General features: G+C 49.2%; 60 protein-coding genes and 1 tRNA gene (1 of these 61 running past the window's edge). 16 read left to right on the forward strand and 45 right to left on the reverse strand.

Translation table 11 applies throughout. The features are described 5' to 3' along the window. Positions 1-1,179 carry the final stretch of a bifunctional diguanylate cyclase/phosphodiesterase gene (locus K9N75_RS05495; RefSeq protein ID WP_224452301.1) on the forward strand. Its footprint begins 1,251 nt before the window's first position, so 1,179 of the gene's 2,430 nt are visible here — the last part of the coding sequence; its start codon lies beyond the left edge, outside the window; its stop codon occupies positions 1,177-1,179. 91 nt (positions 1,180-1,270) lie between these two features. Here K9N75_RS05495 and paaY read toward each other — a convergent pair whose 3' ends face one another. The 13 genes from paaY to paaA all read right to left on the reverse strand — a co-directional run bounded on the left by paaY (position 1,271) and on the right by paaA (position 12,751). After that, positions 1,271-1,867: a phenylacetic acid degradation protein PaaY gene (gene paaY, locus K9N75_RS05500; RefSeq protein WP_224452302.1), complete on the reverse strand. Its 597-nt coding sequence runs from the start codon at positions 1,865-1,867 to the stop codon at positions 1,271-1,273. Positions 1,868-1,879: 12 nt separating this feature from the next. Then, positions 1,880-2,821, reverse strand: coding sequence for a phenylacetic acid degradation operon negative regulatory protein PaaX (paaX, locus tag K9N75_RS05505; RefSeq protein ID WP_008812648.1), 942 nt, complete (start codon positions 2,819-2,821; stop codon positions 1,880-1,882). Between the two features lie 115 nt (positions 2,822-2,936). Then, entirely contained in the window at positions 2,937-4,241 is a 1,305-nt protein-coding gene (gene paaK / locus K9N75_RS05510; RefSeq protein ID WP_039187269.1) for a phenylacetate--CoA ligase PaaK, read from the reverse strand. 80 nt (positions 4,242-4,321) lie between these two features. Then, the gene (gene pcaF / locus K9N75_RS05515; RefSeq protein WP_199372163.1) at positions 4,322-5,527 is read right to left on the reverse strand and encodes a 3-oxoadipyl-CoA thiolase; all 1,206 of its coding nucleotides are present in this window, start codon (positions 5,525-5,527) and stop codon (positions 4,322-4,324) included. Further along, a complete protein-coding gene (gene paaI / locus K9N75_RS05520; RefSeq protein ID WP_224452303.1) occupies positions 5,524-5,973 on the reverse strand; it encodes a hydroxyphenylacetyl-CoA thioesterase PaaI in 450 nt (149 codons plus the stop codon). Before paaI ends, pcaF begins: the two co-directional genes overlap by 4 nt. Further along, positions 5,970-7,526 (reverse strand): 3-hydroxyacyl-CoA dehydrogenase, encoded by a 1,557-nt coding sequence (locus K9N75_RS05525; RefSeq protein ID WP_224452304.1) that lies wholly within the window; start codon positions 7,524-7,526, stop codon positions 5,970-5,972. The genes paaI and K9N75_RS05525 overlap by 4 nt, the downstream gene beginning before the upstream one ends. A 2-nt stretch (positions 7,527-7,528) precedes the next feature. Continuing rightward, positions 7,529-8,335 (reverse strand): 2-(1,2-epoxy-1,2-dihydrophenyl)acetyl-CoA isomerase PaaG, encoded by an 807-nt coding sequence (gene paaG, locus K9N75_RS05530; protein WP_039187259.1) that lies wholly within the window; start codon positions 8,333-8,335, stop codon positions 7,529-7,531. A gap of 4 nt (positions 8,336-8,339) precedes the next feature. After that, positions 8,340-9,113: a 2,3-dehydroadipyl-CoA hydratase PaaF gene (gene paaF / locus K9N75_RS05535; RefSeq protein ID WP_064574715.1), complete on the reverse strand. Its 774-nt coding sequence runs from the start codon at positions 9,111-9,113 to the stop codon at positions 8,340-8,342. A gap of 9 nt (positions 9,114-9,122) precedes the next feature. Then, positions 9,123-10,181: a 1,2-phenylacetyl-CoA epoxidase subunit PaaE gene (gene paaE / locus K9N75_RS05540; protein WP_061060323.1), complete on the reverse strand. Its 1,059-nt coding sequence runs from the start codon at positions 10,179-10,181 to the stop codon at positions 9,123-9,125. A 15-nt stretch (positions 10,182-10,196) separates the two neighbouring features. After that, the gene (gene paaD, locus K9N75_RS05545; protein WP_039187249.1) at positions 10,197-10,706 is read right to left on the reverse strand and encodes a 1,2-phenylacetyl-CoA epoxidase subunit PaaD; all 510 of its coding nucleotides are present in this window, start codon (positions 10,704-10,706) and stop codon (positions 10,197-10,199) included. Positions 10,707-10,733: 27 nt separating this feature from the next. Next, a complete protein-coding gene (gene paaC, locus K9N75_RS05550; RefSeq protein ID WP_064574713.1) occupies positions 10,734-11,495 on the reverse strand; it encodes a 1,2-phenylacetyl-CoA epoxidase subunit PaaC in 762 nt (253 codons plus the stop codon). Between the two features lie 9 nt (positions 11,496-11,504). Continuing rightward, positions 11,505-11,792: a 1,2-phenylacetyl-CoA epoxidase subunit PaaB gene (gene paaB / locus K9N75_RS05555; RefSeq protein ID WP_004847152.1), complete on the reverse strand. Its 288-nt coding sequence runs from the start codon at positions 11,790-11,792 to the stop codon at positions 11,505-11,507. Positions 11,793-11,806: 14 nt separating this feature from the next. Then, a complete protein-coding gene (gene paaA, locus K9N75_RS05560; protein ID WP_039187244.1) occupies positions 11,807-12,751 on the reverse strand; it encodes a 1,2-phenylacetyl-CoA epoxidase subunit PaaA in 945 nt (314 codons plus the stop codon). A 319-nt stretch (positions 12,752-13,070) separates the two neighbouring features. On the opposite strand from paaA, the gene paaZ reads away from it, so the two are divergent. From paaZ to eno, 4 genes are all read left to right on the forward strand, one after another. After that, complete coding sequence (gene paaZ, locus K9N75_RS05565) at positions 13,071-15,143, forward strand: phenylacetic acid degradation bifunctional protein PaaZ (protein ID WP_039187242.1); 2,073 nt, start codon at positions 13,071-13,073, stop codon at positions 15,141-15,143. A gap of 71 nt (positions 15,144-15,214) precedes the next feature. Continuing rightward, positions 15,215-16,009 (forward strand): nucleoside triphosphate pyrophosphohydrolase, encoded by a 795-nt coding sequence (mazG, locus tag K9N75_RS05570; RefSeq protein WP_020303890.1) that lies wholly within the window; start codon positions 15,215-15,217, stop codon positions 16,007-16,009. Positions 16,010-16,303: 294 nt separating this feature from the next. Further along, positions 16,304-17,941 (forward strand): glutamine hydrolyzing CTP synthase, encoded by a 1,638-nt coding sequence (gene pyrG, locus K9N75_RS05575; protein ID WP_004847142.1) that lies wholly within the window; start codon positions 16,304-16,306, stop codon positions 17,939-17,941. 83 nt (positions 17,942-18,024) lie between these two features. Continuing rightward, a complete protein-coding gene (gene eno, locus K9N75_RS05580; RefSeq protein ID WP_008812661.1) occupies positions 18,025-19,329 on the forward strand; it encodes a phosphopyruvate hydratase in 1,305 nt (434 codons plus the stop codon). 123 nt (positions 19,330-19,452) lie between these two features. Here the strand turns inward: eno and K9N75_RS05585 are convergent, their stop codons facing one another. After that, on the reverse strand, positions 19,453-19,680 hold the full coding sequence (locus K9N75_RS05585; RefSeq protein ID WP_004847134.1) for an HP1242/YdcH family protein: 228 nt from the start codon (positions 19,678-19,680) through the stop codon (positions 19,453-19,455). Between the two features lie 353 nt (positions 19,681-20,033). On the opposite strand from K9N75_RS05585, the gene K9N75_RS05590 reads away from it, so the two are divergent. The 3 genes from K9N75_RS05590 (at position 20,034) to K9N75_RS05600 (ending at position 22,384) form a co-directional block, all read left to right on the forward strand. Continuing rightward, complete coding sequence (locus K9N75_RS05590) at positions 20,034-20,804, forward strand: basic amino acid ABC transporter substrate-binding protein (protein ID WP_061060320.1); 771 nt, start codon at positions 20,034-20,036, stop codon at positions 20,802-20,804. Between the two features lie 106 nt (positions 20,805-20,910). Then, positions 20,911-21,675: an amino acid ABC transporter permease gene (locus K9N75_RS05595; protein WP_008812664.1), complete on the forward strand. Its 765-nt coding sequence runs from the start codon at positions 20,911-20,913 to the stop codon at positions 21,673-21,675. Further along, positions 21,662-22,384, forward strand: coding sequence for an amino acid ABC transporter ATP-binding protein (locus tag K9N75_RS05600; protein ID WP_008812665.1), 723 nt, complete (start codon positions 21,662-21,664; stop codon positions 22,382-22,384). Before K9N75_RS05595 ends, K9N75_RS05600 begins: the two co-directional genes overlap by 14 nt. A gap of 50 nt (positions 22,385-22,434) precedes the next feature. Here K9N75_RS05600 and hutT read toward each other — a convergent pair whose 3' ends face one another. The 9 genes from hutT to tesA form a co-directional block, all read right to left on the reverse strand. Beyond that, on the reverse strand, positions 22,435-23,868 hold the full coding sequence (gene hutT, locus K9N75_RS05605; RefSeq protein WP_224452305.1) for an L-histidine transporter HutT: 1,434 nt from the start codon (positions 23,866-23,868) through the stop codon (positions 22,435-22,437). 164 nt (positions 23,869-24,032) lie between these two features. After that, positions 24,033-25,568 carry a histidine ammonia-lyase gene (gene hutH / locus K9N75_RS05610; RefSeq protein ID WP_004847121.1) on the reverse strand — a complete coding sequence of 512 codons (1,536 nt, stop codon included), beginning with the start codon at positions 25,566-25,568 and terminating at the stop codon, positions 24,033-24,035. Continuing rightward, on the reverse strand, positions 25,568-27,256 hold the full coding sequence (gene hutU, locus K9N75_RS05615) for a urocanate hydratase (RefSeq protein WP_061060318.1): 1,689 nt from the start codon (positions 27,254-27,256) through the stop codon (positions 25,568-25,570). The genes hutH and hutU overlap by 1 nt, the downstream gene beginning before the upstream one ends. Positions 27,257-27,610: 354 nt before the next feature. Continuing rightward, on the reverse strand, positions 27,611-28,066 hold the full coding sequence (locus K9N75_RS05620; RefSeq protein WP_061060317.1) for a DUF5071 domain-containing protein: 456 nt from the start codon (positions 28,064-28,066) through the stop codon (positions 27,611-27,613). 12 nt (positions 28,067-28,078) lie between these two features. Continuing rightward, positions 28,079-28,423, reverse strand: a complete 345-nt coding sequence (locus K9N75_RS05625) for a hypothetical protein (protein ID WP_224452306.1) — start codon at positions 28,421-28,423, stop codon at positions 28,079-28,081. 71 nt (positions 28,424-28,494) lie between these two features. Further along, positions 28,495-29,421, reverse strand: coding sequence for a hypothetical protein (locus tag K9N75_RS05630; protein WP_175320292.1), 927 nt, complete (start codon positions 29,419-29,421; stop codon positions 28,495-28,497). 321 nt (positions 29,422-29,742) lie between these two features. Then, the gene (locus K9N75_RS05635; RefSeq protein WP_061060314.1) at positions 29,743-30,597 is read right to left on the reverse strand and encodes a co-chaperone YbbN; all 855 of its coding nucleotides are present in this window, start codon (positions 30,595-30,597) and stop codon (positions 29,743-29,745) included. A gap of 71 nt (positions 30,598-30,668) precedes the next feature. After that, positions 30,669-31,442 (reverse strand): SDR family oxidoreductase, encoded by a 774-nt coding sequence (locus K9N75_RS05640; RefSeq protein ID WP_008812672.1) that lies wholly within the window; start codon positions 31,440-31,442, stop codon positions 30,669-30,671. A gap of 54 nt (positions 31,443-31,496) precedes the next feature. Next, complete coding sequence (gene tesA / locus K9N75_RS05645) at positions 31,497-32,135, reverse strand: multifunctional acyl-CoA thioesterase I/protease I/lysophospholipase L1 (RefSeq protein ID WP_039187229.1); 639 nt, start codon at positions 32,133-32,135, stop codon at positions 31,497-31,499. Between tesA and ybbA the strand changes: the two genes are divergently transcribed. The 3 genes from ybbA (at position 32,106) to K9N75_RS05660 (ending at position 36,855) form a co-directional block, all read left to right on the forward strand. Continuing rightward, positions 32,106-32,792 (forward strand): putative ABC transporter ATP-binding protein YbbA, encoded by a 687-nt coding sequence (gene ybbA / locus K9N75_RS05650; protein ID WP_061060313.1) that lies wholly within the window; start codon positions 32,106-32,108, stop codon positions 32,790-32,792. The genes tesA and ybbA overlap by 30 nt on opposite strands. Continuing rightward, a complete protein-coding gene (ybbP, locus tag K9N75_RS05655; protein ID WP_130975241.1) occupies positions 32,789-35,194 on the forward strand; it encodes a putative ABC transporter permease subunit YbbP in 2,406 nt (801 codons plus the stop codon). The genes ybbA and ybbP overlap by 4 nt, the downstream gene beginning before the upstream one ends. A 242-nt stretch (positions 35,195-35,436) precedes the next feature. After that, on the forward strand, positions 35,437-36,855 hold the full coding sequence (locus tag K9N75_RS05660; RefSeq protein ID WP_224452307.1) for a sensor domain-containing diguanylate cyclase: 1,419 nt from the start codon (positions 35,437-35,439) through the stop codon (positions 36,853-36,855). Positions 36,856-36,906: 51 nt separating this feature from the next. Here K9N75_RS05660 and purK read toward each other — a convergent pair whose 3' ends face one another. Continuing rightward, entirely contained in the window at positions 36,907-37,977 is a 1,071-nt protein-coding gene (purK, locus tag K9N75_RS05665) for a 5-(carboxyamino)imidazole ribonucleotide synthase (protein ID WP_130953998.1), read from the reverse strand. Further along, positions 37,974-38,498, reverse strand: a complete 525-nt coding sequence (gene purE, locus K9N75_RS05670) for a 5-(carboxyamino)imidazole ribonucleotide mutase (RefSeq protein WP_004847104.1) — start codon at positions 38,496-38,498, stop codon at positions 37,974-37,976. The genes purK and purE overlap by 4 nt, the downstream gene beginning before the upstream one ends. Before the next feature lie 314 nt (positions 38,499-38,812). On the opposite strand from purE, the gene dnaT reads away from it, so the two are divergent. Both dnaT and dnaC read left to right on the forward strand, forming a co-directional pair. Beyond that, positions 38,813-39,364 (forward strand): primosomal protein DnaT, encoded by a 552-nt coding sequence (gene dnaT, locus K9N75_RS05675; RefSeq protein ID WP_061060310.1) that lies wholly within the window; start codon positions 38,813-38,815, stop codon positions 39,362-39,364. A gap of 20 nt (positions 39,365-39,384) precedes the next feature. Next, the gene (gene dnaC / locus K9N75_RS05680; RefSeq protein ID WP_371272845.1) at positions 39,385-40,113 is read left to right on the forward strand and encodes a replicative helicase loader DnaC; all 729 of its coding nucleotides are present in this window, start codon (positions 39,385-39,387) and stop codon (positions 40,111-40,113) included. A gap of 27 nt (positions 40,114-40,140) precedes the next feature. Here the strand turns inward: dnaC and K9N75_RS05685 are convergent, their stop codons facing one another. Further along, entirely contained in the window at positions 40,141-40,866 is a 726-nt protein-coding gene (locus K9N75_RS05685) for a UDP-2,3-diacylglucosamine diphosphatase (protein ID WP_224452308.1), read from the reverse strand. A gap of 10 nt (positions 40,867-40,876) precedes the next feature. Beyond that, positions 40,877-41,371 (reverse strand): peptidylprolyl isomerase B, encoded by a 495-nt coding sequence (gene ppiB / locus K9N75_RS05690; protein ID WP_004847094.1) that lies wholly within the window; start codon positions 41,369-41,371, stop codon positions 40,877-40,879. 287 nt (positions 41,372-41,658) lie between these two features. Here ppiB and cysS point away from each other — a divergent pair, with 287 nt between their 5' ends. Beyond that, complete coding sequence (cysS, locus tag K9N75_RS05695; protein WP_064574698.1) at positions 41,659-43,044, forward strand: cysteine--tRNA ligase; 1,386 nt, start codon at positions 41,659-41,661, stop codon at positions 43,042-43,044. 65 nt (positions 43,045-43,109) lie between these two features. Here the strand turns inward: cysS and ybcJ are convergent, their stop codons facing one another. From ybcJ to folD, 3 genes are all read right to left on the reverse strand, one after another. Then, positions 43,110-43,322: a ribosome-associated protein YbcJ gene (gene ybcJ, locus K9N75_RS05700; RefSeq protein ID WP_130975243.1), complete on the reverse strand. Its 213-nt coding sequence runs from the start codon at positions 43,320-43,322 to the stop codon at positions 43,110-43,112. A 225-nt stretch (positions 43,323-43,547) separates the two neighbouring features. Next, positions 43,548-44,915 carry an NAD-dependent succinate-semialdehyde dehydrogenase gene (locus K9N75_RS05705; protein ID WP_224452309.1) on the reverse strand — a complete coding sequence of 456 codons (1,368 nt, stop codon included), beginning with the start codon at positions 44,913-44,915 and terminating at the stop codon, positions 43,548-43,550. A 288-nt stretch (positions 44,916-45,203) separates the two neighbouring features. Beyond that, entirely contained in the window at positions 45,204-46,061 is an 858-nt protein-coding gene (gene folD / locus K9N75_RS05710; protein WP_008812683.1) for a bifunctional methylenetetrahydrofolate dehydrogenase/methenyltetrahydrofolate cyclohydrolase FolD, read from the reverse strand. Between the two features lie 204 nt (positions 46,062-46,265). Between folD and K9N75_RS05715 the strand changes: the two genes are divergently transcribed. Beyond that, positions 46,266-46,342, forward strand: a tRNA-Arg gene (locus K9N75_RS05715). 10 nt (positions 46,343-46,352) lie between these two features. On the opposite strand, the gene K9N75_RS05720 is transcribed toward K9N75_RS05715, so the two are convergent. The 15 genes from K9N75_RS05720 to K9N75_RS05790 form a co-directional block, all read right to left on the reverse strand. Next, positions 46,353-47,519 (reverse strand): tyrosine-type recombinase/integrase, encoded by a 1,167-nt coding sequence (locus tag K9N75_RS05720; protein ID WP_199372170.1) that lies wholly within the window; start codon positions 47,517-47,519, stop codon positions 46,353-46,355. A gap of 444 nt (positions 47,520-47,963) precedes the next feature. Further along, complete coding sequence (locus K9N75_RS05725; protein ID WP_224452310.1) at positions 47,964-48,530, reverse strand: MT-A70 family methyltransferase; 567 nt, start codon at positions 48,528-48,530, stop codon at positions 47,964-47,966. Next, the gene (locus K9N75_RS05730) at positions 48,527-48,766 is read right to left on the reverse strand and encodes a DUF4060 family protein (RefSeq protein WP_224452311.1); all 240 of its coding nucleotides are present in this window, start codon (positions 48,764-48,766) and stop codon (positions 48,527-48,529) included. Before K9N75_RS05730 ends, K9N75_RS05725 begins: the two co-directional genes overlap by 4 nt. 213 nt (positions 48,767-48,979) lie before the next feature. Continuing rightward, entirely contained in the window at positions 48,980-49,267 is a 288-nt protein-coding gene (locus K9N75_RS05735; protein ID WP_224452312.1) for a hypothetical protein, read from the reverse strand. 1 nt (position 49,268) lies between these two features. Then, positions 49,269-50,372 (reverse strand): DUF550 domain-containing protein, encoded by a 1,104-nt coding sequence (locus K9N75_RS22815; protein WP_445991591.1) that lies wholly within the window; start codon positions 50,370-50,372, stop codon positions 49,269-49,271. Further along, positions 50,365-50,922 (reverse strand): ASCH domain-containing protein, encoded by a 558-nt coding sequence (locus tag K9N75_RS05745; protein ID WP_224451836.1) that lies wholly within the window; start codon positions 50,920-50,922, stop codon positions 50,365-50,367. Before K9N75_RS05745 ends, K9N75_RS22815 begins: the two co-directional genes overlap by 8 nt. Next, on the reverse strand, positions 50,909-51,289 hold the full coding sequence (locus K9N75_RS05750) for a hypothetical protein (RefSeq protein ID WP_224451835.1): 381 nt from the start codon (positions 51,287-51,289) through the stop codon (positions 50,909-50,911). Before K9N75_RS05750 ends, K9N75_RS05745 begins: the two co-directional genes overlap by 14 nt. Before the next feature lie 194 nt (positions 51,290-51,483). Next, complete coding sequence (locus K9N75_RS05755) at positions 51,484-51,996, reverse strand: hypothetical protein (protein WP_224452313.1); 513 nt, start codon at positions 51,994-51,996, stop codon at positions 51,484-51,486. A gap of 12 nt (positions 51,997-52,008) precedes the next feature. Further along, the gene (locus tag K9N75_RS05760; RefSeq protein ID WP_130961715.1) at positions 52,009-52,413 is read right to left on the reverse strand and encodes a hypothetical protein; all 405 of its coding nucleotides are present in this window, start codon (positions 52,411-52,413) and stop codon (positions 52,009-52,011) included. Further along, positions 52,413-53,048, reverse strand: a complete 636-nt coding sequence (locus tag K9N75_RS05765; protein WP_224452314.1) for an ERF family protein — start codon at positions 53,046-53,048, stop codon at positions 52,413-52,415. The genes K9N75_RS05760 and K9N75_RS05765 overlap by 1 nt, the downstream gene beginning before the upstream one ends. Before the next feature lie 9 nt (positions 53,049-53,057). Beyond that, positions 53,058-53,222 carry a hypothetical protein gene (locus K9N75_RS05770; RefSeq protein ID WP_186277587.1) on the reverse strand — a complete coding sequence of 55 codons (165 nt, stop codon included), beginning with the start codon at positions 53,220-53,222 and terminating at the stop codon, positions 53,058-53,060. Continuing rightward, positions 53,219-53,419, reverse strand: a complete 201-nt coding sequence (locus tag K9N75_RS05775) for a DUF5444 family protein (protein WP_224452315.1) — start codon at positions 53,417-53,419, stop codon at positions 53,219-53,221. The genes K9N75_RS05770 and K9N75_RS05775 overlap by 4 nt, the downstream gene beginning before the upstream one ends. Beyond that, positions 53,409-53,570 (reverse strand): protease FtsH-inhibitory lysogeny factor CIII, encoded by a 162-nt coding sequence (locus K9N75_RS05780; protein WP_224452316.1) that lies wholly within the window; start codon positions 53,568-53,570, stop codon positions 53,409-53,411. Before K9N75_RS05780 ends, K9N75_RS05775 begins: the two co-directional genes overlap by 11 nt. 30 nt (positions 53,571-53,600) lie before the next feature. Further along, on the reverse strand, positions 53,601-54,677 hold the full coding sequence (locus K9N75_RS05785; protein ID WP_224452317.1) for a coiled-coil domain-containing protein: 1,077 nt from the start codon (positions 54,675-54,677) through the stop codon (positions 53,601-53,603). Between the two features lie 157 nt (positions 54,678-54,834). Beyond that, complete coding sequence (locus K9N75_RS05790; RefSeq protein WP_224452318.1) at positions 54,835-55,467, reverse strand: Nmad5 family putative nucleotide modification protein; 633 nt, start codon at positions 55,465-55,467, stop codon at positions 54,835-54,837. 157 nt (positions 55,468-55,624) lie between these two features. On the opposite strand from K9N75_RS05790, the gene K9N75_RS05795 reads away from it, so the two are divergent. Continuing rightward, the gene (locus K9N75_RS05795) at positions 55,625-55,879 is read left to right on the forward strand and encodes a hypothetical protein (protein WP_224452319.1); all 255 of its coding nucleotides are present in this window, start codon (positions 55,625-55,627) and stop codon (positions 55,877-55,879) included. Positions 55,880-55,917: the final 38 nt, after the last annotated feature.

Below are 55,917 nucleotides of genomic sequence, written 5' to 3' on the forward strand. Positions count from 1 at the left end.
GGACTGAGCAACTTCAACACTATCACCAGTAGTTTAGGTCGCAGATACGGTAAAGATTTTGTTTTACGTTTTATCCATGACCTACAAACTATTTTACCTGTTGGAACTTGGCTGGCTAGAGACGCTGACGAACGTTTTATTATTTGCTATCCGGGAATAAAAACACAGGATTTCTGTGTATCCGAGCAGCACAAATTCGAGCGTTTCTTTAGAGGGATGGATACCGAGCACGACACTGATGGACAAGTTTATGCAGGGAATACGGGCTTCGTTCATGACGTGATGAGTCCAGAGAATCTTAACGAAAGTATTATGGATGCGCATATCGCATTCAAATTCGCTCGCAGTAAAGGTAATGGCTATAGCATGTTGTTCCACTCAGATATTCGTGCTGAGGAAATCCGTAATATCAATATGCTGCGTCATTTGAAGAGTGCCCTGTCGCTGAACGAGTTTTTCTTGGTATTCCAACCCATTGTGAGTTTAACCACGCGCAATATTACAGGCGCCGAATGTCTTATTCGTTGGAGAAATGCTGAGCTTGGCATGGTTGGCCCCGATCTGTTTATTCCGTTGGCGGAAGATACCGGATTCATTGTTCCGCTAGGCGCTTGGGTGATTGAAAGTGCCTGCGCGCAGATAAGCCAAAAGCTGAGTGGCGGCGAGTGGCCAAGCGACTTCAAAGTGCATATCAATATTTCGTTAATACAGCTGATGCAACGCGACTTTATTCATACGCTGTTTAGCACGCTGGCACGCCACAACGTTGCACCACACAATATTTCCATTGAGATTACTGAAACCAGTATGATGAAAGAAACCGAAATTCTGACGACCACAATTAGAACAATTCGTGGAATGGGCGTTTCTATATCGATTGATGATTTTGGTTCTGGCTTCTCTAGCCTCTCTTATCTACACAAACTTGAGTTTGATACCTTAAAGATTGATAAAGATTTTGTTAGCGACGTGCTGGAAGACAGTCGCAATGAGTCAATTGTCTCGGCAGTCATCCGCCTTGCCGATGGTTTTAATGTTCCGCTGGTGGCTGAAGGTGTGGAAACGGCTGAGGTTGCGGATAAATTACAGGCAATGGGATGTCAAAAAGCCCAAGGATATTATTTTGCTCGACCGATGCCGCTCAGCGAATGGCCGGACATCGGGAAGACATTGCCATAATGGTGCAGAGGTATGTGTTAGGGCTCAGCAGCCATTATCTTGTATTCAGGCTTGGCACTATTGCGTTTTAGCCTGTTCGCAATAGACGATGTTAAATTTGCCCTTTGGGCACAACATCGCCGCTAAAACTCAAGCGCTTTCTATCGGGTTCTTCTTCGCACAATGGCGCGACTTCCCGCAATGTTTCTTGGCATCGAATAACCAGATCTTGATATTCACGCGTTCCCGCACGTTTCCAACTTAGCTCCTGTTCACCGAGTTCTCGCACCACGCGGGCAGGGCTGCCGACGACCAGCTTATTGCCATCAAATTTTGCAGCGGCTTTGACAAATGCGGCAGCACCGACAATGGTATTCTCACCGATATCGGCGCCATCCATGACCACCGCATTCATGCCAACCAGTGCATTACGTCGAATTCGGCAACCATGCAAAATTGCGCCGTGACCAATATGCCCATCTACTTCTACGACGGTATCCTGTTGGGGAAAACCGTGCATCACGCAGTTATCTTGAATATTAGCGCCGTCTTGCACTACGATGCGGCCGAAGTCGCCGCGCAAACTGGCATTTGGCCCGATGTAGACGCGTTTGCCAATAATCACATCACCAATCAGCACCGCTGTCGGGTGAACGAAACTGCTGGCGTCGACGACGGGGGTAAGGCCATCAATCTGATACACGGGCATTATTCTTTCTCCTCAGAGTGTAGAGTTTTCTCGCGGCAGTCCGCCAAAGCGGCGGTAATAGGCTGCGGCAGGCTGGGGAAGTTCACCGATTGTCGTTTCTGTTTTTTCACTCACATAGCGAGTAGCCTGAGAGTCAACACGTTGATAAATATTAATACACAGGTTGCGCGCAATTTGGCCTTCCCATTGATTGGGCAAAAGGGCATCTGGCAATAAAGGATCTTTAAGCACCACGCGGCGATAGTAGTGGATCAGCAGCAGTCGCAGTTGGAAACAGCGTTCCGGCGTGAGTTCCTCTTCTGTTGCGTCGCGGAGCAGAGCCATTAATGGACGGAACGAAGTAATAAATTCGTGATAATACTCAGCCACTTCGTTCAAGGACCAACTGGTTGAAACCAGTTCTTTGAGGCTTTGCTCTGAGCGGTTATAGGGATAATCAGCGCGGAAATAAATGGTAGATTCGCTGGCGTTTAGCTCCCCTAACATGGCGGGAACGTCATTTTGCTCACGTGCAGGTGCGGCCATCAGTGTTGCGTTCATTTGGCCAAAACCGAGCCAGCTCAGCGCTTTTTTCAGCCTCGCACGCTCGGTTTTACTCGCCATCTCGAGCAACAATAGATCCCACTGACCGTCCCACGCGGGCTGTTCACTCAGATAGATTTTACTTTCGGCGTGGCGAAATTGATTCATGCCGCGCTCCGTTACTCGGTAGTAGCTACGGCGGCCTATTTTCTCAACGTCTAGCCAGCCCTCTTTTTGCAGGCGAAAAACCGAGGTACGGACAAAGCGGTCACCAAAGCCTAGCGGTTCGAGTAATGCACTCAGGCTCCCTAACCAGACCTCTCCCCCCCGATGGCTCAGCGCATCACCATAAAGAGAGATAATTAGGGAGGTGCCGCTGATCGGCTGAGCATCCAGCGCATGACGGATAAATTCGTCAATTTTATGTTCCATTATTTTCCACCGGCCAGTATTTGATGTGTCATCACAGTAGCATAACCGGATGAAAAATTGTGGCGCGATTGATAATCTCTCAGCCCCTCAAACTCGAGGAGCTGAGCATCATCACTCAGCGCTGGCGGCAATCTACAACGCGCACTGCTTTTCCTTCCGAACGCGGAATATCACCGCAGTTAACGATGCTCACCTGTGTACTTACGCCGACCATCGATTTGATATGATGGCGGAGTTGATGGCAGATATCGCACCGTTGATCGTGATTGAGTACGTTCGGTTCCTTCAGCTCAACTTTCACCGAAAGGTTATCCAGATTACCTTTGCGAGTGACTTCCAACTGATAATGTGGCGATAGCTCGCGGAATTTCATTATTTGTTCTTCGAGCTGAGATGGGAAAACGTTGACGCCGCGAATGATCAACATGTCGTCGGAGCGACCGGTGATTTTATCCATCCGACGCATGTGACGCGCGGTTCCCGGCAGCAAGCGAGTCAGATCTCGCGTACGGTAGCGGATCACCGGCATCGCTTCTTTGGTCAGGGTGGTGAAGACGAGTTCGCCAGCTTCGCCATCAGGTAACACTTGGCAGCTGTCTGGATGGATGATCTCTGGGTAGAAATGATCTTCCCAGATCGTCGGGCCATCCGCATATTCGGCGCATTCCATCGCTACGCCTGGTCCCATCACCTCAGAGAGGCCATAAATATCAAGAGCCTTAATACCCATGCGGGTTTCAATTTCAGTGCGGAGAGAATCAGTCCAAGGCTCAGCACCAAATATGCCTAAGCGTAGGGAACAGCCACGCGCATCGCCACCCATTTTTCGCTCGAGTTCATCTATTAATGTCAGGCAGTAAGACGGCGTTACCATAATCACGTCAGGTTTAAAATCGAGGATCAACTGGGCCTGCTTTTCTGTCTGCCCGCCGGACATGGGGATCACGGTCGCGCCAAGACGTTCTGCACCATAATGGGCCCCTAAACCGCCGGTAAACAGACCATAGCCATAGGCAACGTGTATTTTATCCTTCGCCGTTGCGCCTGCCGAACGTAGGCTGCGAGCCACAATATCCGCCCAGTTGTCGATATCCTGTTGGGTATAACCTACCACCGTAGGGCGTCCGGTTGTTCCTGAGGAGGCATGTACGCGTACCACTTGTTCCATCGGCACCGCAAAGGTGTCGAAAGGATAGTTGTCACGAAGATCCTGTTTAGTGGTGTAAGGAAATTTTGCAATATCGCTCAACTGTTGGAAATCGTCAGGGTGAACGCCAGCGGCGTCAAATTTACGTTTGTACATCGGCACATTGTTATAGGCGTGATGCAGCGTCCATTTCATACGCTCAAGCTGTAGCGCTTGAATCTCATCACATGAAGCAAATTCAATCGGGTCAATGTGCGGTAAAGGGTTAGTCATGTGGCCATTCCTAATCGTCATATTATTAGTATTGAATAGCTCTCGCAGACTCTGAGTTGTAGGGAACAGAGAGGGAGAGATCAGACACGCTCTATAATCATGGCGATGCCTTGCCCTACGCCGATGCACATAGTGCAAAGAGCGTAACGACCGCCGCGCCGTTCCAGTTCAAAAGTGGCTGCTAGCGCTAAACGCGCGCCGCTCATGCCCAGAGGATGCCCCAGAGCAATGGCACCACCGTTTGGGTTTACGTGCTCGGCATCATCAGGCAGACCAAGTTGGCGCATGACGGCTAGCGACTGCGCGGCAAAAGCCTCATTTAGCTCAATCACATCCATTTGGTTAAGGCTCAACCCCGCTAACTCTAAGACTTTGCGTGTGGCAGGAAGAGGGCCGATACCCATAATGCGCGGTTCTACGCCACAGGTTGCGGTTGCAACGATACGTGCTCGCGGCGTTAACCCCTGCGTATGCGCCATCGATTCGGAAGCCACAATCAGTGCCGCTGCGCCGTCGTTGACTCCAGATGCATTGCCTGCAGTCACGCTGCCCGGCATTCGGAATGGTGTTTTTAGTTTTTGCAGTTGTTCAAACGTGGTTTCAGGACGTGGATGTTCATCTTGAGTGAAGCGAATCTTGGTGCCTTTTTTCCCATTCAGGATCACAGGAACAATTTCTTGAGCGAATACGCCCGCAGCCTGAGCGGTGGCCGTACGTTGCTGGCTGCGTAGTGCAAAAGCGTCCTGATCGTCACGGCTGATATTGAACTGTGCGGCGACATTTTCGGCCGTTTCCGGCATTGAATCGATCCCGAATGCGCCTTGCATCAGAGGATTAACAAAACGCCATCCAATAGTAGTATCGAAAATCTGTGCTTGGCGGCTGAAGGCACTGTCAGCCTTACCCATCACTAGCGGTGCACGAGTCATCGATTCCGCACCGCCAGCCAGTATGAGCTGCGCATCGCCAGCTTTGATGCAGCGAGCCGCAAACGCCAGTGCATCAAGGCCAGAGCCGCATAGTCTATTGATGGTGGTGCCGGAAACTGTCGTTGGCAAACCTGCTAATAATGCGGCCATACGCGCTACGTTGCGGTTATCTTCTCCCGCCTGATTAGCGCAGCCCAAGATCACATCGTCCACGCACGTCCAATCTAGCGACGGATAGCGGGCCATAAGTGCCTGAAGTGGGATTGCAGCCAAATCATCCGCGCGCAGATTCGCTAGCGCACCGGCGTAGCGGCCAATCGGGGTGCGAACGCCGTCGCAGATAAAAGCCTGACTCATGGCTGTTCTCCTTGCAGTTCTAAAAGGGTATGCCCAAGACGGTGTGCACGACCACGGAACCACGCTATGGTTTTGCCGTCCTGATTTGTGATTTCAACGTCGTATAGGCCGGTTTTGTTACCTTGATGGCGCACTTCTGCACAGGCGGTTAGACGATCGCCGCTAAAGCCCGGTCGGATGAAATCAATACTGCATCCTGAAGCAACGGCGGCAAGACCTTGGCTGTTACATGCATAGGCAAAAGCGGTGTCGGCAAGGCTGAATAACTGCCCGCCGTGACAGGTCTGATGTCCATTAAGCATATTTGGCATAATCGTCATGCTGACTTGAGCAAAGCCGCTGTCGACACGGTCGATGGTCATCCCCATCGTCTGCGCGCAGGTATCGTGGGTAAACATCTGCTCGGCACAACGCTGTGCCAACTGAGCCGGAGAGAGAGCGTTCATGGGATGAGATCCTGAGTTGCCGAGAAAGAAAGCGAAACGTAGCCCGCCGCTAATTGGCGTAATAACGATGTTGGACGGTAGCGGGGCTCGGCATAGAAGGCATTTAGGTTTTCTAACGTGGCGAGGATGTGCTGCCATCCGAGTTGTTGGCCCCAAGCCAGCGGTCCGAGCGGATAATTCACTCCACGGCACATAGCTAAATCGAGGTCTGCAGCGCTGGCGATCCCTTTATTCAGGGCATCTAACGCTTCGTTACACAGCATGGCGACGGTACGTAAAGTCAGCAGCGCCGGATAATCGGGCAGCACAATTACGTTCTTGCCTAGTGACTGTAAGAAGCGAATCACTAACGCAGTCTGCGCAGCCGTATTACAGTTGGCCGCACTGATGGTGATGACTGACGCTTGCTGATAGTTCGCGGAGAGATCGAACTGAACCACTGGTGTTCTCATTTCTTCGGCAACTTCAGAACTTAATTTACCTTTTGATAACATAAATGCAACTTGATCGAGGCGTAAAAAAGGAGCCGATTCAGCACTCTCTTTCTGTTCTTCAATGGCGATCCCATTTTGTTGCAACAGCGCCGCAAAATGAGGCAGAGAAGACCAGCATCCATGGGCGGTAATTCGCTGTGGTAAAGAGCCGTTTTCGATGCAGGAGAACGCCGGCGACTCTTGTATCGAGCTGCTATCGTAGCGGTAAAATCCGCGACCGCTTTTACGCCCTAAGTGACCCGCGTTGACTAATTCCTGTTGTACTAAAGAGGGTTGAAAACGGGGGTCATGGCCAAAGGCGCGAAAGACCGATTCAGTCACGGCATAATTCACATCCTGGCCAATCAAATCGGTGAGCTGTAAGGGGCCCATGGCAAATCCACCGGCATCGCGCAAAGCAGCATCCAGCGTGGCAGGAGAGGCAACCTGTTCCTCTAACGCACGGAGCGTTTCTGCATAAAAAGGACGAGCTACACGGTTAACAATAAAACCTGGGGCAGACCGACATATCACCGGCTGCTTTTTCCATGCCACAGCGAGTTGCTGTAATAGATTGAGCGTTGATTGCGTTGTTTCTAGCCCACGCACGATTTCAACTAACTTCATCACTGGGGCAGGGTTAAAGAAGTGCAGTCCTGCCATGCGCTGTGGGTGTTTAAGCGCACTGGCGATAGCGGTAATCGAAAGCGAAGAGGTATTACTGGCAAATAACGTTTGTTGTGAACAGATCGCTTCTAGATCGCGGAATAGGCTTTGCTTAACGTCCAAACGCTCGGCGATAGCTTCGATTGCCAAGGCGCATGGTGCTAATTCAGAGAGTTCGGTAACCACCTGAATGCGTTCGAGCAATTGTTCGGTGTCATTGGCATCGGCTTTGCCTGCCTCGACGCGCTGGCGTAGCCGTTGTTGCAATGTGGTAAGTGCCCGCGTTGAGGCTTCGACATTGACATCAAACAGCAACACGTTATGCCCAGCAGCGGCTGCTACTTGAGCAATACCGACTCCCATGGTTCCTGCGCCAATAACGGCAACGGGGCCTTGAAGGAGAAAAGATGACATGCTTATTTCCCCTTAAATTCAGGCTGACGTTTTTGGAAAAAGGCGCTTACACCTTCGCGGTAATCTTCGCTGCGTCCCCCAAGGCGTTGTAGATCGCGTTCTAAATTGAGCTGTTGATCTAGGGTATTAGTGGCGGCGCTGTACATCGCTTTTTTAATCAACCCCAAACCATAGGTCGGCTGTGTCGCAAGGCGTTGAGCCAGTTCTTGGGTGTGGGCGGCCAACGCTTCAGACTCGACAACCTGCCAGATCATTCCCCACTCCAACGCCTGTTGGGCGCTGATTTTATCGCCTAACAGCGCCATTCCCATGGCGCGAGCATGACCCGCTAAACGGGGGAGGAACCAACTGCCACCTGAGTCTGGAACTAAGCCCAAACGACAAAAAGACTGAATAAAACTGGCGTTGTTGCTCGCAATGACGATATCGCAGGCCAGTGCAATGGCGGCTCCCGCCCCAGCGGCTACGCCGTTCACGGCGCAAACGATCGGCTTTGGTAAGGCGGTCATACGGCGGATCAGCGGGTTATAAAAACGTTCAACAGACAGGCCAAGATCGGGCGCAGCTTGTTCCACGCTGACGTTGCGATCGTTAAGATCTTGCCCGGCGCAGAAGCCGCGACCGGCACCGGTCAATAATACGCAACGCACGTTTTCATCTCGTTCGGCCATTTTTAGTGCGGCGCTGAGCTGACCGTGCATTTCATCGTTGAAGCTGTTTAAACGATCGGGACGATTCAAGGTGATCGTGAGAACGCCCGCCTCAATGTGAGTCAAAACCATGTTTTCTATTTCTATTGAAGAGGTCATAGGGCTAGCGTCCTTTAAATTTTGGTGAACGTTTTGCAAAAAAGGCCGCAATGCCTTCGGCGCGATCTTCAGTGCCTGACAGAGAAACAAACAGCTGACGTTCAAGATTAAGACCCTGAGTGAGCGTAGTTTCTTGGGCTGCTCTCAGTGCTGATTTCGCGGCACGCAGTGCCAGCGGAGACTGTTGGCTAATGCGTATGGCGATCTGTTGGGCGCGTTCTAACGTCAGTTCGGTAACGCAAATTTCGCTAACCAGTTTTGAATCCATTGCCTGTTGCGCGTTAATCGCTTCACCAGTGAGTACCATTTGGGATGCGAGAGATTTCCCGACGCTGCGCAATAAACGCTGAGTACCACCTGCGCCGGGGATAAGCCCCAGCGTGATTTCCGGCAGGCCAAAGCGTGCGTTTTCTCCGCAGATTACGATGTCGCAGGCCAGCGCCAGCTCACAGCCAGCGCCAAGCGCATAGCCATTGACCGCGGCGATAATCGGTTTGTTGATGGTGTTGAAACGCTGCCAAACCAGAGGGCGTTGGTCGATGATTGCGCTGGCAACCGTCTGCTGTTGGAGCTCGCGTAAATCGGCACCGGCAGCGAAACAGTGCTCAGAGCCGGTGATGACAACCGCGCCGATACTTTCATTGCGATCGGCCGTTTCTAAGTGCTGAACTAAGAGCTCGAGGCATTCGGTACTAAGGGCATTGCGTGCCTCTGGTCGATTAAGCGTCAGAGTTAACACGCGTTGCTGCTGGTGGCTTAAGATCCAATCGTTATTCATCGGTTTTCCTCAGACGTCGAAATCGAGAACCACGCCGTCGCCTTTTGGCCACGACTGGCAACTGAGGATGTAACCGGCGGCGAGCTGATCGGGTTCCAGACTGTAGTTAACGCCCATCTCCACTTCGCCGGCTTTGAGCTTGCATTTACAGGTGGCGCATACGCCCCCTTTGCATGCATAGGGCAAATCAGCGCCTTGGCGGAGTGCTGCATCAAGAATGCTGTCGTCCTGTGCGCTCATTGCGATATTCAAGCGACGACCATCCAATTGAATGGCTACCAGAGTTTGTTCACGTTCACTGACGTTGGCGGGTCGTACATTGACGCCCGCAGTATTGAAGCGTTCGCTGTGAATGTGAGCCGCCGCCATTCCCGCTGCCTCTAGCGTCGTTTGTGCATCGTCCATCATGCTTTCAGGCCCGCAAATAAAGGCATGGTCAAAAACGCTAAAGTCGAGTAGAGATTTACCGATGCGGCTGAGATGTTCGCTGTCGATGCGGCCGCCCAGCAGCGGGCTATCCAGACTTTCTTGGCTGAACAGATAAAGAATGTGTAAGCGCTGTGGAAAACGATTTTTGAGATCGCATAACGCCTCTTTGAACATCACCGAGCGGCTGGTTCGGTTGCCGTAAATCAGGGTGAATTCGCTTTCAGCTTCGAGCAAAAGTGTGGTTTTGATGATCGAAAGCATCGGCGTAATACCGGAGCCTGCGGCAATGGCGAGGTAATTCCCGCGACGCTCGGCGCTGGGCTGATAGCCGAAGCGTCCCTGCGGCAGCATCACTTCGAGAGTGTCTCCCACGGCAAGTTGTTGATTGACGAAGGTGGAGAAACGCCCCTGATGAATGGCTTTGACGCCGATTTGCAAGATACCCTCCTGCGGAGAGCTACAAATGGAGTAGCAGCGACGGAGTTCTTCGCCATTCAAGTCAGCTTTCAGGGTTAAATGTTGACCTGGTTTGTAGTGATAATGCTGTTTTAGTTCGTCCGGCACCAGCAATGTGATGGCGACGGCATCGGGTGTTTCTCGCTCTATGGCGGCGATGCTTAAACGATGGAATACGGTCATTTTTTTATCGACCTCTTAAATACATTTGAAGTAATCGAACGGTTCAAGACACTGCTTGCAGCGGTATAAGGCTTTGCAGGCGGTAGAACCAAATTCGCTGACCTTCTGAGTGTCGTGACTGCCGCAGCGAGGACATTGAACCGTTTCGGTAGATAACGGTTTTTCACAGATCAGCCCTTGCGGCGGCGCAACGCCATATTCCCGCAGCCGATTTTTGGCTTCGGCGTTCATCCAGTCGGTGGTCCATGCTGGCGTCAGACAGATTTCAACCTTGACTGGCGAAAAGCCCGCCTCGGTCAGCGTTTCTTGAATTGCGCTAATTAAAAACTCGGTCGCGGGGCAGCCGGAATAGGTCGGGGTAAAGGTCACCAGCCAGCCCTTTTTTAAAGGCGTAACGCCGCGCACCATGCCGAGATCGGTGATCGAGAGCACTGGTAGCTCGGGATCGCTGATCGCGTGTAGGCATTGCCAGATCTGATGGATCTCTGGCGATTGCAGGTTTTCGAGTGGCTGACGTAGTTCCATGATGTTCTCCTATTCACCGCCAATGGATCACCAGCGACAATCGGGGTAGGCGCGTTGCAGAAACTGCATCTCGGCCAGCATGTATCCCAGATGTTCGGTGTGTTTCCCTTGCTTACCGCCACGTCGGTATGGCGCTTCTTCTGGGAGATGTAGCGTCGCTTCTTGCAGGGTTTGTTGTACGATCTGTAGCCACGGCGCGTGCAAACTCGCGGGATCAACGGCGATGCCCTGTTCGGCAAGTTGCAGCTCAAGTTCATCACTGAAAAACAGCTCGCCGGTGAAACGCCATAGCGCGTTAATGGCCTGCTGCATTTTTTGTTGGCTGAGTTCGGTACCATCGCCTAAGCGAATCATCCAGCCGCGGCTAAAGCGCAGGTGGTACTCCGCCTCTTTCAGCGACTTAGCGCTAATAGCCGCCAAGCGAGGATCGTGACTTTGGCTCAGCCCCTGATGCAGGAGGAAATGGTAGGTGTCGAGAAAAAACTGGCGTACCAACGTGTCGTTAAAACCGCCATTAGGCTGTTCAGCCAGTAGCAGATTTCGATACTCCAGATCGTCTCGGCCAAATGCCAAGCGATCTTCGTCGATATCCTCACCGGATAATTCCGCGGCGTAGCTGTAAAAATTGCGGGCCTGCCCGAGAAGATCTAGCCCAATGTTAGAAAGGGCTAAGTCAATCTCTAGCTCAGGCGCATGGCCGCACCAGGCGCATAGACGCTGAGCTAAAATCAGCGGTGTATCGGCCTGCCGCAGTACGTATTGAATGAGATCTTGATTCGAATGAGTCATGCTGGCGCCTTACATATTTTTGATGCCGTCAGGGATGGTATAGAAGGTCGGATGGCGATAGATCTTGTCGTCAGACGGATCAAAAAATGCAGCACGGTCTTCCGGCTGCGATGCCACTAAATGCTCTGATTTCACCACCCAGATTGAGCAGCCTTCGTTGCGTCGGGTGTAGGCGTCACGTGCGTTTTCCAACGCCATCTGATCGTCTGCGGCATGCAGACTGCCAACGTGACGATGCGCCAATCCCTGCTTGCTGCGGACAAATACTTCGTAAAGTGGCCAGTGTGCTTGATTCATGTTGCGTTCCTTGTTTATGCCGCCGTGGTATTGATGGCGGACTTTTCCGCATGAACTATTGCGGCTTCGCGTACCCAACTGCCTTCTTCCCACGCTCGACGTTTAGCGCTAAGACGCTCGTAGTTGCAGATACCTTGACCTTTGAGAACCTGATAGAACTCGCTCCAGTCGATTTCACCAAAGCGGTAGTGGCCGGTGGCTTCGTCCCAACACAGATCGTTATCTGGCGCGGTCATGCCAAGCGCTTCGAGTTGAGGCACGGTGTTATCCACGAATTTTTGGCGTAGCTCATCGTTGCTGTGGCGTTTGATTTTCCAAGCCATGCTTTGCGCACTGTGTGGGGAGTCGCTGTCGTTGGGGCCGAACATCATAAGCACTGGCCACCAAAAGCGGTTGATGGAGTCTTGCAACATGGCGCGCTGTTCTGCGCTACCATTGGCCAGCACGGTCACGGCTTCGTAACCTTGGCGTTGGTGGAAGCTCTCCTCTTTACACACTTTGATCATGGCGCGGGCGTAAGGGCCATAGGATGCTCGGCACAGTGCGACCTGATTGACGATAGCGGCGCCATCAACCAGCCAGCCAATCACACCGACGTCGGCCCAGCTTGGCGTTGGGTAGTTGAAGATAGAGGAGTATTTCATTTTGCCATCGAGCATCTTTTGGTAGATGTCCTGACGTGAACAGCCGAGAGTTTCAGCCGCGCTGTACAGGTATAAACCGTGTCCTGCTTCATCCTGTACTTTTGCCAGCAGTACTGCTTTACGGCGCAAACTGGGGGCACGAGTGATCCAGTTGGCTTCGGGCAGCATGCCGATAACTTCGGAATGCGCATGCTGTCCGATTTGGCGGATCAGGTTTTGTCGATAGGCATCAGGCATCCAATCTTTGGCTTCTATCGACGTATCAGCGGCAATTTTTTCATCGAAAAGAGCCTGATGTTGGGCGTTATGGGTCATTACGTCCTCACTTAATGATTCAAATATTTTTTATGTTAAGTTAAATTGCGAATCACTTTTAATAACTCAAAAGCTACATCCCGATAACACAAAGATCAAACATCTATTTTTGCTATTTGTCGTACAGCTCACAGGGTGTTTATTTTTGTTATTAAATAACAATGTCTTATTTTTATTATTTGGTGTGTGAATGATTAAGGCATATGGCTTTGAATATGGATTGTTTCTGTTTTGTTAAAATAATGACTGGCAAATAGCTAAAATGATGTGATACATCTACGTTAACAAATATGCCTTAAAGTGAAGCTTGGAGGGTGGGATGCAGCAGTTAACCAGTTATATTTCAGGTGCCTGGGTTTACGGACAGGGGAAAGAGCGCGCGATCCAGCATGCTGTGAGTGGCACAACGTTGTATCAGGTGTGTTCGGATGGATTGCCTCTGAAAGACAGCCTGAACTATGCCCGTCAGATCGGCGGCAAAGCGCTGTCTGCGATGACGTTCCAGCAGCGTGCTCAAATGATGAAGGCGATCGCAAAACACCTGTTAGCCAACAAAGAATCGCTGTATCAAATATCGGCTGAAACAGGGGCCACGCGCGCTGATGGTTGGGTAGATATCGAAGGTGGGATTGCTACGCTGTTTGCCTATGCAGGTTTAGCTGGGCGTGAACTTCCAGACGATACTCTGTGGCCTGAAGACGAACTCATTCCCCTGTCTAAACAGTCTCAATTTGCGGCTCGTCATGTTCTCACTTCACGTCCAGGCGTGGCACTGCATATCAACGCATTTAATTTTCCTTGTTGGGGAATGCTAGAAAAATTGGCTCCGACGTGGTTAGCGGGAATGCCGGCGATTATTAAACCAGCCACGGCATCGGCGCAGCTGACACAGGCGATGGTTAAACTGATTATTGACAGTGGGTTGGTGCCAGAGGGCGCAATACAGCTGATCTGTGGAGGTATTGGCGATATTTTCGAGCATCTTGATTATCATGATGCGGTGACTTTCACCGGCTCTGCGCAGACGGGAAAGAAGTTGCGTTCACATCCTCGATTGCTCGAAAAATCAATCGCTTTCACCATGGAGGCAGATTCGCTTAACTGCTGCATTTTAGGCGAAGATGTCACGCCAGATATGCCAGAGTTCGCCATTTTTATTAAAGAAGTGGTGCGAGAGATGACCACTAAAGCGGGGCAGAAGTGTACCGCTATTCGCCGCGTTATCGTCCCAGCAGCACAAATGGAAGCCGTACAACACGCATTGCTTAAGCGCCTGAGTGGCGTGACCGTGGGCGATCCGGCTAACCCAGAGGTGCGCATGGGGGCGCTGATTAACCTTGAACAGCGTGACGATGTGCAGGAAAAGGTTGATGACCTCCTGCATAACGGCTGTGAGCCGCTGTGCGGTGGCTCGCTTTCAGCTCTAAAACTGACTGGAACCGGTGCGGAAAATGGCGCCTTTTATCCACCAACCCTGCTTTACTGTGCCGATCCTTTTCATCACCTAACGGTGCATGACACTGAGGCATTTGGGCCGGTAGCAACGTTGATGCCTTATCAGAATAGACAACAGGCGATTGAACTAGCGTTGCTCGGGCAGGGGAGTTTGGCCGGATCTCTGGTGACGGCTGATGAACGAATCGCTGCGGAAGTGATCCGCGCTACGGCCTGCGCTCACGGTCGTATGCTGATTTTGGATCGAAACTCGGCGGTGGAGTCAACAGGACACGGTTCGCCATTACCGATGCTGGTACACGGTGGCCCAGGACGTGCGGGCGGTGGCGAAGAGCTCGGTGGTTTGCGAGCGGTAAAACATTATATGCAGCGTACTGCGATCCAAGGCAGCCCAAGCATGTTGGCGTCGATTGGCCGCGAATGGGTTCGCGGTGCTAGCGTGATAGAAGAACAGGTACATCCGTTCCGTAAATATTTTGAACAGTTGTCGATTGGTGAAAGTCTGCTGACTGCGCGTCGTACGATTACTGAAGCGGATATCGTTAACTTTGGCTGCCTGAGCGGTGACCATTTTTACGCACATATGGATAAAATCGGTGCCGCAGAATCGCTATTTGGTGAGCGCGTAGCGCACGGATATTTTGTGGTTTCGGCTGCCGCTGGGTTATTTGTCGATCCGGGAGTGGGGCCGGTGATTGCTAACTACGGCATGGAAAACCTGCGCTTTATCGAACCTGTTAAAATCGGCGATACCATTCAGGTGCGATTAACCTGTAAGAAAAAAATCAAAAAAGTACAAAAAACGGCTGAAGACAAACCGCACGGCGTGGTGGTGTGGGATGTGCAGGTACTGAATCAGCATCAGCAACCGGTGGCGCTCTATAGCATTTTAACTCTGGTAGCGCGCCAAAACGGTGACTTTATCCCTTCAGCTTAAGTCCGTAAGATAGTCAGCACAGAAACCGCCGCATTGTGTGGCGGTTATTTATTCGACCTGAGAGCTGCACTATGACTTCTTCCCCGATGCAACGCCTGCTAACTATCATGCAAACCCTGCGCGACCCTGAGCGTGGCTGCCCGTGGGATCAGAAGCAAACTTTTGCCACTATTGCGCCTTATACACTGGAAGAAACTTACGAAGTGCTTGATGCGATTCAGCGTGAAGATTTCAAAGACTTACGTGAAGAGCTAGGCGACCTGTTATTCCAAGTGGTGTTTTATGCTCAAATGGGGCAGGAGCAAGGGCTATTTAATTTTGACGACGTCTGCAACGCAATCAGCGACAAGCTGGAGCGCCGTCATCCACATGTGTTTGCCACTGAGCATCATGAGAGCGCGGAAGCCTCTTTGGCGCGTTGGGAACAGCGTAAGGCAGAAGAGCGGGCAGAAAAAGATCTCAGCTCTTCCATGGATGATATTCCTAACGCGTTACCTGCGCTGATGAAGGCCTACAAAATCCAAAAACGCTGCGCTGCCGTAGGATTCGATTGGGATACCTTAGGGCCTGTGCTGGACAAAGTGTATGAAGAAATCGACGAGGTGATGGATGAGGCACAGCAGGCGGTTGTGGACGAAGAAAAATTGGGTGAGGAAATTGGCGATCTGTTGTTTGCTACGGTGAATCTTTCTCGTCACTTAGGTCATAAGGCTGAAAATGCTTTGCAGGCCGCAAACCGTAAGTTTGAACGCCGCTTCCGCGCCGTTGAGGATGCGGTTCGAGCTTCAGGTAAAACCATGGAGGAAGCGACGCTGGATGAAATGGAAGCACATTGGCAGCAGGTGAAAAAGGCTGAAGCTAAATAGCTAAAAATTTGTTTCTGAGCTGAACGAATCAGCCGTATAGCGGTAGATTTGTTCAGTGTGAGTTGTTATGCGTTTTAACAAATTTCGCCTGATATCGCCCGTTTATTGGTTTTTTTTGCCAATGAAAATTTTATCCGATTGTAATTAAACGAATAAATCAATTTAGTCATACCTTTTACCCCAAACAAATATGACTTAGGTGCGGAGATCGTTTGTGGCAAATGAAAGGTTCGGGTATACTACTGTCCCGTCTTGGTTCTTCCATCGTCTTTAAACCTAACTCTCAGGTTCAGCATGACAACTAATTATATTTTTGTGACCGGCGGGGTTGTATCCTCTCTGGGTAAAGGCATTGCCGCAGCCTCCCTGGCGGCTATTCTTGAAGCCCGTGGCCTCAACGTAAGCATGATGAAACTGGATCCGTATATCAACGTCGATCCGGGCACCATGAGCCCTATCCAGCACGGGGAAGTTTTCGTAACCGAAGACGGCGCAGAAACCGATCTGGACTTAGGTCATTACGAACGTTTCATCCGTACCAAAATGTCCCGCCGCAATAACTTTACTACTGGTCGCATCTACTCTGATGTGCTGCGTAAAGAGCGTCGTGGTGACTATCTGGGCGCGACCGTTCAGGTTATTCCTCATATCACTAATGCAATCAAAGAACGCATCCTTGAAGGTGGCGAAGGTCACGATGTGGTTTTGGTTGAAATCGGCGGTACCGTCGGTGATATCGAATCCTTGCCATTCCTCGAAGCTATTCGCCAGATGGCGGTAGAAGTAGGTCGCGAGCACACCATGTATATGCACCTGACTCTGGTGCCTTATATGGCTGCGGCTGGCGAAGTGAAAACCAAGCCTACACAGCACTCTGTTAAAGAGCTTCTGTCTATCGGTATTCAGCCAGACGTACTGATTTGCCGTTCAGATCGTGCTGTTCCTGCGAATGAACGCGCAAAAATTGCGCTATTCTGTAACGTTCCTGAGAAAGCCGTTATTTCTCTAAAAGACGTTGATTCTATTTATAAAATTCCAGGCCTCTTGAAATCTCAGGGACTTGATGATTACATTTGTAAACGATTCAGCTTAAACTGTCCGGAAGCAAATCTGGCAGAATGGGAACAGGTGATTTACGAAGAAGCCAATCCTGGTGGTGAAGTAACCATTGGTATGGTCGGTAAATACATCGAATTGCCGGATGCTTATAAGTCAGTCATCGAAGCGTTGAAGCACGGTGGACTGAAAAATCGCGTGACCGTGAATATCAAGCTGATCGACTCGCAAGATGTTGAGACCAAAGGCGTTGAACTGCTGAAAGGTCTGGATGCGATTCTGGTACCGGGCGGCTTCGGCTACCGTGGTATCGAGGGTAAAATCGCCACTGCACGCTATGCACGTGAAAATAACATTCCATATCTGGGCATTTGTCTGGGTATGCAGGTTGCCCTGATGGAGTTTGCCCGTAACGTGGCAGGCATGCCTGATGCGAACTCTACCGAGTTTGTACCAGACTGCAAATATCCGGTTGTTGCGCTGATTTCAGAATGGCGTGACGAAGAAGGCAACGTTGAAGTACGTACAGAAGAAAGTGACTTGGGTGGCACGATGCGTCTGGGTGGACAACAATGTAATCTGGTCGAAGGCAGTTTAGTTCGTCAGATGTATGGTTCACCGACAATTGTAGAACGTCATCGCCATCGCTATGAAGTAAACAATATGCTGTTGAAACAGATTGAAGATGCGGGTCTACGTGTGACCGGTCGCTCTGCTGATAACAAGCTGGTGGAGATTATCGAGTTGCCAAACCATCCGTGGTTTGTGGCCTCTCAGTTCCACCCAGAGTTTACTTCTACGCCGCGTGATGGACATCCGTTGTTCGCAGGTTTTGTTAAAGCGGCCGGTGAGTACCAGAAGCGTCAGGCAAAATAAGTGAATATACTGGTGGGCGCGGAACATGGGTTCCGCGCCTGTCGTCTGGAGTTTTTAGTTTAACTTGTATCGAGGAAAACCTAATGTCCAAAATCGTTAAAGTCATTGGTCGCGAAATCATCGACTCACGCGGAAACCCAACTGTAGAAGCTGAAGTTCATCTGGAAGGCGGCTTTGTAGGTATGGCTGCTGCACCATCAGGTGCTTCAACAGGTTCCCGTGAAGCGCTGGAACTGCGTGACGGTGACAAATCCCGTTTCATGGGTAAAGGCGTACTGAAAGCCGTTGCCGCTGTAAACGGCCCAATCGCTCAGGCGGTTATGGGTAAAGATGCGAAAGACCAGGCTAACATCGATAAGATCATGATCGATCTTGATGGTACAGAAAACAAATCCAAGTTTGGTGCTAACGCCATTCTGGCTGTTTCTCTGGCTGCTGCTAAAGCTGCTGCTGCCTCTAAAGGCCTGCCGCTGTATGCGCACATCGCTGAACTGAACGGCACTCCAGGCAAATATTCTATGCCTCTGCCTATGATGAACATCATCAACGGTGGCGAACATGCCGACAACAACGTCGACATTCAGGAATTCATGATCCAGCCTGTTGGCGCTAAAACTCTGAAAGAAGCGGTTCGCATCGGTTCTGAAGTGTTCCACAACCTGGCTAAAGTGCTGAAGTCTAAAGGCATGAACACTGCTGTTGGTGACGAAGGTGGCTATGCGCCAAACCTGGGCTCTAACGCAGAAGCTCTGGCTGTTATCGCTGAAGCGGTTAAAGCTGCAGGTTACGAGCTGGGTAAAGACGTTACTCTGGCTATGGACTGTGCTGCTTCTGAATTCTACAAAGACGGTAAATACGTTCTGGCTGGCGAAGGCAACAAAGCTTTCACTTCTGAAGAGTTCACCCACTTCCTGGAAGAACTGACCAAACAGTACCCAATCGTTTCTATCGAAGACGGTCTGGACGAATCTGATTGGACTGGCTTCAAATACCAGACCGACGTTCTGGGTAACAAAATCCAGTTGGTCGGTGATGACCTGTTTGTAACCAACACCAAGATCCTGAAAGAAGGTATCGAAAAAGGTGTTGCTAACTCTATCCTGATTAAATTCAACCAGATTGGTTCTTTGACCGAAACTCTGGCTGCAATCAAAATGGCTAAAGATGCGGGTTACACTGCCGTTATCTCTCACCGTTCAGGTGAAACTGAAGATGCTACCATTGCTGACCTGGCTGTTGGTACCGCTGCAGGCCAGATCAAAACAGGTTCTATGAGCCGTTCTGACCGTGTTGCTAAGTACAACCAGCTGATTCGTATCGAAGAAGCTCTGGCTGCTGCCGGTACTCCAGCTCCGTTCAACGGTCTGAAAGAAGTTAAAGGCCAGTAATTCGTTACTGAGCACTAAGCTTCATGAAAAAACCCGCCAATTGGCGGGTTTTTTCTATTCTGCGTAAATAAAGTGTCTGCGTAAAACAAAGTGTTTGCGCCAATAAAGCCGCTTGGGTTGCTATCAGGTTGTCGCTTCGTCTTCATACGATTTCAGGATTTGATAGAGCTCATCTTTTAATCTGAGCTTTTCCCTCTTCATGCTTGCAATTTGCTCATTGAACGGCGCTCTTGGCTGGTTCTCGGCCCTTCGAATGGTATGATCCAATTGGTTATGCTCATGAAAGAGCGTGGCAAAACGGACGTCTTCTGTTTTCAGTCTTGAGATGAGATCTCGATACTCTGGGAACATATGCACTCCTTTTTGTCAAAACCTAGTATGACTATGCCACAAAAAATCTGTTTATTTTGCAATCGATCTCTCAAGATGTTCGATAAAGCGTAAAGTTATGTCTGGATCCCAGCCTTGAAAGAGGAGCCTGAAATTCCTCTAATCCGAATAAAACGTGGTTAACTTACTCCCGCGTGAAATCTCCTTCTGTTATACAAACTCTCTGCAACAGCCAATGCTTAAATGTGACCAATGACTGAATTTTTATTCTAATGGTTTGGTTTTATGCCTAATGGTATTGAGTTGGTATGCTTTGTTGTGTATTTTTATGCATTAAAACTGCATAAATAAAAAACTAACATCAGGGGACAGACATGTTGAAGAAGATGATATTGGCCGGATGCTTTGCAGCGGCAATGGTGAGCGGCATGACAATGGCGGCACAACAGACTTATGTTGTGGGTTCCGGTGGCACCTACCGTCCGTTCGAGTTTGAAAATAGCCAAAAGCAGCTGGAAGGTTTTGATATCGATATCATCAAAGCGATCGCTAAAGCTGAAAATTTTGATATCAAACTGGTTAACACGCCATGGGAAGGCATTTTTGCCACTTTGAGCTCAGGTGACCGCGACATCATTATTTCCGGTATCACTATTACAGACAAACGTCAGAAAATGGTTGATTTTTCTACGCCATATTTCCCTGCTGAGCAGTCTATTGTGGTGCCTAGCGGCTCTAAGGTGGATTCAGTGAATGCGCTAAAAGGGCAGAAAGTTGGGGTGGTGAATTCTAGCACCGGCGATATCGTGGTATCCGATGTATTGGGAAAAAATAGTACAGATATCAAACGGTTTGATAATACGCCGCTGATGTTGCAGGAACTGTATGAAGACGGTTTGGGTGCTGCCGTGGGGGATGTAGGCGTGGTGAAATACTACATTAAGAACCATCCAGAGAAAGAGTTTAAATTGGTGCCCGATAGCAAATTTGAACGCCAGTATTTTGGTATTGCTGTAGCAAAAGGGAATCAGGAGCTGTTAGGCAAAATTAACGCTGGCCTGCAAAAAATCGTTGCCGATGGTACTTACGCCAAAATCTATACCCAGTGGTTTGATGCTAACGTTCCCGTTCTTCCTACCAAATAAACCGCTTGTGTTGCGCTCATCAACGGGCGCAACAGCCTTCCACGATAAACAGGATTGTTGTGACTGTTGTAATAAATAAAAAAGCTGCAATGAACAGGAAAGCTGTATGACCGGATTCCGTTGGGAAATCATTCAGGAATATGCCCCGCTGTTTGCTGAAGGCGCGTGGATGACCATCAAATGCACGATTATATGCGTGATTTTAGGGACGCTGTGGGGGCTCACGTTAGGTTTAGGGCGGATGGCAAAGGCAGAAAACGGCCCGTGGCGCATCGTGCTGCGTTATTTTGTGCAGTGGCCAGTACGCGTCTACGTAAGTGCTTTCCGTGGCACCCCGTTGTTTGTGCAAATTATGGTGGTGCATTTTGCACTGGTTCCGCTGTTGATAAACCCTCGTGACGGCGTATTGGTTACCAGCGGGCTGATGTCGGCTGATTTCGCCCGTATGCTACGTTCAGATTACGGCGCGTTTCTCTCTTGTATTGTGGCGATCACACTCAATGCAGGCGCGTATGTATCAGAAATATTCCGTGCAGGGATACAGTCAATCGATCACGGACAGATGGAGGCATCTCGTGCACTAGGAATGAGCTGGGGCAAAACCATGCGCAAAGTGATTTTGCCGCAGGCGTTCCGACGCATTCTGCCACCGCTAGGCAACAACGCGATTGCGATCGTCAAAGATTCCTCACTGGCATCGGCGATAGGATTAGCTGATTTGGCCTACGCTGCGCGCACGGTCTCTGGTGCCTACGCCACTTATTGGGAACCCTATCTAACAATTTCAGTGATTTACTGGATGCTAACGTTCATCCTGTCGCTGCTGGTGCAACATATGGAAAAGAGGTTGAGCAAAAGTGATTCACGTTGATAACTTGCAGAAACAGTTTGGCGAAACACACGTGCTACGTGGGATTTCCTGTGAGATTAAGCCGCAAGAAGTCGTGTGTATCATTGGTCCGTCAGGCTCGGGAAAAAGTACCTTTTTACGTTGTTTGAATGCGCTAGAGAAGCCTGACGGCGGGGAAGTGTCGGTGAACGGCTTTGACGTTCACAACCCTAAAACCAATTTGAATAAAATGCGCGAAAGCGTAGGCATGGTGTTTCAGCGTTTTAACCTATTTCCACACATGACAGTGTTGGATAACCTGATTATGGCGCCGATGTCGGTAAAAGGGATGTCTCGCGCCGATGCGCTAAAACGTGCAGAAATTTTGCTGGATAAAGTGGGTTTGCTCGACAAAATTGATGCGTGGCCTGCGAGTTTGTCCGGTGGACAGCAGCAGCGAGTGGCTATCGCCCGTTCAATGGCGATGGATCCTTCTATTATTCTCTTTGATGAACCCACGTCTGCGCTCGATCCTGAATTGGTTGGCGAAGTGCTGGAAGTGATGAAAAAACTGGCGCAGGAAGGGATGACAATGGTGATTGTGACGCATGAAATGGGGTTTGCCCGTGAAGTGGCCGATCGCGTAGTGTTCATTGATCAAGGCATTATTCAGGAGCAGGGCACGCCGGAACAAATCTTCACTGCGCCACAAAACCCACGCACGGCGGCATTTTTGAGTAAGGTGCTGTAGCGCGATCGTGAATTTCGCCTCCTCCTGTATAAGAGGAGGCGTGAATAGCCTTAGATTTCCGTCTCGGTTTCAGTGGTAAAATTGTTCAACTCAGCATTTTTGGGCTTTCTCACCCACATCCACCATGCCAGTGTCAGAAATGCCATCCACACCACGCCGACGGCGAGAGCGACTCGGCTATCTTCAAAGTACCCTAGCAACGCGATGACAAATGCCATGAACGCGATGGTCAGCGCTGGAGCTAACGGCCAAAATGGGACGGGGAATTTCAGCGTTGCGGCTTCTTCTTTACTCATTTGGCGGCGCATAGCGACCTGAGACAGCAGGATCATCAGCCAGACCCAAACGGTGGCAAAAGTCGCGATTGAGGCGATGATCAGGAATACTTTCTCAGGGATCAGATAGTTCAGCACCACGCCCGTCAGTAGCGCAATCGCCATCACCAACACTGTCATCCAAGGTACACCGCCCGCGGTGAGTTTGGTAAAGCATTTGGGAGCCTGTCCATCTTGCGCCATGCCGTACATCATACGACCTGCACCGAAAATATCGCTATTAATCGCGGAGATGGCTGCGGTAATGACCACGACGTTGAGGACGTGTGCCGCTGAGCTAATTCCCAGACTTTTGAAAATCTCGACAAATGGACTCCCGTGCTGGCCGATGCTGTTCCACGGATAAATAGCCATTAATACCATCAGGGTAAGCACGTAAAAAAGCAGGATGCGCACGGGTACGGTGTTAATGGCTTTCGGGATCACTTTGGCTGGATCGCGGGCTTCACTGGCGGTTACGCCGATAATCTCGATTCCACCAAAGGCAAACATCACGACCGCTAACGACGCGATAACGCCGGTGATACCGTTCGGCATAAAGCCGCCGTGCTGCCATAGATTGCTAAATCCAGTCGCCTGTTCGTGCTGACCAAAACCAAACATCATGATAGCTGCACCACCAACGATCATGGCCACAATAGCCACCACTTTAATCAGTGACAGCCAAAATTCCATTTCCCCAAACACTTTTACACTGCAAAGGTTTAAAGCGCCGATAAAGCAAACCACGCTTAAAACCCATATCCATTGGGAAACGTCGGGGAACCAGAGCCCCATGTAAATACCGAAGGCGGTAACGTCAGCCATACCGACAATCACCATTTCGAAAGTGTATGTCCAGCCGGTAATAAATCCGGCTAGGGGGCCCAGGTAACGGCTGGCGTAGTGCCCGAAGGAACCTGATACGGGTTGGTGCACCGCCATTTCACCTAGCGCACGCATGACCATAAATACGGCTACCCCCCCCACCAGATAGGCCAGTAGCACCGCGGGGCCCGCAAGCTGAATAGCGCCTGCGGAGCCGTAAAAAAGTCCGGTTCCAATGGCTGAACCAAGGGCAAGAAAACGAATGTGGCGAGCGTTCAGACCACGTTTGAGGTGCGATGGGTTGTGAGGTTGCAAGGCTGATGTTTCATTATTATTTTGCATGTTTTATCCCGTCATATTTTTGTTATGTGGCTGGCAGGTACAGACCACCAACGCAGGGGATAAATTCCCTGCGTGTATTTGTGCAGACGTTTAACCCCGTCACGCGTCAAGAGGTAGGCGTATTGGCTGCATCTTGACGTCGCTTGGGGTGATATAGATAGGGCTTAGGCTTGGCTAGGCAGCAGCGCGGTAGGAATCAGCGCTTTAAGCTGGCCGGAACCTAATAGCTGGCTGGCGGCTTCAATGTCGGGGGCGAAGAAACGATCCTTGTCATAATAAGCCACGCTTTCGCGTAACAGCTGGCGTGCTTGTTCCAGCCGCGGGCTGGTTTTCAAGCCGTTGCGAAAATCTAGCCCTTGGCAGGCTGACAACCATTCAATGGCTAAAATTCCACGTACGTTTTCAGCCATTTCCCACAGGCGGCGGCCAGCAGCCGGAGCCATTGAGACATGATCTTCCTGATTAGCCGATGTTGGCAGGCTATCAACGCTGGATGGGTGCGCCAACGCTTTATTCTCGCTTGCTAAAGCGGCTGCGGTGACCTGTGCAATCATAAAGCCAGAGTTTACGCCGCCGTTGTTGACCAAGAACGGTGGCAACTGTGACATATGTTTGTCCATCATCAGCGATGTGCGACGTTCAGACAGCGCTCCGATTTCAGCTAGCGCCAGCGCCAGATTATCGGCCGCCATTGCAACGGGCTCGGCATGGAAATTACCGCCGGAAACCACGTCATTTTGTTCAGCAAAAACCAACGGATTATCGGAAACCGCGTTGGCCTCAATTTCAAGTACGGCGGCAGCGTGACGGATTTGGGTCAAACAAGCGCCCATGACCTGCGGCTGACAGCGTAATGAGTACGGGTCTTGCACTTTGCCGCAGTTGTGGTGGGAATCAGAAACTTCGCTACGCTCGCCGAGTAGATGGCGGTAGGCGGCTGCGCTGTCTATTTGTCCAATTTGGCCACGTACTTCATGAATACGCGCGTCGAATGGGCTGCGTGAACCTAGCACGGCTTCAACCGTTAATCCGCCGCACACCAGAGCAGAAGCAAACATATCTTCTGCATCGAACAGGCCACGCAGCGCATAAGCGGTAGAAACCTGAGTGCCGTTGAGTAGCGCTAGCCCCTCTTTAGCGGCCAACTGAATGGGCTTCAATCCGGCTTTTTCCAGCGCTTGTGTGGCTGGCAGCCATTCACCTTGGTAACGCGCCTGACCTTCACCCAGCAGAACTAAACTCATATGTGCCAGAGGAGCCAAATCACCGGATGCACCCACCGAGCCTTTCACGGGAATATGTGGATAGACTTCTGCATTGACTAAAGCAATCAAGGCATCCAGAACTTCTTCACGGATCCCTGAAAAGCCGCGCGCTAGGCTGTTGATTTTCATCACCATGATTAAACGTACTACCGCGTCATCGTTGGCACTGCCGACGCCTGCTGCGTGTGAAAGTACAATAGAGCGCTGCAGATTTTCTAAATCACAGGCTTCTATGCGCGTTGACGCAAGCAGACCAAAGCCAGTGTTGATGCCGTAGGCAGTACGTCCTTCAGCAACGATGCGTTCAACGCAGGCGACGCTTTGGCGAATGGGATCGCGAGCGCTGCTATGCAACTGAATATGAACGGGATGATGATAGATCTCACGTAGCTGGCTAAGGGTTATTTTTCCTGGCTGAAGCATTAATTCGTACATTATTTTTTCCCCTGAACGGAGGTAATCATTGGCAGGTTGAGTCCCTGCTCGCGTGCACATTCAATCGCAATCTCATAGCCTGCATCTGCGTGACGCATCACGCCGGTTGCCGGATCGTTATGTAATACTCGGGCAATACGCTCCGCCGCTTCATCAGTACCATCGCATACGATAACCATGCCAGAATGTTGTGAGAAGCCCATACCCACGCCGCCGCCGTGATGCAATGACACCCAAGTCGCGCCGCTGGCGGTGTTCAGCAGGGCGTTCAGTAATGGCCAGTCAGAAACCGCATCAGAACCGTCCTGCATGGATTCGGTTTCGCGATTTGGGCTGGCGACTGAGCCGGAGTCCAAGTGGTCACGACCAATCACGATTGGGGCTGACAGTGCGCCGCTGCGAACCATTTCGTTGAATGCAAGACCCAGTTTGGCGCGTTGGCCAAGGCCAACCCAGCAGATACGTGCTGGTAATCCTTGGAAATGAATCCGCTCGCGTGCCATATCCAGCCAATGGTGCAGGTGCTCATCATCAGGAATGAGTTCTTTCACCATAGCATCGGTTTTATAGATGTCTTCTGGGTTGCCTGATAGCGCAGCCCAACGGAACGGGCCTACGCCGCGGCAGAATAGAGGGCGAATATAGGCTGGAACAAAACCCGGGAAATCAAAGGCATTGGCGACGCCCATCTCTTTTGCCATCTGGCGAATGTTGTTGCCGTAGTCGAAAGTTGGAATGCCCATTTTCTGGAATGCCAGCATCGCAACCACGTGCTCTGCCATAGATTCCTTAGCGGCGTTAACCACTAATGCAGGCTCGCTTTGTGCGCGTTCGCGGTACTCTTCCCATGTCCAACCTTTTGGCAGATAGCCGTTTAACGGATCGTGTGCGCTGGTTTGATCGGTCACCATATCTGGGTGTATGCCACGGCGAACTAGTTCAGGCAGAATTTCGGCTGCGTTACCGCACAGCGCGATAGAGATCGCTTTACCTGCCTCGGTGTATCGCGTGATGCGGGCCAATGCATCATCCAAATTCGTGGCTTGCTCATCGACATAGCCGGTTTTGAGACGGAAATCGATACGGCTTTGCTGGCATTCAATATTCAGCGAAGTGAGACCCGCCATTGTCGCAGCCAGTGGTTGTGCCCCGCCCATACCGCCTAAACCCGCAGTAAGCACCCAGCGTCCTGTCAGATCGCCATTGTAATGCTGACGTCCAGCTTCAACGAAAGTCTCATAGGTACCTTGTACGATGCCTTGGCTGCCGATGTATATCCAACTTCCGGCGGTCATCTGGCCATACATGGCTAAGCCTTTGGCGTCGAGCTCGTTAAAGTGTTCCCATGTTGCCCAGTGCGGTACCAGATTGGAGTTGGCAATCAGTACACGCGGTGCATTGCTGTGGGTTTTAAATACGCCGACCGGCTTACCAGACTGGACTAGCAGAGTCTCGTCATCGTTCAAATTTTTGAGTGATTCGACAATTTTGTCGTAGCACTCCCAGTTGCGGGCCGCTCGACCAATGCCGCCATAAACTACTAATTCATGGGGATTTTCAGCTACATCGGGGTCAAGATTGTTCATCAGCATGCGCAGAGGGGCTTCGGTTTGCCAGCTCTTGGCATTCAGTTGAGTACCACGCGGAGCGCGGATATCGATTTCACGCAGTCGGTTTGGGAGAGTCACTTTTATTTTCCTTTCGCGTTATCAGTTCAGATATCAGGGGGTGCAAGTTAACTAGTGTTTAACAAAAGCTGTTATTGATTAACATATACTTGTATAGACAAGTATATGCAAATGGATTTTAAGGGGCAGATGAAACGGTATCAGTGAGCGCGAGAGGAATAAAAAAACAAATAAAACAATGAATTAATTTATTAAGTGAGCGTCTTTTTTTCGGGTTGCTGTGCGAGAGTTTGTATAGGAATTGGGAAGGGGATCACAAGGAGAATGTGAATTGATAAAACGGCGCAAAGAAAAGGCGACGAAAAACATAATGTATTCCGTCGCCCCATAATGCCGCATAACGCACCAACGTGTTTACGGGTGTTGTGCTTGCAGCTTATTTAAAACGTCAGTCGTCACTGCGTGGACGCTGAGATCGTCTTCATCAGCGCTTCCAGCCGTTTTCAACTGCAAGTGTTGAAGTTCAGGGCCGATGGCTTTTGCCAATCGGAGATCGTCAGTGTTCACTAATTGGCTGATGACCCAGTATTTCCAAATGGTGTCTTGGCTCTTTAGCACATAAAGAACGGGCTGTTTCAGCGGTGCGCCAATTTGGGCTAAAAATGGCGCGAGCTCTTGCGCTACCGGCCAGTTTAAATCCTGCATCCAATAGATTAGCACTGGGAGTATGGGCGCAACGCCAGGATAGCCGTAGTCCACCGCTTTTTTTGCCCTTTCGACGTCCATTTTGTCCTGTGGCAGCAGAGCGTACAGTTCGGAAGAGATCGCAGTAAAATCAAACGAACCGCACATTTTTTTGATCAGATCCATACAGGGACTCTCTTAGTTAACTTGGCCAGTACGGGCATTATTGACATCCGTGGTATAGACCCCAATGAGAGGGTTAGTCCATGTATTATCAATGAGAATTGCCTCTCGGGTATTGGCCCAATCTAACAAATTGTTCCCTACATTTGGGTTGGGCAAAATAGAGTAGTGCTGTGGGTTAGTATGGGTCGGTGTATTCAAGATCTGGGTATCCTGAGTTAACGCAGAGTCAATGACTTGCGCTCTTGTCGCCGGAGCTGCATTTGCCATTGATAGCCCAGCACCGGGTCCCACGGTATCGGCAATGCGTGGAGTAAAATTAGCCGGCGTTCTATTTCCGAGTCGATAGTAATTAGGCATGACGATTTTCCTAGAATATTTAATTGCTGTGAGTATTAATATGATCAGGAAATAATGTTTTTAAAGTGTAATTATATTTTTAATAGGCTGACCTCTTTTTTAGCTAAAGCATCCATCAAGTGTTTATTACTGGAGTAGAGCAACTTGTATAGGCTGTTATGGACAATAAATGCTTTTGCCAACAGAGTGCCTCTTTCTTTTTTCGGATCGAGTTCCTGTATTTTCTTTAATACGTCTTCCATGACTTTTTCAAATTTAGTGGACATGACAGACCATTGTTCATAGGTGATTTTATCTTCAAAGAACTGTTGGTCATTTTTATCCGATGCAAACTTGGTCACATTTAATGTGTTTTGATACTGATCGATAAGTGCGATTTTTGCCTGCAATTCAAACTCCTCAACCGAGAATCTCACAATATAAGCAAATTGATAGGTTGCGATTTTCTCATTCTTAAAGAAAGAAGAACGCTGGAAGGTTTGGGTTCCGACGGAGCCGAAGATTCGTAGCCCGCCGCCGATAGGGTCAGACTTGGTGCCGTGCTTAACCGTAATTGATGTGGCATTACCAAAAGAACCAACGATGCCAGCCAGCAGATTAAAGCAGTTAGTTGCAATTAATAACCGCTTGTCCTTATTCATATCATACTTTTTATTAATATCCTGAGCTTTATCTCCAGCATCGGTTCCCGCTGGCAGATTTTCCACCTTTCCGTCAACGGTGCCGATAACGGCTGCGGATATTTTATTAATAATAGCTGATACGGATGCGAGCGACCACTCTTGTACTGACTGGTAATCAAATTGTTTTCCAGTAATATAAAGATCGCTAGACCAAGGTTTATCATGCTCCTTAGTATAGAAATTCTCAGCCTCTTTTTCTAAAGCACTATAGGTATTTCCGAGTTTGTTGGTTAATTCATTAGCTATTTCATCTAAATATTCACGGCTTTTTTTGTCTTTTTTTTCCATTTCTTCAATAGTTGGACTTTTACCCATGATTTACCCTCTCTTGTTTATATTAGAGAAAAATATTTTTAAGTGAAATATATATAATGGCTCGTGCAGGCGATATTTTCTCATCGACTTCAAACCATCAATAAAAATGATAGGATATGGTTGTTTATTATCAAGAGAGGGGAATCATATTTTTTCTTGAATGGCGGTAATATATTGATTTCGATCAAACTTTATTTTTTATGAGTTTTTAGCGTAGTGTTTTTGAATTGGTGCAGGCTTTGCATTAGTGCGATGTATCAGGTTTGTTTATGAATTACCGTCGGCTTGATACCGACGGTAACAGGAGGCTAATGGGAGTGATTAATATAGCAATGAATACAACTGCTTCCGATACTTAGACGCTAACGCATCTCCATTCCCCAGTGCGGCCAGAATATCCATCAGCGTTTTACGGGCTGCGCCATCGGCAGCAGCGAGGTCTTTACGTAGGTGAGTCATTAGCAATTCTAACGCTTCTTCATTGCGACCGACCTGATGCAGTTGTAACGCCAGTTGAACGGCGATAATGGCGTTTTCAGGCTCTGCTTCGACCTGTTTTTGCAGTTGCTGGATTTCAGGGGTGTCCGCGGCTTGTTTCAATAGTTCAATCTGAGCCACTAAACCATGATAACGGGAATCTTGATCCTGCAATGGAATTGTCGCCAGTATGGCTTCAGCATCATCGCTGCGGTTAAGGGCAATTTGTACTTCCGCCAGCGTGAGGGCGATATCGCTGCGTTTTGGATCCAGAGCACGCGCTTCTTTCAGCAGAGGTAATGCTTCGGCCATTTTACCTTCTGCGATCAGCTCTGCGGCCTGAGCTGCTTTCAGCTCTTCTTCTTTTGGCAAGAAGCGACCTAGCAGTTCGCGGATGAATTCTTCTGGCTGTGGGCCTTGGAAACCATCGACCGGCTGGCCATCTTTGAACAGATATACGGTAGGAATTGCGCGCAAACCAAACTGTGATGCCACCATTTGTTCTGCGTCACAGTCGACCTTAGCGAGAACAAACTGACCTGCATATTCAGAGGCCAGTTTATCAAGAATAGGGTTGAGCTGCAGGCAATGCTGGCTGCGTTCAGACCAAAAATAAAACAGCACTGGAATGGACGCGGACTGTTCCAGCGTCTGGTGTAGGTTAGCTTCAGTGACGTTAATAACGGAATTATTTAGCATTCTTGTTTCTCTCAGACGCTTAACATATGTACCGATATGGGGGTAATTCGGCTATTTACAATGCCGACCTATTAATTCCCGCTCAGGATCTTGTCCAGCATACGGCCTGGTAAAATACGGCGTAGCACGGTAAGCGCATGGGCTACCAGAGTGACTGGATAGCGAAGCTTCGGCTTATGGCTCTCTAACGCATGATGCAGTTTAGGCAAAATGGCGTCAGGCGTTAAGGTGAAGCGCGCCGCAATCCCCGGATTCGTCACCGGTTTGTCTTTATCCATCTGATGCACGTTTTTAGTAAAGCGTGTATTAATCGGACCAGGTTCAATCAGGGAGACATGAATCCCACTGCCATGCAGCTCCATACGTAATGCATCAGACCAGCCTTCAAGAGCAAACTTGCTGGCGGCATAAGCGCCACGTCCTGGCGTGGCAACCAGCCCCATTACCGAGCTTGTTTGAATAATTCGACCTTCGCCGTGCGGCAGCATGATCGGCAGCAAGAGCTGGGTGAGTTGATGAGTACCGAATAGGTTGGTGGCGAACTGCCTTTCTAATTCAGACCGGCTGATGGTATTGAGCGGGCCATACAGGCCAAAACCACCATTATTAAACAGTGCATAGAGGCGCCCTTCCGTAAGACGAATTACCTCTGCGGCGGCACGTTCTACGCTGGCGCTATCGTCTAGATCCAGTTCGATGCCTTCCATGCCCAGATCGCGCATCACCTCGACGTCCTGTGGCTTACGGCAAGCGGCTAACACACGATACCCTCGGTTGCGGAGATCCTGTGCCGCTGTGAGTCCGATTCCACTGGAACAGCCGGTGATAAGGATAGCTTTTTGCATAACTTTACCTATGTAAACCTTTTGACTCGGCATTAAAGATGCTTAATTAAAACATTACTGATGGGTATTCGTCAGCAATGGGCGGAGCTGTTCGCTCATCCACTGCGCAATAAACGCCTGTGCATCGCCGTTGGGATGTAATCCATCCTGCTGCATCCATTCAGGTTTTAGCGCGACTTGCTCCATATAAAATGGAATTAAGGGGATTTGATACCGTTTTGCCAACTGTGGATACATTGCCGCGAAGGTTTCGGTATAGCGGCGTCCATAGTTCGGTGGTAGCCGAATTTGCATTAGCAAAGGTTGAGTTTTGGCTTGCTGAAGCTGAGTGATGATTTTATCTAAATTGGCTTCAATATCGGCGGGTGCGAAACCGCGTAACCCATCATTCGCACCGAGCTCAATCAGCACCCAGCGCGGCTGGTGCTGTTTCAAGAGTGCCGGCAGGCGAGCTAAACCTTGCTCGGCAGTATCGCCGCTGATACTGGCGTTAACGACCGTAATTGGCGGCGTGAGTTTTTGCCACTGTTGTGCCATACGCGCAGCCCATGAATCAGCAACAGATAACTGATAGCCTGCGCTGAGGCTATCACCTAATATCAGCAATGTATCTGCGGCCATCGCCCGCCCACACAACAGGCTGAATAGAAGAAGGAAAGGGATATGCCAACGGAAAATGTTCTTGAAGTTCATCATTTAGCCAAACAGGTCGGTCAGGGTGAGAGTCAGTTATCCATCCTTACCGGAGTTGAGCTGGTTGTCAAACCGGCGCAGACATTAGCGCTTATTGGTGAGTCCGGATCGGGTAAATCAACGCTGTTAGGTATTTTAGCTGGCTTAGATGACGGAACCTCGGGAGAGGTTTCTCTGTTGGGGCAGCGTTTAGATCTGATGGATGAAGAAAAACGCGCAGCGCTGCGGGCGAAGGACGTCGGATTTGTATTCCAATCATTTATGTTAGTGCCAACGTTAACCGCACTGGAAAACGTGCAGTTGCCTGCGTTGTTGCGTGGTGACAGCGAGCGTCAAAGCCGCCAACAGGCGGTGCAACTTTTAGAACAGTTGGGATTAGGCAAGCGTTTGAATCACCTACCCGCGCAGCTTTCTGGCGGTGAGCAGCAGCGAGTGGCGCTGGCTCGTGCATTCAGCGGACGACCTAAAGTGCTGTTTGCTGATGAGCCAACCGGCAATCTCGATCGTCATACCGGTGACCGCATTGCAGAGTTACTGTTCTCACTCAACACCGATTTTGATACCACCCTGATTCTGGTCACGCATGACCCGCAATTAGCGGCGCGCTGTCAGCGCAGAATGCGTTTGGTGGAAGGTGTTTTGCAGGAGGAAGCATGATTCTGCGTTGGTTTTGGCGTGAATGGAAATCGCCTTCGTTGCTGATTGTCTGGATGGCACTAACGCTGGCTGTAGCCTGTGTTTTGGCATTAGGCAGCATCAGCGATCGCATGGAACGGGGACTGAGCCAGCAGAGCCGTGATTTTCTGGCGGGTGACAAAGTGCTGCGCAGCGCGCACCCAGCTAATGAAGATTGGCTAACTCAGGCGAAATCGGATGGACTAACGGTCAGTCGCCAACTGTCATTTACGACAATGACGTTTGCAGGAGATAGACCGCAGTTAGCGGATGTTAAGGCCACGGATACGCTGTATCCACTTTATGGTGAGTTGATTACGCGCCCAGCCGGATTGCGGCCAGAACCGGGGGAAGTGCTGGTGGCCTCCCGCTTGCAGGCGCTGTTAAATCTCAAAATCGGTGATGATCTGGACGTGGGGGATACTACCCTGAAAGTGGCGGGTGTTGTCGTGCAGGAGCCGGATAACGGTTTTAATCCGTTTCAAACTGCGCCAAGGATCTTGATCAATCTAGCTGACGTTGAGAAAACTGGGGCTATACAACCGGGCAGTCGTTTGAGTTATCGCTACATGTTTGCTGGCCCTGCCGATGCGATACAGCGTTTTACTCAGTATTTGACACCGCAGTTGAAAGCCGATCAGAAGCTGTTCGGGCTGGAGGAGTCTGGCGGAACATTAGGCAAATCGTTACAGCGTTCGCAGCAGTTCCTTTTACTGTCTGCGCTGCTGACTTTATTACTCGCAGTAGCGGCGGTGACGGTGGCAATGAATCACTATTGCCGCAGCCGCTATGAACTGGTGGCGATCCTAAAAACATTGGGAGCCGGACGCAAAACGTTGCTACGTTTGATTGCAGGGCAATGGCTAGCGTTGCTGCTGGTTTCTGGGGGCGCCGGGAGTGTGCTGGGATTATTATTTGAAAGCCTGCTCATTCGCCTGCTTGCGCCAGTGTTACCTGCGGAGCTTCCCGCGGCTAGCGGTTGGCCTTGGGTTTGGGCGCTAGGTGGCATGGCGCTGATTTCATTGATTGTCGGGCTAAGACCCTACCGTCAACTGATGGCAACTCAGCCTTTACGCGTGTTGCGTAGCGATGCATTTCGTGTGGTGTGGCCGCTGCGCTATTACCTGCCGATTACCGCGTTGATATTAGTGGCGGGGTTAGTTGCTCTGGTTGGATTAAGCACCCTGCTGTGGTCGTTGTTGCTGGGAATGTTGGCGTTAGCCCTGTTGCTAAGCGTGGTCGGCTGGGGGGGATTAATACTGCTACGTCGTCTGACATTGACAAATCTGGCGCTGCGGCTGGCGGTAAACCGGCTATTGCGCCAGCCAGCGGCAACTATCAGCCAATTGGCGGCATTTTCGCTGTCGTTTATGTTATTGGCTCTGCTGCTGGTACTGCGTGGCGATCTGCTCGATCGTTGGCAACAACAGCTGCCGCCGGATAGCCCAAATTATTTCTTACTGAATATGACGGAACAGCAGGTTCCACAGGTGAGGACGTTCCTTGGTCAGCATCAAGTGGAGGCTCGGACGTTTTATCCGGTGGTGCGGGTACGGCTGACGGAAATTAATGGTCAGCAGGCGACGAAGCTGATTGCGGAAGATGCGCCGGGCGGCGAAGCCGTCAATCGTGAGCTCAATCTGACATGGCAAGCTGATTTGCCTGAACATAATCCATTAACGGCGGGATATTGGCCTCCTAACGTTGGAGAGGTATCGATAGAGCAGGGGATTGCAGAGCGCCTTGGTTTAGGTCTAGGTGATGAGGTGAGCTTCAGCGGTGATACCCAGAGCTTCAGTGCGAAAATAACCAGTTTGCGTAAAGTGGATTGGGAAAGCCTGCGGCCGAACTTTTATTTTATCTTCCCTCCGCATGCGCTAGATAACCAACCTCAAACATGGTTGACCAGCTTTCGCTATACCGGTGATGAACGCCTGCTGACTCAGTTGAATCGTCAATTCCCTACGTTGAGTTTGTTGGATATTGGTGCGATTTTGCAGCAAGCAGGGCAGGTATTGCAGCAGGTGAGTCGTGCATTAGAGGTGATGGTGATTTTGGTGATTATCTGCGGTGTATTGTTGCTGATGGCGCAGGTTCAGGTCGGCATGCAGCAGCGGCGTCAGGAGCTAACGGTTTATCGCACGCTCGGTGCTGGTATGCGCTTATTACGCCGCACATTATGGAGTGAGTTTGCATTACTCGGGTTAGTTTCCGGTATTGCGGCGGCGGCGGGGGCTGAAGCCGCGCTTTGGCTGTTACAGCGGCAGGTATTTGATTTTCCATGGGAACCAAACTATTTAATGTGGTTCTTGGTTCCAATCAGTGGCGCGATCTTGCTTTCTCTGTGCGGAGGTTTTTTAGGTTCGCGCTTGTTAAAGCGTTAATTAAATACTCATCGTGACGAGCATGCCTTCTCGGGTGCTCATTTTTATTATAGAAATTTACTTCATGTACTTAATTAATATTGTTTAATGAATGAGTTTAGGTGTTTAATTGATTTATTGAATGTTATTATTGATTATATTCTAAATAATTGCATGTCATCTAATTCAGTCGTACTATAATTTTAAGGAATTGCACGTGAAGATATGGATGCGTTTGCTGATTTATTAAAGGGATATTATGTATGGATAGGGTTGGCATAGAAAATGAGTCTGTAAAAATAAATCGGTTTACAATTTTTTCATTTGCGATTTTAACCGCTCTTTTCATTTTTTTCCGACAATACGGCTATTTGCGAATGCCTGCTTTAGAGGCTCTATTTCCAGTATCAACCTCGGTCATTCTGGTTCTGCATGGGTTGCTGGCGTTGTTCATGCTGATGAAGTTTAACTTTGAGCGAAATCACTTATATCTGGTAGTTCTGGCATTTGTTTATGGTGTTTCATCTATCTATCTGGTTAGTAAACTTCTCAGTTATCCAGGTGTTGTTTTTACTGAAGGTGGGCTTGGAACGAATGCCAATGATATGGCTATCTATTTCATATTCCGTAGCGCGACGATGGCAATATTGATTCTATTTTCATTATTGGTTTATCGCCTTCGTCATAAATCCTTTATTAATATTTATTTAGTCGTTGGTTGCTGTTTATTTTTAACCTCGCTTTCATTTTTGTTAGCTTACTTTGTTTCAAGTCACAGTGAAGTATTAGCATTATCCATCGTAGATGAAAAACATCTTACCTATGATAACTTTTGGAGCAGTGCTATAGGGTTATACTTGGTTGTTTTATGGGGTGTTACGTCCTCTTCGGTGATTTTTTTTGCGGGTGCTAGAAGTGGGTTTTGGGCGAGTTTAAGCCTGAGCTGTATTGCTTTTCTTGGTAGTACGTTGTTGCTTAGCGGCAGCAACTATTTAGCTTCTTTAGCTTGGTACGGCGCTCATCTGTTTGAGGTGCTCGCGACTTTTATTGTTATGCTGGCGTTTCTGTTCGATATATTTAAGCTATACCAAAAAGCACGCCGCGATTATCAAATCTCTTACAATAATTCTATTCGAGATCCCATGACTCGGTTATACAACCGCAGCTATTACTACGATGTGTTAATTCAGCGGATGAAGACGGTTTCAGAGCAAGAACCGATAACGTTACTGGTTGCTGATATCGATCACTTTAAACGGGTAAATGACGTCTACGGCCATGTGACCGGTGACAGAGTGATCCAATATGTTGCTAAAACATTAGAATACTCAATTCGTAAAACCGATATTGCTGCGCGTATTGGTGGGGAGGAATTCTCTATCATGTTGAATGGTATTGGGCGGGCAGATGCTGTGCTTTTAGCTGATAGGATCCGAATGAGTATTAGCGACCACATGAATTCGCCATTTGCTCAAGATGTCCCAGATAAAGTCACGATAAGCATTGGCGTCTATACCGTGACAGATAATGCACTTGGCGCTGAACAATGTGTCGCATATGCTGATGCGGCAATGTATCAGGCTAAACAGGAAGGGCGAGATCGCGTGGTGTTATATTCCGCTAGAGCTTCTGAGCTCATGGGGGATAAAAATAAGGGGACGCTAGAGCCTGCCCATGTTTGATCATTTTATTACTGGCAAAATGCGGAGCGCTAAGGCTCCGCTTTTTTGTGCCTAGAATGCTAATTTCTCCTGTGCCCAAACTAGCCCGCTTTGATATTCGCTAGGGAGATGGGACGAGATTGCTTGTAATGTTTCCGCAAGAAGCACGGGATCGCGATCGTTAAGGTTAAGGTGCCCAACTTTACGCCCCGCGCGTACCTCTTTGTCGTACCAGTGGAGGTGGATGAGTGGCCATGCTAACCAGTCATAGTTCAGTTCGGTGCCGATCAGATTAATCATGACTGACGGTGTACTGACCACGGGAGTCGGTAGCGGTAAGTCGAGAATGGCACGCAGATGCAGCTCAAACTGGCTGATTGATGCGCCATTTTGTGTCCAATGCCCACTGTTATGCACTCGCGGAGCCAGTTCGTTAATCAACAGGCTATCATCGACAATGAAACATTCCATGGCCATGACGCCGACGTAATTAAGCGCGTTCATGATCGCGCTGAGCATCAGCTCTGCTTGCTGCTGCAACTGTGGATTAGGCTGTGGCAATGCAACGCTGGTACGTAAGATACCCTCTTCATGCAGGTTATGTGTCAGAGGATAAAATACGCAGCGACCATCGCGAGCGCGAGCGCCAACCAGAGAAACCTCTCCAGAGAAGTTGATGCCTTGCTCGACGATGCATTCGCCGTAGGCATCGGCAGGTAGCTGTGCTTCATCGCCGGGACGAATGCGCCACTGTCCTCGCCCGTCATAGCCACCGGTACGACGTTTCACTATGGCAAACTGACCGATATTGCTGAATATGGTCGGCCATTCACCGGCGCTGGACAACAACTGCCACGGCGCCGTCGCGAGTGTTAACTCGTCAAGCAGCTGCTTTTGCGTTAAACGGTCGGCCAAACGCGGGAAAATATCGCGGTTCACAAAACCGTTATGGCGAGCTAATTCACGCGTTAATGGCGTTTCAGGCCAACGCTCTATTTCTGCGGTAATGACGCCTTGCTGCCAAGGAACCGCTTCAGGATCAACATCTAGACCCACCGGGAAAACGGTGATACCCAGCGGCTCACCGGCCTGACGTAGCATTCGTCCAAGCTGTCCATTACCTAAGACGCAAACGGGTTTCATGCTTCCTCCCGTGGGTCAGGATGAGCCAGTACTTCGTCGGTTTGTGCCTGACGCCATGCCGCCATGCGGCGCGCTAGCATAGGATCATGCAGCGCTAGAATTTGTGCGGCCAGTAAACCGGCATTTGCCGCACCGGCTTTGCCAATCGCTAGTGTGCCCACCGGAATTCCACGCGGCATCTGTACGATGGAATAGAGACTGTCTACGCCGCTTAGCGCTGCGCTTTGTACCGGAACACCAAGCACGGGAACCAACGTCTTAGCGGCAAGCATGCCCGGTAGATGAGCCGCACCACCGGCACCGGCGATAATCACATCGAAACCTTGTTCGGATGCCTGCTCGGCAAAGCTAAATAGCTTATCGGGAGTACGGTGCGCGGAAACCACCTCCACATGGAACTTAACATCAAGCTGGGTCAAAACTTCGGCGGCAAACTGCATGGTGGCCCAATCGCTTTTGGAACCCATAACGATGGCAATTTTTGCCCCTGACGGGTTAGCCGGAACAACGTTGGCTGGCATTGATGGCAAGCTCCTGTTTAACTTACTGACTTTGGCAACTCAGTACTCACTGAGCAGGTAAAGAGGTGCGAAGTATATCACGTGTTTTGGGTGACGAAAACGGTTGCGTCAGCGTGGCGATGGGAACAATTTTGATAGCCGAGTGAGGTTTCATTCCCTCTCTCATTCGATATAAGACTGATTTATACTGTATGGGCTGGTAATATACCGCCACATAGTCCAGACCTTAAAAAGTCTGCGGTCAATAAGCATTCGGCCGGTATGAACCGTTGCTCGCTTTCATCAGTTCACACTTCATCAGAGTAAAAAGAAACATGTCTGTCAAAATTTTGGCCTCTTCAATTACGAGCCTAGACACATTTAGCCGCGATCCGGAGACGGCGTTAAAATCTGGCGATCGCGGGGTGATCACCGTGCTTGATAACAACATGCCGATTTTTTACGCTGTTACGCCGGAAAGAATGGCCGAGCTGTTAGCCTTTGAAGAGGCTGCTAGCCGGGCCAACTCAGACGTCGTTTTGGAGGAGTGTCTATTCAGTGATGAAGCAGTGGCTCCCACGGCAGCCAATATTCCAACACCATTGGGTAAATTTGTGATGTATCCCGGCTGGCAGCCAGATACGGATTTTTTGCGTATGGCGGCTATGTGGGGCTGTATCCTTACCGCTCCTGTCACGCCCACTGAGTTAGCATCCTTTGTGGCTTATTGGCAGGCGGAAGGGAAAGCCTTCCACCATGTGCAATGGCAGCAAAAACTGGCGCGCAGCATACAGCAAAATCGCATGAGTAACGGTGGCCAGCCAAAACGCGATATCAATGACATAGGCGAACAAGACTATTCCATCCCTAAAGGTTTTAGAGGTTAATGATGAAAGATGCCGCTAGCATGAACCTGATGCAGAGATTGAAAAAAATGATGCCTGCTCATGTTTCACCTAAGTTCACCAATGCTGAAGAGTGGCGTATTTGGCAGGAAGAAGAGGGGCGTAAGCGCTCCGAAGCAATTTCACGCGAAAATCAGGCGATGAAAATGCAGCGCGTTTTTAAACGCTCAGGTATTCGTCCTTTGCATATGAACTGCTCGTTCGATAATTACCGAGTCGAGTGTGAAGGTCAACGCATCGCGCTAGAACGTGCTCGCCAGTATGCCGCAGAGTTTGATGGCAATATTGCTAGCTTTGTGTTTTCTGGCAAACCCGGCACAGGAAAAAATCATTTGGCTGCTGCGATTGGCAACGATCTGATTCTGCGTAATAAATCGGTGTTGATTGTTACCGTGGCGGATTTGATGTCGAGTATGAAAGGAACATTCAGCGGTAATAGTGACACCACTGAAGAACGCTTGCTGGAAGATCTTAGCGCGGTAGATTTGTTGGTGATTGATGAGATTGGGGTACAGACTGAATCGCGCTATGAAAAAGTGATTATCAACCAAATTGTCGATCGCCGCTCTTCATCTAAACGCCCAACCGGTATGCTCTCTAACCTGAATGTTCAGAGCATGAATACGCTGTTGGGGGAACGCGTGATGGATCGAATGAGTTTAGGCAACAGCCTGTGGGTTAATTTCGATTGGGAAAGCTATCGTAGCCGCGTGGTTGGTAACGAATACTAAGCATAGGCGCGTAGCCACGCTGCGCGCTTAGAATGGAAATTCAATCAGTTCAATGCCTTCGGGCGTAACGCTTATCATCGACCCTTGATAATGCCATGCGCCCAACACCGCGCGTTTCGCCAGCTTGCCGTTTGGCATGTCAACGTTGTGAATTGCGGGGCGGTGTGTATGTCCATGAATCAGCCACTCGGCCTGATTTCTCTCTAACGCTTCTATAACAGCCTGCTGATTGACGTCCATGATAGCCTCTGACTTACCATCGTTGGTCATCTGGCTGCGATCGCGCATTTTAGCCGCGATATTTAAGCGGGTGCGTAGTGGCAACCACGAAAATAGTTTTTGAATAAACGGGTTATTCACTTTTCGACGATAGCATTGGTAATCCACATCGTCAGTACACAGGGTGTCACCGTGCATAATAAGAATGGGGTGTTCATATAGCGACAGCCGTTTTTCCTGCGGTAATAATGTCATTCCGCACTCTTGAGCGAAGCGCTTTCCAATCAGAAAGTCACGGTTACCGTGGATGAAATAACAGGGAACGCCTGAATTGGTAAGATCGTGCAATGCAGAGCTGATTTCACGATGCAGCGGCTGCGGATCGTCGTCGCCAATCCAGTATTCGAAAAAATCGCCGAGAATATATAACGCATCAGCCTGATAGGCTTCACGTTGTAAAAAACGAAGAAAACCGGCGGTGATCGCCGGTTCCTGTTCGCTAAGATGCAAATCTGCAATAAATAGCGTGCGCATCAGAAAACGATTACTCGCTAACAGTGACGCTTTTGATGATCACGTCTTCACGTGGAACATCTTGGTGCATGCCGCTACGGCCAGTAGAAACCGCTTTGATTTTGTCTACAACGTCCAAGCCTTCAACCACTTCAGCGAAAACGGCATAGCCCCAGCCGTCTGGGCGTTCTGAACGGAAGTTCAGGAAGTCGTTATCAACCACGTTGATGAAGAACTGTGCTGTGGCTGAATGTGGATCGTTGGTACGAGCCATCGCCAGTGTGCCACGTGTGTTTTTCAGACCGTTATTGGCTTCGTTTTTGATCGGAGCTTTAGTTTCTTTCTGTTTCATGCCAGGTTCAAAGCCGCCGCCCTGAATCATGAAACTATTGATAACACGGTGGAAAATAGTGTTGTCGTAGAAACCTTCACGGCAATATTCCAGGAAGTTGGCAACGGTAGCCGGTGCTTTGTCGTCAAAAGTTTTGATGACGATGTCACCGTGGTTGGTGTGGAAAGTAACCATAACAATAATCCTGTTTTTTTGATGTTTAGGACGAAAGAAAGCGATTGTAGCCGATGCGCCGCGGGCTGACATCCTTTTGTCGCAGTTAGCCGCTCGCCTTTCTTTGCGGTACGTCACTACGATAACGGAAAATGCCCCCAGCCTGCAAAATTCCCTGAAAAGCCAAAACCAGAGAGAACACAAGAAATCGCCAACCAAACAGGTGAAAACAGGGGTTATTCTTGCAAACGGCCTTTCTTCGCGGTTCAATACACCTATATTTTATGTCAAACCTCACGGATACCCCGATGCTAAAGATTTTTAACACACTCAGTCGTCAGAAAGAGGAATTCAAACCTATTCACGCCGGTGAAGTCGGTATGTATGTGTGTGGGGTAACCATTTACGATTTGTGTCACATTGGTCACGGGCGTACCTTTGTTTCTTTTGACGTGGTTGCGCGTTATCTGCGTTATTTAGGCTACAACCTTAAATATGTGCGCAACGTGACCGACGTGGATGACAAGATCATCAAGCGTGCGCTGGAAAACGGTGAGACTTGCGATCAGCTGACTGAACGCATGTTGGCAGAGATGCATAAAGATTTCGATTCTCTGAATATTGCGCGTCCAGATCTTGAGCCACGAGCGACGCACCATATCCCAGAGATTATTGAGATCGTTGAACAACTGATTACGCGTGGTCATGCATACGTCGCCAGCAACGGTGACGTGATGTTTGCCGTTGATACCGATCCTGATTACGGGTTGCTTTCTCGTCAGGATTTGGAGCAGTTGCAAGCGGGAGCCCGTGTAGAGGTTGCTGATGTAAAACGGAATCCGATGGATTTCGTGCTGTGGAAAATGTCTAAGCCGGGTGAACCTAGCTGGGAATCTCCATGGGGTCCTGGCCGCCCAGGTTGGCACATTGAGTGTTCTGCGATGAACTGCAAGCAGTTAGGCGCGCATTTTGACATTCACGGCGGCGGTTCAGACCTGATGTTCCCACATCATGAGAATGAAATTGCTCAGTCGAGCTGTGCTCACGATGGCCCGTATGTGAACTACTGGATGCACTCCGGTATGGTGATGATCGACCGCGAAAAGATGTCTAAATCGCTGGGTAACTTCTTCACTATCCGCGATGTGTTAGAGCACTACGATGCTGAAACGGTACGTTATTTCCTGATGTCTGGTCACTATCGTAGTCAATTGAACTACAGCGAAGAGAACCTCAAGCAGGCACGTTCGGCGCTGGAGCGTCTGTATACTGCGCTGCGTGGTACCGATCCTCAGGCTGAACCTGCGGGTGGGGACGTGTTTGAAGCTCGCTTCCGTGAAGCGATGGACGATGATTTCAACACGCCAGAAGCTTATTCGGCGCTGTTTGATTTGGCACGCGAAGTGAATCGCCTAAAATCAGAAGACATGGCTCAGGCCAATGCGCTGGCGGCTGAATTGCGTAAATTGGCGAAAATCTTAGGTTTGTTGGAACAAGATCCTGAAGTTTTCCTGCAAGGCGGCGCTCAGGCTGATGATAGCGAAGTTGCACAGATCGAAGCGCTGATTAAACAGCGTAACGATGCGCGGGCCGCTAAAGATTGGGCAATGGCTGACTCCGCACGTGATCAGTTGAATGCGTTGGGTATCGTGTTGGAAGACGGTCCACAGGGCACGACGTGGCGCCGTAAATAACGCATTCTGTTTAGAAATAATAAAGCCGGCTGATAAGCCGGCTTTTTCGTATCTTGTGTAAGCAATTACGCTTTTACCTGCACACTTTGACCGTTATAGGCTACGGTCTGTCCATCGATGATTTTGCAGCGTTTGCGGGTTTCGATCTTCCCATCAACTTTCACATAGCCGTCAGCAATTGCATTTTTGGCTGATGCGCCACTGTCGTTCCAGCCTTGCAGTTTCAGCAGGTCGCACAGCTCTACGTGCGGATGGTTTTCCAGGTGGAAAATTTCCATGGTGTTATCTCTTTATTCTTGCGAGTGATTCGTTCGGGATGCCGTAACCTTATAGTCCATGCTAAATGACTATCAATATACGGTAGGCAATACGCTATTATGCCAGCTTGCTCTTAGCAGCGCACAGCTAATATGCTATTTGCGGGTGCATAGAAACACCCGCACAGAGTGATGCCTTTTGGTGTCAGATCCAAAAGGCACAGGCTATATTCATTTAAGCCACAACTAAGCCACAACCACCAGTTTCTGGTTCACAAACTCTTTGATGCCGAGATCGGCGAGTTCATGGCCGTAACCGGAGCGTTTAACGCCACCGAAAGGGAGCTCTGGTGCGGTGCCGCTGAGGGTATTGATAAACACCATACCGGTTTCAATGCGTGAAGCCATTTTCTTGCCGCGTTCAATGTCACCGGTGAAAATCGCACCACCCAGACCATAGTGTGAATCATTGGCAAGTTTCACCGCTTCATCATCGTTTTTCACCACAAATATCATGGCGACAGGGCCAAAGAACTCTTCGAAATAGGCGGGGTTTTCACGTTTGATGTCGGTCAAAATAGTGGGTGCATAGAAGTAACCTGCGTGATCCAGCGCTTTCCCTCCCAGTTTGACTTTCGCCCCATTCTTCACTGCTTTATCGACCTGTTTGACTAAATTCTGCAATGCACCTTTGGACGATAACGGCCCCAGCGTTGTTTGCGGATCTAGCGGATCGCCGGTTTTTACTGATTCCAACGCTTGGGTAAAGCCAGTCATAAATTTGTCGGCTACTTTCTCGTGCACGATAAAGCGTTTGGCCGCGGTACAGACCTGTCCGGCATTTTGTAACCGAGCCTGTGCGCCCACTTTTATTGCTTTATCGAGATCGCAGTCGTCTAGAACCACAAAGACGTCATTACCGCCGAGCTCCATCGTTGATTTTTTCAGGTTTTTAGCTGCCTGAGCGGCTACAACGCTACCGGCTTGTTCAGAACCCGTTAGCGCAACGCCGCTGACACGGTCATCGTCGATGATTTTTGCAACCTGATCTTGTGAGATAAACAGGTTCGTATAGGCACCTTTTGGCGCACCGGCTTGAGACACCATGCGTTCAAAGGTTTCTGCGCAGTGTGGAACGATGCTGGCATGTTTAACCATCACGCTGTTGCCCACGGCCATGTTTGGTGCTAATACGCGCATTAGTTGGTAGAAAGGGAAGTTCCAAGGCTCAACGGCCATGATGATGCCGATAGGATGGTTTTCAACCCATGCATCGCCCAGTTTTGAAGGGTATTTAACCGGTTTAAGTAATGCTTTGGCGTTATCGGCGTAGTACTTAGCAATAGCAGCACAAATCTTCACTTCGCCTCGACTCTGTTCGATCAGTTTGCCCATCTCTTGGCTGATGGTTTTTGCGAGCTCTTCCTCATGTTGGGTGAAAAGCTCAGCTAGCTGAGTTAATACGGCGAGACGCTGAGAGATATCACCTTGCGCCCAGTCTGATTTATAGAGTTGATGTGCGGTTGCTAATGCGGATTCGACATAGTTGTCGTCGTGCTGGGGATATTCTTTGATGAGTTTGTCTGTGTAAGGATTGATTGTCTGGTATGGCATGATGGCTCCTTGCGGGTGATGATCATGTTGACGAAGACGAGTGTCTATTTCTCCGAGATATTTAGTTGAACGACATGATGATTGTGGATTAACACTGACGATTAGAACCGAGAGTGCAGTGCCCTAATCGCAGATACGTAATAGTTAACTGTAGACATGAATATGAGATTCTCAAGGCGCGCTAACTAAACTAAGAATTATCTCCTCGGTGTCACTTAGGGTTGCGCATCGGCTTTAAAAGCAAAAAAGCCAGTCAGTGACTGGCTTAATTTACTCAGAGTCTAACGATTAAATATCGTGAAATTCTTCGCAGGCTTGCAGAGTGTTCTGGATGAGCGTGGCAACGGTCATTGGACCGACGCCGCCGGGAACAGGGGTGATCCAGCTAGCACGTTCCACTGCAACATCAAATTCGACGTCACCGACCACTTTTCCGCTTTCTAGACGGTTGATGCCAACATCGATCACGACGGCACCCGGTTTGATCCATGCTCCGGGAATAAAGCCGGGTTTACCTACGGCAACGACGACCAGATCGGCATTTTCGACATGCTTTTGCAGATCTTTGGTAAAGCGATGGGTAATTGTGGTGGTACAGCCTGCGAGCAAGAGCTCAAGTCCCATAGGACGGCCGACAATGTTAGACGCGCCAACGACTACGGCGTTCAGGCCGTATGTATTGATTTCGCAACGTTCCAGCATGGTGATAATGCCACGCGGAGTGCAAGGTCGAAGTTTCGGTGAACGCTGGCACAGACGGCCCACGTTGTACGGATGAAAACCGTCGACGTCTTTATCGGGGCTGATACGCTCTAATACCTTAACGTTGTCGATACCTGCAGGCAGAGGAAGCTGAACCAGAATGCCGTCGATGGTGTTATCGGCGTTAAGGTCATCAATTAAGCTTAACAGCTGCTCTTCGCTGGTGGAGATAGGGAGGTCGTAAGATTTCGATACAATACCCACTTCTTCACAGGCGCGGCGCTTGCTACCGACGTAAATCTGCGAGGCAGGATTATCACCTACCAAGATCACTGCCAGCCCAGGGGCACGTTTCCCCTCTGCTAAACGTTGTTGTACACGCACAGCCATTTCGCTTCTAACCTGCTGCGCAATCGTTTTACCATCAATAATCTTTGCTGCCATCAGTGACGAGGTCCATCAATATTATTTAAGCGGGGGAGGGCTGCTATTGTGTCAGATGCAAAGCGTGCTGTCAGGCAAAGAATAACCATAAAATAACCAAGTGGATGATCAAACGGACAAAAGGCATTGACTCAAAGCAGACTGACCGTATAATCCAAATCCGCTGCACTGCCTGACAGTTAGCCTCTGCTACACCGTCCCAATGCGCCCTTAGCTCAGTTGGATAGAGCAACGGCCTTCTAAGCCGTAGGTCACAGGTTCGAATCCTGTAGGGCGTACCATTAAAATCAATCACTTATCAAATCCTATCACCTCCAAATTTTCCAACTGGGACATATTTGGGACATCATCGCTAAAAATGACGTCTATTTGCTTCGCGTGCTCGGTTAAATGGTTCGGGGCTAGATGGGCATAGCGTCTCACCATTTCTATACTCTCCCAACCACCCATCTCCTGTAATATAGATAGCGGCACTCCAGACTGAACCAGCCAACTTGCCCACGTATGGCGTAGGTCGTGAAAACGAAAATTCTCTATCCCAGCCCGCTTAAGTGCTAGTCGCCAAGCAGAGTTGGAATCAACCCTCATTTTCCTCACTGCTGGCGTTAATGTCCCATCTGATCGCTTTTTGGCTTCGGTGTGAACAAATACCCATTTCTGGTGCTGTCCAAGTTGATTCCGTAGTACCTTACATGCAGTATTATTTAAGGCTATACCAATGGCCTTGCCAGACTTGCTATCTTCAGGATTTATCCAAGCTACCTTTCTTTGCATATCTATCTGTTGCCATTCCAAGTTGATAATATTGGATCGGCGTAAGCCAGTAGCGAGAGCAAAAATTACCGTAGACTTTAACGGCTCCGGGCATTCATTAACTAGCCGTTGCGCCTCAGCTGGTTCCAGCCAGCGTACGCGCTTATTTCTAACCTGCGGTACTTTTATAATTGGAGCTTTTTCTATCCACTTCCAATCGCGCTCAGCCGCTCTAAGCAAAGACTTCATCAAGGCAAGGTGCTTGGCCTTTGTTGATGTAGACACCTGCTTATCACAAAACGCTGGAACTTCTTTCCCTCTTTTTTCCAGCGCAGTGGATTGAGCCAGCCAGTTTGCCATATATCTCCGGTTGGTCATCTTGCTTATCGCCGTATATATTTTGGCCTCTGTAATATCTTTTAACCTGACCCCATCAAAATGCATTAGCCAGAATCCCATCCGGCTTTTGTCATCATCAAGAGACTTTTTATCGGCTTTCTCTTCTATCCATCTGAGGCAAGCCTCATCAAAGGTCACATCAGGAAAGTCGCCTAACCGCTCTATCCTCCAGAGCTCTGCCTTCCTTCTATCGTGCAACTCCTGCGCTTGGCGCTTGTCCTTCGTGCCAAGTGATTCCTTAATTCGCTTGCCGCTTGGCGTCGAGTAGCTGCCGTACCATATTTCACCTCGGCGGAAGAGTGACATAATGATTCTCCTGTCGCACCAACCGCGCTCACCGGCACAGTTTGGATCGGATTGTTTAGCGCTGCAATGCATGCAGTGCGAGTGAACATGTAGGGGGAATTTGGTTTCGTAGGGTTTTTCTTCGTGTAAGCAATGCGCCCAGACCGGCACCACTGGGTTAGCGTGTCTTTATCTATCCCAATGAAGGCGGCGGCCTCGTGGCGGTTTAGACTGAATTTCTCCATCATTTATCCTCAAACTGCCCATTCAAAACGCCAATAACCCAAAGGAACCTAAGGAATGAAATTCCCATAGGCTCAATTTTTTCGTAGTAGCTGAGAAGAATGGGGCGGGTGATTGTGTCGATGTTGGTTTTTTTTTGGCGCGGACTTTATTGCAGATTTCATTGCTTCGTTGCATCGCCGCGCCACATTTCTTATCGCGTTGTCTTGTTCTGCTGTCATGTCATGCCGCTTTCACTCCTTGCTGAAACTCGATGTTGCAACCGACCTCATTACCCCACGAATACCAACCATCAGCTTGTTGACGCGCAAATAGCTCAATGCGAGGCGCGTCGCCTAGTAAGCTGACAAGCAGATCGCGAAACTCTGGGGGCTTGGCGCTATGTTCAGCGCGGTGGAAAGTTTGATGCTGGCATATTGCTGCGTTCATTCTTTCTGGCAATCGGCCACGAACCGCAAACAAACAATCTTCGCTATTAGCTCTTGTCATGTGGCCCATGCCGATCGCACTGTTCCCTTTGCGTCGATTTGTTTTGTGCCATGTGAATCCCTTCATAGTCATCAATCTAAATCCCCAAGCATCGACCACCTTCAATGCTTCGACTGGCATCGTTGGAACCCACCACATTGCCAGCAGGCAAGATTCATCAGCTAAGTCCCATACAGGCAAGCGGCATATATCCAATATGCTCATTGTGGGATATTTGAATGATGCTCCACGCTCGCCATCGGCTGCCTTGTCTCTGTATGTCCATGGCGGATCTGCATAAATCAGCTTGTATTTTTTCACGCTGCATTCCCCCACACTTTGGATAAATCTCTAGGCCGCATCATCGATGTAGCCACATATGATTTTTTACGGTTAATAATCTCGATGAAGAATTTCTCTTCGCTAACTTTGATTGTGTATGTGACGCCTTTCTTGGTTGTCCCATAGTCGCCGTACTTTTCCTGATGGAGATTTAGAGCAGCTTTCATATCCGCTCTTTCTGTACGCTCTGGATGGCCTTTAATGATGTGTCGCATGCATCCTCCGGCAATAAAAAAGCCGCTGGTTAGCGACTATTAATCTTTGTTAACTGGTAATCACATTAGAACGTGGTTAGGCCGCTTCTCGTGAATCAGCTTTATCCATTGTTCACAGGTTTCTTTTGGCATGACTTCAGGTGTAACGGGGAGGGCATCGCAAGCATCTAATCCGCAGGCGCTGACTAGAAGGATATAACCGGCTATCAGCATCTATTTCTGCTCCCTGCTAGCGCGGACAGAACGACGCACCGCAGCCAACATATTCATTTCACGAAGTGCCAAAGCCATTGATGATGCTGTTAGTCGAACGCCATACTTATTTGATTTCCCAACTGAGCGGCGCTGCTTTCTGAGCACCTTTCGGTTATAAGCATTCATAATTTCAAGCCATCGGGCTTTGTTCATATTTTTGTATGGGGAGTTAGCTCTAACCCATCGAGCGCTTTGCTCTGCTGTATATGCTTTTAGCAGGTCTTTTAGATAAGTTGCCTTAGCCATGTTATTCGCTCTCCTGTGCTGGGGCTGCGGCAAGCATGGCGCGGTATATTGAGTAAGGCAGGAAGCTCTCACCCTCATGGCAATCTCTTGCGGCTTGCGCCATTTCTGCTGTCGGCTCAATCGGAACCATCATCCAACCTTCCGGAATTACCGGAGAGTTGCCAACCAGTTCAGGTATCAGCGCGTAATCACAGACCGTATCAATCGCCGGATCGCATTTATCATCATCAGTTCGCGGGCGCTCATCGACCTTTGTTGCCTGTTGCAAAATGACACCCCAACAGACGCTATCTGTTTCCTCAGACCATCCGTCGCACGCATCACCGCGATAGTCGTCAATTGCAGCTTCAGCTGATTCAATCGCTTCTTTTTCTGTTTTGTGCCAATCAAAGCCACACTCAGACCCATATGAAAAATATCCGAGTGGCTTAGGCTCAATTACAGGTTGTGCTGATTGCGTGTTGATATGTAATCTCGGTTCGCCATCTTTTGGTTCAGGCCACTGACGCTTCTTGTTTATCTCCAGCTTTTCAATCATCGCTATGGTGATAAAGTCGTCAGGAATACCCATGCGTCTCTGTGCATCCCATAACAGGAATTGCATATCAGCCCACTCAAGCAGATCGTCTGGGTCGGCAGCAGCTTCAAGCGCTTCTTTTGAGAGATGTTTAAGTGGGCCAACTGGACCAACGTTGCCGAACGTAGCGTCAGACCACTCAGCATGTTCACGTCGAATCCGTTCCCGCTCGGTTTGTTCTGGTATTACAGGTTGTGCGGGTGCTGGCTCGTTGCCAAATTCACGAATTACTGCTGCTAGTTTTTCCGCATCATCTGATGAGATATCGCCGTCAATGAACATCACTGGCTTTACGGGCTGTTTAGGTAATACCGGTGCCAGATAGACAGCAGTGCCACCGTATAAAAAATCTTCGCTTACATTACTCACGCTGAACTCAGACCCGTCCCATGTGATCCGCGCTGCCGGATGCTCAGCGGCTTGTTCGTATGCCAGAAGCTGTCGAGCCATGACACACTCTATTTCATCCGAGTCTTCTGGATATGAACCGATAATTTCTTTTAGCACTTCAGTTGTTAACTTAGTCATTGCTATGCTCCTGCACACGCTTAAATTCGATTACCCAAACCCATGGATTGGCCTTCCAGCTTTCCTCTCCGTAGATTGATTTCCACAGACTGCGGAAACCGAGAAAGTGCTTACCCCCAATGACGCAGCATTCAGTCGGTGCGCCTTCGGCCTTCGCATCCTCTTCACTGATATCGTTTAATCGCTCTACGCGTACATTTACGTAAATTCCGCAAATTGGCTCACCGTCTTTATTGCAGGCATTAATAAAATGGCCGCCTAGCGTGTAAGGGCAGTAGTAATCAATAAACTTTGGACGTACTAACGATTTTTCATACGTGCCAGCTGGCGTTGTTCCGATTACTTCGTCGCTTTCATTAAGCTCGTTCACATCTTGCAAACTTGGCCCATGTACGCGCCACATTCCCGCACCAGCGCCATCATTAACTAATTCGAAAACATCGAACCCATCGATTGGACGGCGGGTTTGTGTCTTTTTTCCTGCTAATAACGCTGCAAGCATTTCATCGTTGAATTTGAGGACGCGCTCTTTGCTGTTACTGTGCATCATTAATCCCCTTGCGAAGCGCCTGAGCCAACCACACCAGAGATCTCAACGGCTCGCAAATATAGTCCGTTCCGTCGAATATCTTATGCAGATGCTTGATTGCAGCATCCACTCCCTGAGCCCGTACATCAGCAAGGAAAGCGTCAGTTTCTGTGGTTTCTGCCTCATTCATCAGTTCTATGGCAAGCTGATAGAACTCGTCTTTAGTCCCTGCTGAGTACGCAATGCCATCGACTGTATTAAGGTGCCCATGGTTATATCCCGCCGCGTATACCTCTTCAGCTTGCTCTATCAAAGCCTTATTCTCAGCGGCTAGAGCGTCACGCTGCTGAACTACTGATTCGTAGGTTTGTATTGGTAGGTTGTTCATCACAGATACCTCACATGATTCATCCAGCGGTTCTGCGCCGCGCTATTTTTGAATTGATGGCCTTCCTTAGTTACTCCGCCACGCGAAAAGAGAACCATCCGGCGATTGCTAATGTTCAACCATTGACTCGGGTAGCAATTTTTATGGGCGTGGAGTAGAAGCATTTTTGCTTTGCGATTTTTCAAGAGTATCTCCTATGCGGCATCGGATATCAGCTCCATGCCGTACATGAATTTGGTAGGTTCGAGTGACTGATGAGTTTTGCCGTTGAAGCTATAAACGATGCTGCGGTCTGAGGCTGAAATGATGGTGTACTCAATGCCGCGCTTGCCGATATAGCGCTGTCCAGCTTTTGGCATGTGAATAACGATGGGCTTAGGTGGTGGTCGCTTTGGTGTGATTTTCTCGATAACAGCATCTACATCGATATCATCTCTTAGCCGGTAAACCGTACCGCCTATCTTCATATCTCCCCACGGTTCCGCTGTTAGATATTCTCTGATTGCGAGGAGGTTGTTGAAACTTATGTACTCGTTCTTTTCAGGATTGCGCCATTTGTAATATGGCTCTTTAGAGTTCAGCGTCACCCCGCCAGTGGCACCGCCGCCAGTAAAAACGCCGCCCACTGAGTTAAGTGCTCTGTGGAATTCGGTGATGTTATTGTCGGGGTGCTGGCTGAGGACGCGCAGGATATGCTGCGGCGTCATGGTGGTTACCTGTTAGAAGGGAATGTCTGAGTCAAAGTCTGTGGGTCGTTCGTTGCTTTGCCGATTCGAGGCACTCCCTGAGTTTTGAAGCGGCTTCCCCTGATTATCTTGTCCATGTGCATACTCAAGCTTTGCATCAACCATTTCCAATGTAATGAGTTGACCATTTTGACCATCGTATATGTCAACCTTGAGGCTGGATGAGGACACTGTTACCAATGCGCCCTCGACCAAAGCTGAACGGTAATATTCGACCTGATTGTCTCGAGCAAAGAGAACGGCGCTATAGTTCGTCCATTCTCGTGTTTTTTTCTTCCGGTCGTAGTATTGCTGACCTAAACGAATGTTAAAGCCGATACTCTCACCGGCTTGGAATTCACGTGCTGATTTATTTAATCGTGCGGTTACACAATGCATTAGGCTGCCTCAAGTTCTTCTTTTCTGATGGTATATACGTCAGTCAATTTAGACTGGTGATCTGGACTGTTTGCCAACTCATTAAATGACCAGTCATATGCCTTCGATAATTCAGGCAAAGTCATGTCTCTTGCGGCCTCAGTGAAGTGTGATAACAGATAGTCAGGAGATGGCTTTTTCTTTTGCTCGGCTGGCTGTTTTTTATTTGACTCTTTATTTTGATATGCGCTCTTTGCGTCAGATTGATTCTTGTGCTCATCGGTATCTGCATCCTTTGAGTCGTCGATACCAAACAGGCCATTAAGACAATACTTTCTGGCGTATGAGCTAGTAGCACCAGTAACCTGCGCGGAATCCATTCCTTTTTTGGTTAATTCTTCACGCGCCATCGCTGTTGATGAGTGTGATGATTCGCCATCAGTTATCGTCGCGGTAGCCTTAACATAGAAGCGATCACCAATCATTACGACTTCATCTGTTATAGATAGAAATAGGTCGCCTAATAGTGGCTTAACTCCCTCTAAAATATCTTCACAGCTTCGATAGTTATATTTTCCAAAGCTGTTGTATTGGTTTTTAGGGGCGTTTAGGTTTTTCTGAATATCGGCTAACTTTGAGTAGAATTCTTTAGACATAATCGCCTCCTAATTAAAGTCACCAGCAAATTCGCCCAGTGTTATTCGTGGGCTTTCGTGTGTGCTTCCGTGCCATCTAAGCTCAGTCTCCGCTTGAGACTCATTCATCTGTTGCTCTAGCTCGCTGAACATTTTTGCGATAAATAAATCGTCCTCTAACTGCTCTTTGTTCATGCTGCATGTCTCCCTATAACTTGCTTAAACTCTTCATCCTGCTCATCAGCCCAGCCCATAGATGCTTCGTGAGCCCATGCGTAAGCCTTCTTGATGCCATCCTGTGAGCTAGTGAACTGACGGGAGTGCTTCACCCCTGTGCGCCACCACGCTTGGCTTACGGTGACTGTTCCATCTTGATTTGGCTTAATAATCATTTGGGTCTCCTTTTTGCGTGATGGTGTCGATAAACCAGCGGAATGCTTTTTTGAAACCGGCACGTAATTTGGATACGTTTCGGTCTAACTGAGAGTCTGATAGCTGAGAAGCGCCCATGAGAGCGCCGCCCGCGATGGCATAATTCATCATGGGTAGCTCCTGTAATTGCTTTGAATTTGATTAGTAGTTGATGGTTACGTGCGGGATTAAGTTTTCTTTCAGTGCGACAAATGCAGCGATAGCATCTTCACGAGATAACCCAGCGTGAGCTATCAAGCCATTAACAACGGCAGTACCAATAACTTTGCGATGATTTTCATCAGCTGCTCGGCGAGCTTCTTCATCCTTGATGCGCTTTTCTTCGGCTAATCGAGCTTGTTCTCTGGACTCTGCCGCTGCGCGTTCACGCTGAATAGCTTCTTCCTTTTCACGCTTGGCCCTTTCCTCGGTGGCGATGCGTTCACGTTCTGCTTTTGCTAAGGCTTCCTGCTTCTCGCGCTCAGCTCGCTGTTCTGCTTCAATGCGGTCGCGCTCCGCTTTCTCTGCCAGCTCTTTGGCTTCACGTTCGGCGCGTTCTTTTGCCAATGTCGCTTCTCGCTCTCTGGCTGCTGCCGCTTCGATTTCACGCTTTGCCGCTTCTTCTGCTTCGTGCCGCGCTTTCTCTTCTGCCTCACGCTTAATACGTTCTTCATGTTCGCGTTTGGCTTGCTCGGCTTTCTGTCGTGCTTCTTCTCGTTCGCGGTCAATCTTCTCGTTCATGAGTAAAGCCATTTCATGATCGGCTTCAATCTTCGCCGCCAAAGCCGCAGCTCGTTCTGCTGTAATTTTGGCGTCCAGCTCTAACGCCTCATCCCACATAGCGTTGAACTCTTTTTCTTTCTGCTCAGCCTCCCAGTCAGTCACTGGCTTGCGAATCTCAACCGCCAGTTCGTCCAGTGAATCCCTAACCTTTTTACGGCTGGCATCGACCAGAGCAGGGCGCTTCTTCATCTCTGCAACTAACTTCTTGCCAGCCTCGTCAATAGCTGTCTTAGTGCTACGGACATTCGCCGACATGCTGATGTATGCACGGCGTCCCTTGACTGTATTCAGGTCACCAACTACAGAAGATGCTTTTTCACGGATGTCTTTAATTAACCCTTCAATGAATTCGTCATTGATAAAAGCAGCTTCGAGCTCAGCCGGTACGCTCGGCAGAGTGACTAATGCAATTTCGTTTTTTCCTCGCTCACTGGCGATCTCCTTTGTTGGTTTCATTGCAAAACGCCTACGCTTTGCGATGAAGCGGGTATAAAAAAGCCCCTAACGAGAGGGGCAAAACGTGTCAGCTAACCAGAGCAGTCATTCTCCAGTTATGAGCGGGATTGCTCACAGCAGATACTCAGTGAATACCTGCTAGGTGCATTACTCGTCATTACGCTGCTGATTGAGTTTCAGTTGGTAGGCCAATCATCTGGTTCAGGTCTTCAACCTTTACCGATGGAAGTGTTGCTCGAACAATATCCTCTGTTTTAGGAAGTAGCTCTTTTGCTTCAGGCCACACCTCAAGAAGACGTTTTACTGAGGTAACCGATTTCAGTGCTGCATAAACGTTGTTTTTAATTTCCTCTTTCTTGCTGTTTAGCTGTGTACCTTTGTTTTCCAACTCCATGAACCGCTTACTCAGCTCATGATCGCCTGCTAATAGAGCTTTATCTGTGGATGGGGTAACCATGTAAATGGGATCGCCTTTTTCGTCCTGACCAAAATTGAGACGTGTTTGCATTCCACCAAATGAGACTCTGAACGACCAGTTATCGCAGGAAGACAAATAAATTTCGCAAATGTTGTGTTTGTTTATCGCAGCTATGTTAGTTCTGATTTTTTTTAGCTGAGATTCGATTTCTTGAACTACCTTCTCCCCACCTAACAGGTAAGTTCTTACATCAAAGGAGAACTGCTGAACATCTTTTGCATGCTGCTTTAGCTCTTCTTCAATGCCTGATTTTTCTAATGCTTTTTTAGCAATTTCATCACGAATAGCATTCGTTAAACGTACAGTTGTCATATCTATCTCCATTCTGGGTATAAAAAAGGCCGCCTTAGCGACCTGTGATTGTTTGTTGCCTGCTTTTATCCACATCAGGCGAGGTGGTTCCCTGCTTTCCACAGTCAAGGAAAGCTGATACGTTGGTTATTCCACAGTCAATTAAAGGAATTAAAAGATGTCAGCCGTTACAGTCGATTTACTGATAAAGGAATTAAGCGCAAGAGTTGATGAGCTTGAAGTTAACAATAAGGCTTTGAAGCATGCGCTCACTGCTACCTTTGCATGCCTGCCTAGCGAGATCACTCGTGAGACAAAAGGAATTCTACGCGAATGGTATGAACTCTCTGTAAAAGGCGCTCCGGCTTCTGTTGTTGACTCTTTCGATAAGAGTCTAAAAGAGATTGAAACCGTTGTTGGTTCGCTGAAATAGCCGTTAAATCTTCTAAGAACTGGCCAGCTAACTTCTTG

The organism is Hafnia paralvei (assembly GCF_020150375.1).
In the GTDB taxonomy this organism is placed as follows: domain Bacteria; phylum Pseudomonadota; class Gammaproteobacteria; order Enterobacterales; family Enterobacteriaceae; genus Hafnia; species Hafnia paralvei.

Bases quoted from the DNA above. Each gene is read 5' to 3' on its own strand.
- paaY (WP_224452302.1), bottom strand. From the start codon at position 1,867: ATGCCCGTGTATCAGATTGATGGCCTTACCCCCGTCGTCGACGCCAGC.
- paaX (WP_008812648.1), bottom strand. From the start codon at position 2,821: ATGGAACATAAAATTGACGAATTTATCCGTCATGCGCTGGATGCTCAG.
- paaK (WP_039187269.1), bottom strand. From the start codon at position 4,241: ATGACTAACCCTTTACCGCACATTGACCCGATTGAATTTGCTTCATGT.
- pcaF (WP_199372163.1), bottom strand. From the start codon at position 5,527: ATGAGTCAGGCTTTTATCTGCGACGGCGTTCGCACCCCGATTGGCCGC.
- paaI (WP_224452303.1), bottom strand. From the start codon at position 5,973: ATGAACGCTCTCTCTCCGGCTCAGTTGGCACAGCGTTGTGCCGAGCAG.
- K9N75_RS05525 (WP_224452304.1), bottom strand. From the start codon at position 7,526: ATGTCATCTTTTCTCCTTCAAGGCCCCGTTGCCGTTATTGGCGCAGGA.
- paaG (WP_039187259.1), bottom strand. From the start codon at position 8,335: ATGACCTCTTCAATAGAAATAGAAAACATGGTTTTGACTCACATTGAG.
- paaF (WP_064574715.1), bottom strand. From the start codon at position 9,113: ATGAATAACGATTGGATCTTAAGCCACCAGCAGCAACGCGTGTTAACT.
- paaE (WP_061060323.1), bottom strand. From the start codon at position 10,181: ATGACCGTATTCCATCGTTTAAGCATCGCCGCCATAGAGCGAGAAACA.
- paaD (WP_039187249.1), bottom strand. From the start codon at position 10,706: ATGGAACTACGTCAGCCACTCGAAAACCTGCAATCGCCAGAGATCCAT.
- paaC (WP_064574713.1), bottom strand. From the start codon at position 11,495: ATGACTCATTCGAATCAAGATCTCATTCAATACGTACTGCGGCAGGCC.
- paaB (WP_004847152.1), bottom strand. From the start codon at position 11,792: ATGAATCAAGCACACTGGCCACTTTACGAAGTATTTGTCCGCAGCAAG.
- paaA (WP_039187244.1), bottom strand. From the start codon at position 12,751: ATGACCCATAACGCCCAACATCAGGCTCTTTTCGATGAAAAAATTGCC.
- paaZ (WP_039187242.1), top strand. From the start codon at position 13,071: ATGCAGCAGTTAACCAGTTATATTTCAGGTGCCTGGGTTTACGGACAG.
- mazG (WP_020303890.1), top strand. From the start codon at position 15,215: ATGACTTCTTCCCCGATGCAACGCCTGCTAACTATCATGCAAACCCTG.
- pyrG (WP_004847142.1), top strand. From the start codon at position 16,304: ATGACAACTAATTATATTTTTGTGACCGGCGGGGTTGTATCCTCTCTG.
- eno (WP_008812661.1), top strand. From the start codon at position 18,025: ATGTCCAAAATCGTTAAAGTCATTGGTCGCGAAATCATCGACTCACGC.
- K9N75_RS05585 (WP_004847134.1), bottom strand. From the start codon at position 19,680: ATGTTCCCAGAGTATCGAGATCTCATCTCAAGACTGAAAACAGAAGAC.
- K9N75_RS05590 (WP_061060320.1), top strand. From the start codon at position 20,034: ATGTTGAAGAAGATGATATTGGCCGGATGCTTTGCAGCGGCAATGGTG.
- K9N75_RS05595 (WP_008812664.1), top strand. From the start codon at position 20,911: ATGACCGGATTCCGTTGGGAAATCATTCAGGAATATGCCCCGCTGTTT.
- hutT (WP_224452305.1), bottom strand. From the start codon at position 23,868: ATGCAAAATAATAATGAAACATCAGCCTTGCAACCTCACAACCCATCG.
- hutH (WP_004847121.1), bottom strand. From the start codon at position 25,568: ATGTACGAATTAATGCTTCAGCCAGGAAAAATAACCCTTAGCCAGCTA.
- K9N75_RS05620 (WP_061060317.1), bottom strand. From the start codon at position 28,066: ATGGATCTGATCAAAAAAATGTGCGGTTCGTTTGATTTTACTGCGATC.
- K9N75_RS05625 (WP_224452306.1), bottom strand. From the start codon at position 28,423: ATGCCTAATTACTATCGACTCGGAAATAGAACGCCGGCTAATTTTACT.
- K9N75_RS05630 (WP_175320292.1), bottom strand. From the start codon at position 29,421: ATGGGTAAAAGTCCAACTATTGAAGAAATGGAAAAAAAAGACAAAAAA.
- K9N75_RS05635 (WP_061060314.1), bottom strand. From the start codon at position 30,597: ATGCTAAATAATTCCGTTATTAACGTCACTGAAGCTAACCTACACCAG.
- K9N75_RS05640 (WP_008812672.1), bottom strand. From the start codon at position 31,442: ATGCAAAAAGCTATCCTTATCACCGGCTGTTCCAGTGGAATCGGACTC.
- ybbA (WP_061060313.1), top strand. From the start codon at position 32,106: ATGCCAACGGAAAATGTTCTTGAAGTTCATCATTTAGCCAAACAGGTC.
- tesA (WP_039187229.1), bottom strand. From the start codon at position 32,135: ATGAACTTCAAGAACATTTTCCGTTGGCATATCCCTTTCCTTCTTCTA.
- ybbP (WP_130975241.1), top strand. From the start codon at position 32,789: ATGATTCTGCGTTGGTTTTGGCGTGAATGGAAATCGCCTTCGTTGCTG.
- K9N75_RS05660 (WP_224452307.1), top strand. From the start codon at position 35,437: ATGGATAGGGTTGGCATAGAAAATGAGTCTGTAAAAATAAATCGGTTT.
- purK (WP_130953998.1), bottom strand. From the start codon at position 37,977: ATGAAACCCGTTTGCGTCTTAGGTAATGGACAGCTTGGACGAATGCTA.
- purE (WP_004847104.1), bottom strand. From the start codon at position 38,498: ATGCCAGCCAACGTTGTTCCGGCTAACCCGTCAGGGGCAAAAATTGCC.
- dnaT (WP_061060310.1), top strand. From the start codon at position 38,813: ATGTCTGTCAAAATTTTGGCCTCTTCAATTACGAGCCTAGACACATTT.
- dnaC (WP_371272845.1), top strand. From the start codon at position 39,385: ATGAACCTGATGCAGAGATTGAAAAAAATGATGCCTGCTCATGTTTCA.
- K9N75_RS05685 (WP_224452308.1), bottom strand. From the start codon at position 40,866: ATGCGCACGCTATTTATTGCAGATTTGCATCTTAGCGAACAGGAACCG.
- ppiB (WP_004847094.1), bottom strand. From the start codon at position 41,371: ATGGTTACTTTCCACACCAACCACGGTGACATCGTCATCAAAACTTTT.
- cysS (WP_064574698.1), top strand. From the start codon at position 41,659: ATGCTAAAGATTTTTAACACACTCAGTCGTCAGAAAGAGGAATTCAAA.
- ybcJ (WP_130975243.1), bottom strand. From the start codon at position 43,322: ATGGAAATTTTCCACCTGGAAAACCATCCGCACGTAGAGCTGTGCGAC.
- K9N75_RS05705 (WP_224452309.1), bottom strand. From the start codon at position 44,915: ATGCCATACCAGACAATCAATCCTTACACAGACAAACTCATCAAAGAA.
- folD (WP_008812683.1), bottom strand. From the start codon at position 46,061: ATGGCAGCAAAGATTATTGATGGTAAAACGATTGCGCAGCAGGTTAGA.
- K9N75_RS05720 (WP_199372170.1), bottom strand. From the start codon at position 47,519: ATGTCACTCTTCCGCCGAGGTGAAATATGGTACGGCAGCTACTCGACG.
- K9N75_RS05730 (WP_224452311.1), bottom strand. From the start codon at position 48,766: ATGCGACACATCATTAAAGGCCATCCAGAGCGTACAGAAAGAGCGGAT.
- K9N75_RS05735 (WP_224452312.1), bottom strand. From the start codon at position 49,267: ATGGCTAAGGCAACTTATCTAAAAGACCTGCTAAAAGCATATACAGCA.
- K9N75_RS22815 (WP_445991591.1), bottom strand. From the start codon at position 50,372: ATGACTAAGTTAACAACTGAAGTGCTAAAAGAAATTATCGGTTCATAT.
- K9N75_RS05745 (WP_224451836.1), bottom strand. From the start codon at position 50,922: ATGATGCACAGTAACAGCAAAGAGCGCGTCCTCAAATTCAACGATGAA.
- K9N75_RS05750 (WP_224451835.1), bottom strand. From the start codon at position 51,289: ATGAACAACCTACCAATACAAACCTACGAATCAGTAGTTCAGCAGCGT.
- K9N75_RS05755 (WP_224452313.1), bottom strand. From the start codon at position 51,996: ATGACGCCGCAGCATATCCTGCGCGTCCTCAGCCAGCACCCCGACAAT.
- K9N75_RS05760 (WP_130961715.1), bottom strand. From the start codon at position 52,413: ATGCATTGTGTAACCGCACGATTAAATAAATCAGCACGTGAATTCCAA.
- K9N75_RS05765 (WP_224452314.1), bottom strand. From the start codon at position 53,048: ATGTCTAAAGAATTCTACTCAAAGTTAGCCGATATTCAGAAAAACCTA.
- K9N75_RS05770 (WP_186277587.1), bottom strand. From the start codon at position 53,222: ATGAACAAAGAGCAGTTAGAGGACGATTTATTTATCGCAAAAATGTTC.
- K9N75_RS05775 (WP_224452315.1), bottom strand. From the start codon at position 53,419: ATGATTATTAAGCCAAATCAAGATGGAACAGTCACCGTAAGCCAAGCG.
- K9N75_RS05780 (WP_224452316.1), bottom strand. From the start codon at position 53,570: ATGATGAATTATGCCATCGCGGGCGGCGCTCTCATGGGCGCTTCTCAG.
- K9N75_RS05785 (WP_224452317.1), bottom strand. From the start codon at position 54,677: ATGAAACCAACAAAGGAGATCGCCAGTGAGCGAGGAAAAAACGAAATT.
- K9N75_RS05790 (WP_224452318.1), bottom strand. From the start codon at position 55,467: ATGACAACTGTACGTTTAACGAATGCTATTCGTGATGAAATTGCTAAA.
- K9N75_RS05795 (WP_224452319.1), top strand. From the start codon at position 55,625: ATGTCAGCCGTTACAGTCGATTTACTGATAAAGGAATTAAGCGCAAGA.